This window comes from Pseudomonas sp. A125 (genome assembly GCF_055409485.1).
In genome coordinates this window covers 112,440-168,593 of sequence record NZ_JBUZVP010000013.1, presented here as the reverse complement: position 1 = coordinate 168,593, position 56,154 = coordinate 112,440, and the positions used below count along the sequence as shown (strand labels likewise).

General features: G+C 60.4%; 55 protein-coding genes and 1 pseudogene (2 of these 56 running past the window's edge). 16 read left to right on the top strand and 40 right to left on the bottom strand.

The annotated features are described in order from the left end of the window. Together ACZRN6_RS19205 and ACZRN6_RS19200 are read left to right on the top strand one after the other, a co-directional pair. On the top strand, window positions 1–339 hold the 3' portion of the coding sequence (locus tag ACZRN6_RS19205; protein ID WP_464008534.1) for a hypothetical protein. Its footprint begins 27 nt before the window's first position; 339 of the gene's 366 nt are visible here — the last part of the coding sequence; the start codon falls outside the window, past its left edge; the stop codon is at window positions 337–339. A gap of 169 nt (window positions 340–508) precedes the next feature. Continuing rightward, window positions 509–832 carry a contact-dependent growth inhibition system immunity protein gene (locus tag ACZRN6_RS19200; protein ID WP_464008533.1) on the top strand — a complete coding sequence of 108 codons (324 nt, stop codon included), beginning with the start codon at window positions 509–511 and terminating at the stop codon, window positions 830–832. Window positions 833–1,189: 357 nt separating this feature from the next. On the opposite strand, the gene ACZRN6_RS19195 is transcribed toward ACZRN6_RS19200, so the two are convergent. Further along, window positions 1,190–1,627, bottom strand: a complete 438-nt coding sequence (locus ACZRN6_RS19195; RefSeq protein WP_464008532.1) for a DUF3995 domain-containing protein — start codon at window positions 1,625–1,627, stop codon at window positions 1,190–1,192. A gap of 93 nt (window positions 1,628–1,720) precedes the next feature. On the opposite strand from ACZRN6_RS19195, the gene ACZRN6_RS19190 reads away from it, so the two are divergent. Beyond that, on the top strand, window positions 1,721–2,110 hold the full coding sequence (locus ACZRN6_RS19190; protein ID WP_322144796.1) for a DUF2946 domain-containing protein: 390 nt from the start codon (window positions 1,721–1,723) through the stop codon (window positions 2,108–2,110). 95 nt (window positions 2,111–2,205) lie between these two features. Next, window positions 2,206–4,332: a TonB-dependent receptor gene (locus tag ACZRN6_RS19185; RefSeq protein WP_464008531.1), complete on the top strand. Its 2,127-nt coding sequence runs from the start codon at window positions 2,206–2,208 to the stop codon at window positions 4,330–4,332. A 124-nt stretch (window positions 4,333–4,456) separates the two neighbouring features. On the opposite strand, the gene ACZRN6_RS19180 is transcribed toward ACZRN6_RS19185, so the two are convergent. The 3 genes from ACZRN6_RS19180 to ACZRN6_RS19170 form a co-directional block, all read right to left on the bottom strand. Further along, window positions 4,457–5,473 (bottom strand): ABC transporter substrate-binding protein, encoded by a 1,017-nt coding sequence (locus ACZRN6_RS19180; protein ID WP_322144794.1) that lies wholly within the window; start codon window positions 5,471–5,473, stop codon window positions 4,457–4,459. A 121-nt stretch (window positions 5,474–5,594) separates the two neighbouring features. Next, on the bottom strand, window positions 5,595–5,792 hold the full coding sequence (locus ACZRN6_RS19175; RefSeq protein WP_322144793.1) for a hypothetical protein: 198 nt from the start codon (window positions 5,790–5,792) through the stop codon (window positions 5,595–5,597). Further along, the gene (locus ACZRN6_RS19170; RefSeq protein ID WP_322144792.1) at window positions 5,792–6,241 is read right to left on the bottom strand and encodes a hypothetical protein; all 450 of its coding nucleotides are present in this window, start codon (window positions 6,239–6,241) and stop codon (window positions 5,792–5,794) included. The genes ACZRN6_RS19175 and ACZRN6_RS19170 overlap by 1 nt, the downstream gene beginning before the upstream one ends. Before the next feature lie 414 nt (window positions 6,242–6,655). On the opposite strand from ACZRN6_RS19170, the gene ACZRN6_RS19165 reads away from it, so the two are divergent. The 3 genes from ACZRN6_RS19165 to ACZRN6_RS19155 all read left to right on the top strand — a co-directional run bounded on the left by ACZRN6_RS19165 (window position 6,656) and on the right by ACZRN6_RS19155 (window position 7,602). Beyond that, window positions 6,656–6,910: a hypothetical protein gene (locus ACZRN6_RS19165; protein WP_322144791.1), complete on the top strand. Its 255-nt coding sequence runs from the start codon at window positions 6,656–6,658 to the stop codon at window positions 6,908–6,910. A 141-nt stretch (window positions 6,911–7,051) separates the two neighbouring features. Next, window positions 7,052–7,282, top strand: coding sequence for a hypothetical protein (locus ACZRN6_RS19160; RefSeq protein ID WP_322144790.1), 231 nt, complete (start codon window positions 7,052–7,054; stop codon window positions 7,280–7,282). 83 nt (window positions 7,283–7,365) lie between these two features. Beyond that, entirely contained in the window at window positions 7,366–7,602 is a 237-nt protein-coding gene (locus ACZRN6_RS19155) for a DUF2789 domain-containing protein (RefSeq protein WP_322144789.1), read from the top strand. A 4-nt stretch (window positions 7,603–7,606) separates the two neighbouring features. Here ACZRN6_RS19155 and ACZRN6_RS19150 read toward each other — a convergent pair whose 3' ends face one another. The 16 genes from ACZRN6_RS19150 to ACZRN6_RS19075 form a co-directional block, all read right to left on the bottom strand. Beyond that, on the bottom strand, window positions 7,607–7,810 hold the full coding sequence (locus tag ACZRN6_RS19150; protein WP_322144788.1) for a hypothetical protein: 204 nt from the start codon (window positions 7,808–7,810) through the stop codon (window positions 7,607–7,609). 121 nt (window positions 7,811–7,931) lie between these two features. Then, the gene (locus ACZRN6_RS19145; protein WP_464008554.1) at window positions 7,932–9,146 is read right to left on the bottom strand and encodes a methyl-accepting chemotaxis protein; all 1,215 of its coding nucleotides are present in this window, start codon (window positions 9,144–9,146) and stop codon (window positions 7,932–7,934) included. Between the two features lie 600 nt (window positions 9,147–9,746). Further along, a complete protein-coding gene (locus tag ACZRN6_RS19140) occupies window positions 9,747–10,151 on the bottom strand; it encodes a TraR/DksA family transcriptional regulator (RefSeq protein WP_010173153.1) in 405 nt (134 codons plus the stop codon). A gap of 419 nt (window positions 10,152–10,570) precedes the next feature. Then, window positions 10,571–11,608, bottom strand: coding sequence for an ABC transporter permease (locus tag ACZRN6_RS19135; RefSeq protein WP_464008530.1), 1,038 nt, complete (start codon window positions 11,606–11,608; stop codon window positions 10,571–10,573). A 60-nt stretch (window positions 11,609–11,668) separates the two neighbouring features. Then, a complete protein-coding gene (locus ACZRN6_RS19130) occupies window positions 11,669–13,228 on the bottom strand; it encodes a sugar ABC transporter ATP-binding protein (protein ID WP_322144785.1) in 1,560 nt (519 codons plus the stop codon). Between the two features lie 63 nt (window positions 13,229–13,291). Beyond that, window positions 13,292–14,227, bottom strand: coding sequence for a sugar ABC transporter substrate-binding protein (locus tag ACZRN6_RS19125; RefSeq protein ID WP_464008529.1), 936 nt, complete (start codon window positions 14,225–14,227; stop codon window positions 13,292–13,294). Window positions 14,228–14,275: 48 nt separating this feature from the next. Continuing rightward, window positions 14,276–14,464 carry a hypothetical protein gene (locus ACZRN6_RS19120; protein WP_464008528.1) on the bottom strand — a complete coding sequence of 63 codons (189 nt, stop codon included), beginning with the start codon at window positions 14,462–14,464 and terminating at the stop codon, window positions 14,276–14,278. 137 nt (window positions 14,465–14,601) lie between these two features. Beyond that, window positions 14,602–15,642, bottom strand: a complete 1,041-nt coding sequence (locus tag ACZRN6_RS19115; protein WP_322144782.1) for a Gfo/Idh/MocA family protein — start codon at window positions 15,640–15,642, stop codon at window positions 14,602–14,604. Between the two features lie 131 nt (window positions 15,643–15,773). After that, window positions 15,774–16,634, bottom strand: a complete 861-nt coding sequence (locus ACZRN6_RS19110; protein WP_322144781.1) for a sugar phosphate isomerase/epimerase family protein — start codon at window positions 16,632–16,634, stop codon at window positions 15,774–15,776. 161 nt (window positions 16,635–16,795) lie between these two features. Continuing rightward, on the bottom strand, window positions 16,796–17,806 hold the full coding sequence (gene iolG, locus ACZRN6_RS19105) for a bifunctional inositol 2-dehydrogenase/D-chiro-inositol 1-dehydrogenase (protein ID WP_464008527.1): 1,011 nt from the start codon (window positions 17,804–17,806) through the stop codon (window positions 16,796–16,798). Window positions 17,807–17,825: 19 nt separating this feature from the next. After that, window positions 17,826–19,757, bottom strand: a complete 1,932-nt coding sequence (gene iolD, locus ACZRN6_RS19100) for a 3D-(3,5/4)-trihydroxycyclohexane-1,2-dione acylhydrolase (decyclizing) (RefSeq protein ID WP_464008526.1) — start codon at window positions 19,755–19,757, stop codon at window positions 17,826–17,828. A gap of 10 nt (window positions 19,758–19,767) precedes the next feature. Next, complete coding sequence (locus ACZRN6_RS19095; protein WP_464008525.1) at window positions 19,768–20,583, bottom strand: TIM barrel protein; 816 nt, start codon at window positions 20,581–20,583, stop codon at window positions 19,768–19,770. A gap of 27 nt (window positions 20,584–20,610) precedes the next feature. Next, entirely contained in the window at window positions 20,611–22,113 is a 1,503-nt protein-coding gene (locus tag ACZRN6_RS19090; RefSeq protein WP_322144777.1) for a CoA-acylating methylmalonate-semialdehyde dehydrogenase, read from the bottom strand. A gap of 22 nt (window positions 22,114–22,135) precedes the next feature. Next, window positions 22,136–22,930: a 5-deoxy-glucuronate isomerase gene (iolB, locus tag ACZRN6_RS19085; RefSeq protein WP_464008524.1), complete on the bottom strand. Its 795-nt coding sequence runs from the start codon at window positions 22,928–22,930 to the stop codon at window positions 22,136–22,138. Further along, on the bottom strand, window positions 22,927–23,820 hold the full coding sequence (iolE, locus tag ACZRN6_RS19080; protein ID WP_464008523.1) for a myo-inosose-2 dehydratase: 894 nt from the start codon (window positions 23,818–23,820) through the stop codon (window positions 22,927–22,929). Before iolE ends, iolB begins: the two co-directional genes overlap by 4 nt. Before the next feature lie 197 nt (window positions 23,821–24,017). Then, window positions 24,018–25,955, bottom strand: a complete 1,938-nt coding sequence (locus ACZRN6_RS19075; RefSeq protein ID WP_464008522.1) for a bifunctional 5-dehydro-2-deoxygluconokinase/5-dehydro-2-deoxyphosphogluconate aldolase — start codon at window positions 25,953–25,955, stop codon at window positions 24,018–24,020. A 303-nt stretch (window positions 25,956–26,258) separates the two neighbouring features. Between ACZRN6_RS19075 and ACZRN6_RS19070 the strand changes: the two genes are divergently transcribed. Next, complete coding sequence (locus ACZRN6_RS19070; RefSeq protein WP_322144773.1) at window positions 26,259–27,155, top strand: MurR/RpiR family transcriptional regulator; 897 nt, start codon at window positions 26,259–26,261, stop codon at window positions 27,153–27,155. A 99-nt stretch (window positions 27,156–27,254) separates the two neighbouring features. Here the strand turns inward: ACZRN6_RS19070 and ACZRN6_RS19065 are convergent, their stop codons facing one another. The 11 genes from ACZRN6_RS19065 to ACZRN6_RS19015 form a co-directional block, all read right to left on the bottom strand. After that, on the bottom strand, window positions 27,255–28,958 hold the full coding sequence (locus ACZRN6_RS19065) for an AMP-binding protein (protein ID WP_464008521.1): 1,704 nt from the start codon (window positions 28,956–28,958) through the stop codon (window positions 27,255–27,257). Window positions 28,959–28,990: 32 nt separating this feature from the next. Next, window positions 28,991–30,289 carry an acetyl-CoA C-acetyltransferase gene (locus ACZRN6_RS19060; RefSeq protein ID WP_464008520.1) on the bottom strand — a complete coding sequence of 433 codons (1,299 nt, stop codon included), beginning with the start codon at window positions 30,287–30,289 and terminating at the stop codon, window positions 28,991–28,993. Then, a complete protein-coding gene (locus ACZRN6_RS19055; RefSeq protein ID WP_464008519.1) occupies window positions 30,286–31,176 on the bottom strand; it encodes a MaoC/PaaZ C-terminal domain-containing protein in 891 nt (296 codons plus the stop codon). The genes ACZRN6_RS19060 and ACZRN6_RS19055 overlap by 4 nt, the downstream gene beginning before the upstream one ends. A gap of 2 nt (window positions 31,177–31,178) precedes the next feature. Beyond that, window positions 31,179–32,522 carry a 3-oxoacyl-ACP reductase gene (locus tag ACZRN6_RS19050; protein WP_322144769.1) on the bottom strand — a complete coding sequence of 448 codons (1,344 nt, stop codon included), beginning with the start codon at window positions 32,520–32,522 and terminating at the stop codon, window positions 31,179–31,181. A gap of 158 nt (window positions 32,523–32,680) precedes the next feature. Then, window positions 32,681–35,218, bottom strand: a complete 2,538-nt coding sequence (locus tag ACZRN6_RS19045) for an acyl-CoA dehydrogenase (RefSeq protein ID WP_464008518.1) — start codon at window positions 35,216–35,218, stop codon at window positions 32,681–32,683. 280 nt (window positions 35,219–35,498) lie between these two features. Then, a complete protein-coding gene (locus tag ACZRN6_RS19040) occupies window positions 35,499–36,953 on the bottom strand; it encodes an outer membrane protein transport protein (protein WP_464008517.1) in 1,455 nt (484 codons plus the stop codon). Window positions 36,954–37,061: 108 nt separating this feature from the next. Beyond that, on the bottom strand, window positions 37,062–37,580 hold the full coding sequence (gene praB, locus ACZRN6_RS19035; RefSeq protein ID WP_322144766.1) for an alkane oxidation protein activator PraB: 519 nt from the start codon (window positions 37,578–37,580) through the stop codon (window positions 37,062–37,064). A 136-nt stretch (window positions 37,581–37,716) separates the two neighbouring features. Then, on the bottom strand, window positions 37,717–38,223 hold the full coding sequence (gene praB / locus ACZRN6_RS19030) for an alkane oxidation protein activator PraB (protein WP_322144765.1): 507 nt from the start codon (window positions 38,221–38,223) through the stop codon (window positions 37,717–37,719). Between the two features lie 131 nt (window positions 38,224–38,354). Further along, a complete protein-coding gene (praA, locus tag ACZRN6_RS19025) occupies window positions 38,355–38,849 on the bottom strand; it encodes an alkane oxidation protein activator PraA (protein WP_322144764.1) in 495 nt (164 codons plus the stop codon). A gap of 146 nt (window positions 38,850–38,995) precedes the next feature. After that, window positions 38,996–40,273, bottom strand: a complete 1,278-nt coding sequence (locus ACZRN6_RS19020; protein WP_464008516.1) for an alkane 1-monooxygenase — start codon at window positions 40,271–40,273, stop codon at window positions 38,996–38,998. Window positions 40,274–40,590: 317 nt separating this feature from the next. After that, complete coding sequence (locus ACZRN6_RS19015) at window positions 40,591–41,589, bottom strand: alpha/beta fold hydrolase (RefSeq protein WP_322144762.1); 999 nt, start codon at window positions 41,587–41,589, stop codon at window positions 40,591–40,593. A 303-nt stretch (window positions 41,590–41,892) separates the two neighbouring features. Between ACZRN6_RS19015 and ACZRN6_RS19010 the strand changes: the two genes are divergently transcribed. The 3 genes from ACZRN6_RS19010 to ACZRN6_RS19000 are packed head-to-tail and all read left to right on the top strand — an operon-like array spanning window position 41,893 to window position 45,185. Next, window positions 41,893–43,431, top strand: a complete 1,539-nt coding sequence (locus ACZRN6_RS19010) for a flavin-containing monooxygenase (RefSeq protein WP_464008515.1) — start codon at window positions 41,893–41,895, stop codon at window positions 43,429–43,431. Next, on the top strand, window positions 43,428–44,327 hold the full coding sequence (locus ACZRN6_RS19005) for an SDR family NAD(P)-dependent oxidoreductase (RefSeq protein ID WP_464008514.1): 900 nt from the start codon (window positions 43,428–43,430) through the stop codon (window positions 44,325–44,327). Before ACZRN6_RS19010 ends, ACZRN6_RS19005 begins: the two co-directional genes overlap by 4 nt. A gap of 15 nt (window positions 44,328–44,342) precedes the next feature. Then, a complete protein-coding gene (locus tag ACZRN6_RS19000; protein WP_464008513.1) occupies window positions 44,343–45,185 on the top strand; it encodes a metal-dependent hydrolase in 843 nt (280 codons plus the stop codon). A gap of 6 nt (window positions 45,186–45,191) precedes the next feature. On the opposite strand, the gene ACZRN6_RS18995 is transcribed toward ACZRN6_RS19000, so the two are convergent. Both ACZRN6_RS18995 and ACZRN6_RS18990 read right to left on the bottom strand, forming a co-directional pair. Then, complete coding sequence (locus ACZRN6_RS18995; RefSeq protein WP_416152071.1) at window positions 45,192–45,830, bottom strand: ribonuclease T2 family protein; 639 nt, start codon at window positions 45,828–45,830, stop codon at window positions 45,192–45,194. A gap of 36 nt (window positions 45,831–45,866) precedes the next feature. Then, window positions 45,867–46,847 carry a Gfo/Idh/MocA family protein gene (locus tag ACZRN6_RS18990; RefSeq protein ID WP_464008512.1) on the bottom strand — a complete coding sequence of 327 codons (981 nt, stop codon included), beginning with the start codon at window positions 46,845–46,847 and terminating at the stop codon, window positions 45,867–45,869. 140 nt (window positions 46,848–46,987) lie between these two features. Here ACZRN6_RS18990 and ACZRN6_RS18985 point away from each other — a divergent pair, with 140 nt between their 5' ends. Next, on the top strand, window positions 46,988–47,350 hold the full coding sequence (locus ACZRN6_RS18985; protein ID WP_322144757.1) for an NUDIX hydrolase: 363 nt from the start codon (window positions 46,988–46,990) through the stop codon (window positions 47,348–47,350). Here ACZRN6_RS18985 and ACZRN6_RS18980 read toward each other — a convergent pair. From ACZRN6_RS18980 to ACZRN6_RS18965, 4 genes are all read right to left on the bottom strand, one after another. Beyond that, window positions 47,347–47,628: a type 2 periplasmic-binding domain-containing protein gene (locus tag ACZRN6_RS18980; protein WP_464008511.1), complete on the bottom strand. Its 282-nt coding sequence runs from the start codon at window positions 47,626–47,628 to the stop codon at window positions 47,347–47,349. The two genes, ACZRN6_RS18985 and ACZRN6_RS18980, sit on opposite strands and share 4 nt — an antisense overlap. A gap of 136 nt (window positions 47,629–47,764) precedes the next feature. Next, window positions 47,765–48,424, bottom strand: a complete 660-nt coding sequence (locus ACZRN6_RS18975) for a nicotinamidase (RefSeq protein ID WP_464008510.1) — start codon at window positions 48,422–48,424, stop codon at window positions 47,765–47,767. A gap of 61 nt (window positions 48,425–48,485) precedes the next feature. Then, complete coding sequence (locus ACZRN6_RS18970; protein WP_464008509.1) at window positions 48,486–49,259, bottom strand: L-iditol 2-dehydrogenase; 774 nt, start codon at window positions 49,257–49,259, stop codon at window positions 48,486–48,488. Between the two features lie 22 nt (window positions 49,260–49,281). Further along, a complete protein-coding gene (locus ACZRN6_RS18965) occupies window positions 49,282–50,592 on the bottom strand; it encodes an ABC transporter substrate-binding protein (RefSeq protein WP_322144753.1) in 1,311 nt (436 codons plus the stop codon). Between the two features lie 215 nt (window positions 50,593–50,807). Here ACZRN6_RS18965 and ACZRN6_RS18960 point away from each other — a divergent pair, with 215 nt between their 5' ends. From ACZRN6_RS18960 to ACZRN6_RS18950, 3 genes and pseudogenes are all read left to right on the top strand, one after another. Further along, window positions 50,808–51,758, top strand: coding sequence for an AraC family transcriptional regulator (locus ACZRN6_RS18960; RefSeq protein ID WP_322144752.1), 951 nt, complete (start codon window positions 50,808–50,810; stop codon window positions 51,756–51,758). 155 nt (window positions 51,759–51,913) lie between these two features. Further along, a complete protein-coding gene (locus tag ACZRN6_RS18955; protein ID WP_464008508.1) occupies window positions 51,914–52,870 on the top strand; it encodes a nucleoside-specific channel-forming protein Tsx in 957 nt (318 codons plus the stop codon). A 20-nt stretch (window positions 52,871–52,890) separates the two neighbouring features. Continuing rightward, window positions 52,891–53,928 (top strand): annotated as a pseudogene (locus tag ACZRN6_RS18950) (purine-nucleoside phosphorylase). A 42-nt stretch (window positions 53,929–53,970) separates the two neighbouring features. Here ACZRN6_RS18950 and ACZRN6_RS18945 read toward each other — a convergent pair. The 3 genes from ACZRN6_RS18945 to ACZRN6_RS18935 all read right to left on the bottom strand — a co-directional run bounded on the left by ACZRN6_RS18945 (window position 53,971) and on the right by ACZRN6_RS18935 (window position 55,988). Then, window positions 53,971–54,930 (bottom strand): quinone oxidoreductase family protein, encoded by a 960-nt coding sequence (locus tag ACZRN6_RS18945; RefSeq protein WP_464008507.1) that lies wholly within the window; start codon window positions 54,928–54,930, stop codon window positions 53,971–53,973. 30 nt (window positions 54,931–54,960) lie between these two features. Further along, on the bottom strand, window positions 54,961–55,134 hold the full coding sequence (locus ACZRN6_RS18940; RefSeq protein ID WP_322144748.1) for a DUF1427 family protein: 174 nt from the start codon (window positions 55,132–55,134) through the stop codon (window positions 54,961–54,963). Between the two features lie 89 nt (window positions 55,135–55,223). Then, window positions 55,224–55,988 carry an AraC family transcriptional regulator gene (locus ACZRN6_RS18935; RefSeq protein WP_464008506.1) on the bottom strand — a complete coding sequence of 255 codons (765 nt, stop codon included), beginning with the start codon at window positions 55,986–55,988 and terminating at the stop codon, window positions 55,224–55,226. A gap of 117 nt (window positions 55,989–56,105) precedes the next feature. Between ACZRN6_RS18935 and ACZRN6_RS18930 the strand changes: the two genes are divergently transcribed. Further along, window positions 56,106–56,154, top strand: the beginning of a protein-coding gene (locus tag ACZRN6_RS18930; protein ID WP_322144746.1) for a DUF6555 family protein. Its footprint extends 194 nt past the window's final position; the window shows 49 of its 243 coding nt (coding positions 1–49); it begins with the start codon at window positions 56,106–56,108; its stop codon lies off the right edge, out of view.

Sequence of the window (56,154 nt, the reverse complement as noted above, 5' to 3'; positions counted from 1 at the left end):
ACCAGAAACCTGCTATTTACCTATTGTATTGAGAACGCGGACGACATAGAAAGAGAAGAGTTCATCGCCTCAAAAAACGTCAATGACGATAGAGAACTCTCTGAGCTTTTTGACAAACTAACAAAGCCTGTATTTTTTTCATACAAAGTCGATGAAAGGCAGTGGCATATAGATACACTCAAATACTTCCTAAGAACTAATGATAGCTTCGACTCCGTATTCTATCTTTTCGATACTTACTTTGAAGGCGAAATCATTGACAGAAAACAGTTTATGAGAATCTTGCTCCAGTGCCTTGTACGCTACCAAGTTGAGTTTGCTGAAAGACCACCTACATAAGGCAATGCAGACAAACCTATCGGGTAGAAAACATAGAGGGCAACCTCACTCGTCCAAACCACTGCTTAACCGCCTTTCAATCTTGACAACGATAAAAACGGAGGATGCCCTACTTAGGTAATCCCTATGAAATTAGTCCACTTGGCAAACACTGAAAAAGACCAAAAAAATGAGCCCTGCATTAACAGCGTTGCAACAGTTTTTTGGTGGCTACTTCAACCAGGACTGGGTCTACGATCACGACTCTGCAGACGAGGTCATTGACTCTTTTATAAACGAGTCAGACCCCGAGACAATATGCCAAGTAAGGCAGGAAATCATTGAGCTCTTAGCCGTTCAAAATGCAGAGATAGACCTCCAAAAAAACCTTCTCTATGAACAGTACTGTTACTACCACTATCCCCACGAGTGGCCATCAGGACGATTGTGGCTTGAACATGTCATAGAAAAGCTCGACAAGGCACTAAGCGAAGGGACGCGTGAAGGAGGATAGACGGCTTTACAACGAGATTTTCTACACATTCACCCCACTGAATGATCAAGACGTGCACTATGAGCATCCAGAATTAAACGAGGAGTTAATACGGTTGAACGTAGAGAGAATTGACGTGAGTTTTCACTGACTCTCCAAGAAAAAGGCAAAAGACAAAAGACAAAAGACAAAAGACAAAATTATTTACTTAACTCGTTATTCAAAACTGAGAATTTGGATGGGGGCGATTTACCGAGCTTATGCCCCACAAACTACTTCCTAAGCCCTTGATTTCTGAGGGCCACCTTACGTTCTATCACCAAGAGGGCTTTTAGTTTATACAGCGCAGCCCTCACTCTATTCCGGCAATCTCTCCCCTCAACTCCACGCCACCACCAACAACCCCGCCCCTAACACCAAACACAGCGGCGAGTAAAAAAATGTATCCAGCCGCGCAAACCGCGACCCACCGACCTTCTTGAAAAACCCCACCAGCTCCGAATCCCCAATCGCCCGGGCAAACATCACCAGTGCTACTGCACTAATCCCCCACTGCAAAGCATGGTTGGACACCGGCTCGAAATACAGCCCGGCCCGCAAACACACCAGCACTGCAATCGCCACCAACCCCACACCCACCAGCAACGTTCCCAGTGCCGAAGGCTTGAACGCCGGCCTTGGCCCCCTGGCGAATTCACCCGGCAGCTGCGGAATAGCCGCCATCACACCCAATTTGCCACCGGCCGCCCAGTACAAATGCACCAGGCTGATAAAACCAAACACCCCGACAATCCATCGCGCGACTAAAAAGCTCATGGCTGGATATCCTTGGAAAAGTCCGGAAGAGGATAGCCCTCTTGAGATTTTTTGCAGGCAATTCGTCGGCGGCTGATGCTAAAGTGCCGCCCCATGAAACTCGCCCGTACCGACCGCTCGCTCATTGCCTGGATGCTCTATTGCTGCGTCCTGTTCAATGTGTTCGCCTGCAGCATCGGCCACGGGCAGATGGTCGGGATGCAGCTCAACGGCATCGGCGGCCAGTTCTGTACGGTAGACCCGCGCACCCAGGCGCCGGCGCCTTACACGTCCACCGATGAATCCCTGCCCACGCTCTCGAAAGCCTTCGGTTGCCCGCTGTGCTCTACCGGTGGCATGGGCCCGCCGCTCAACTCCAGCCTCAACGTGGCCGTGCTGCCGCAACCCCATGCGCCGCCGCCGGCAATCGTTGCCAGCGCCGACATTCCTGCCCGTTTCACCTGGCCTGCGGCTAATCCGCGCGCCCCGCCCGCCTTCGCCTGATACCTGCGCTTTTTTTGATTTGCACAAGTTGCCGGCTCCCTCAGGAGTACGGGCGGCTGTGCGTTGTTTTCAAGCCATGTTTTCAGGATTCAACCATGAAACATATACCCCTTTTGGCGGGCCTGTTCGCCTGCCTGCCTGTCAGTACCTGGGCGATCGAGCTGGCACCAACCACCATTGATGGCGAGCAAACCGGTGATGCCGGCCTGGCCCTGGATCAGTCCAGTGGCATGGCCTCGCGCCTGGGGTTGAGCGTGCGGGAAACCCCGGCGTCCATCAGCATTGCCAACCGTAATGACATCGAGCGCCGAGGCGCCAAGACCTTCCAGGACGCGGCCAATACCCTGCCTGGGGTCAACGCCAGCGCGCCGCCGGGGTTCGGCGGTTTTATATCCTATCGGGGTTTTACCAGTAGCCAGATTACCCAAATGTTCAATGGCGTCGCGGTGTCCGGCGGCCTTGCCCGTCCGGTGGATGCATGGATTTATGACCGGGTCGAATTGGTCGGCGGCCCCTCCTCCCTGATCAACGGCGCCGGTTCCGTTGGTGGTTCGCTGAACTACGTGACCAAGCTCGCCACCCGCGAGGAACAAGCCGCCGAAGGGCAACTGACGTATGGCAGCTACGACACCGCCGGGATGGCCTTCGGCCTGAACCATGCGCTGACCGAACCGGGTGCCGAGGTGCAGCATTACGCGCGCCTGGACGTGAGCCGCAATACCAACCATACGTACATCGACCGCCAGCAACGCGATGCCTGGAGCGTGGCATTTTCCCTGCTGAGTGATTTCACACCAAACCTGTCCCACACCCTGGCGCTGGAATACCAGGACGAGCACGAAGACAGCCCCTATTGGGGCACGCCAGTGCTCAACCCGAAGTCGGGCGAGCTGAAGATCGACAAGCACAACCGCTTCAACAACTACAACGTGGCCGACGGCCGTTATGAGCAACGCACGATCTGGATGCGCTCGATCATCGACTACCGGATCAATGACAGCACCACCCTGAAAAATACGCTCTATCACCTCGACAGCCAGCGCGACTATCGCAACCTGGAAACCTACCAGTACAACGCCGACAACAGTGCGGTAAATCGCTCGACGGCCTATCAGGTGCGCCATCAGGGAGAGCAGAACGGCAACCAGTTCGAACTGCGCCATGACGACACCGTCTTCGGGTTGAGCACGACCTGGTCAGGTGGCTTTGAGTACAAGGTCAACAGCACCACCAGCAACCCACTGAACGTACCGGGTAAAAACACGGTGGACCCGAACAACTACGATCCGGGGCATTTCTATGACCTTCCGGGTACCAAACCCGGCTTCGATCCGGACAAGACCAACGCAGTCACCACCAAAGCGCTGTTCGTTGAAAACCGCCTGGGCCTGACCGACAAACTGTCGCTGCTCACGGGCCTGCGCTACGACGCGATCGACCTTGAGGTCACCAACCATCGGGACATCACCGCGAGCAATCCGCGGCACGTCAAGCGCAGTTGGGAGCCGGTGACCGGGCGTATTGGCCTGACCTATCAGTTCATCCCACAAGCCAATGTCTACGTGCAATACAGCACCGCCGCCGAACAGCCGAGCAGCACTACCCAGGTATTCGACGTGTCCACCGGCAAGCAATGGGAAGTGGGCAGCAAGTTTGATTACCTCGACGGTCGCGGTTCGGCCACCGTTGCCGCCTACCGGATCGAGCGCAAAGACTTCGCCGTGACCGACCCGTTGGACCCGACCAACAGCATCCCGGTGGGCGCGCAGTCATCCAAGGGTATCGAGTTGGCCAGTTCGTTGCGGGTCACGCCTAAGCTATTGCTGGAGGGCAACTACGCCTGGGTCGATGCCGAGTACGAGGACTTCAACGAGAAAATCGCCAGCGGTGCCGTGGTGTCGCGCAAGGGTAATACGCCGACCAATGTGCCCAGGCAGGTGGGTAATCTGTGGCTGACCTATGACTTTGCCGAAGACTGGCAAGGGGGTGTGGATGCGCGGTATGTGGCGTCGGTGTATGCCGATAACGCGAATACGCTGACGGTGCCGGCGTATACGCTGTTCGGTACGTTCCTGACCTACAAGGTGGATCAACACACCTCCGTGACGGGCCGGGTGCGCAACCTGACCAATGAGGTGTATGCCGAGTTTGCCCACGTGTCACCGGCATATTACCTCGGGTCGCCGAGGACGTTTGAGCTGGCAGTGCAGACCAGGTTCTGACACAAACCCTGTAGGAGCCCGGCTTGCCGGCGATGGCGTCTTCGAGGTTGCCATCGCCGGCAAGCCGGGCTCCTACGAGGGCCTCTTCTATTTCAGGCTGGTTTCTACCTTACGAGGGCCTCTTCTATTTCAGGCTGGTTTCTACCTTCTGCGCTACATCCTCGGTCAACCAGGCCTTCCAGATTTCAGGATGATCCTTAAGGAATGCCTGGGCGACTTCACGCGGCTGGCTGTGCTTTTCGCTCATTTCGGCCAGCGCCTTGTTCAGCGGTTCGATCGGAAGGTCGACCTTGGCAAAAAACTCGGCGATCTGCGGATGCTCTTTCTGGAACGGCGTAGACACACCAATGCTCAGTTTGGAGGCCAGGGAGCGGGTGGGTTTCGGGTCAGGGTTGTCCGCATCCGTCAGCGTTTTCCAGGCTTGAGCATCAAACGGCGGCTCTTCCAACTGGATCAGTTTGTAGCGCCCCATCAGCGGCGTAGGTGACCAGTAATAGAACAACACCGGTTTACCCCGACGGATCGACGAGGCAATCTCGGCGTCCAACGCGGCACCCGAACCACTGCGGAAGTTCACGTAGCTGTCGTCAAGCCCATACGCCTTGAGTTTCTGTTTGTTGACCACTTCAGAGGTCCAGCCAATCGGGCTGTTGAGGAAGCGGCCCTTGGTCGGTGCTTCCGGGTCCTTGAACACGTCCTTGTAGCGCGCCAGGTCCTTCACGCTGCGCAGGTCCGGCGCCAGGGGCTTGATACCTCTGGCCGGGTCGCCCTTGACCACGTACTCAGGCACCCACCAGCCTTCGGTAGCGCCCTTGACGATGTCCCCAAGCCCCACCACTTTGCCTTCTGCCTCGGCCTTGACCCACACCGGACTGCGGCCGGCCCACTCTTCGCCGATCACCTGGATGTCGTTCTTCGCCAGAGCGGTTTCCAGGGTGATGGTGGTGCCGGGCAAGGTGTCGGTGGGCAGGTCATAGCCCTTTTCGACAATTACCCGCAGCACCTCGGTGATCAGGCTGCCACTTTCCCAGTTCAGGTCTGCAAAATGAATCGGCGCGGGGGCAGCCGATACCGGCAGCGACGCCACCGACAGACTCAGGGTCGTCAGCGAGGCCGCCAACAGCGTTCGAATTCCTTTCATGCTTTGCACCTCATGCCTACAGCAATAGCGGACGGCTTTGCTGTAACACCGCGAAGCCTCTGAATACTTAAGTCAACTCAACTGTAGTAGAGGTTCCGGGGAACAGGGCATGTCGCCGGTTTTACGGCGGATTGTTCAGGCGCTGCAGCTCGCGGCGCACCATGCTGGCGAACTCGGCGGGCTTGAGTGCATACAACTGGCCGGCGACCCAGTTCAACCAGGCGCCCTGCAACTCGGGCTTGCGGGCAAACAGTTGAGCCGCCCTGGCTTGGGCATCGAGCAGGTGTTGCTCGTGGAACTGCGCCCTGCCCTGGCTCATTACTCGCTGGCCTTGAAGGTCACGAGTTCACCCTTGCGCCATTTGGCAGCCTTGCCGGTGACGGCCTTCAGGGTCTTGGTCAGGCCTTCTACCAATTGCTCATTGGCGGCGAACACCAACATCACGCTGTGACCTTCCTTGAACACGATGCCCTGGCCTTCGGCCGAGGAAACAAAGGCGTATTCGCCCAGGCCATACACCGTCAACTTGATATCGCGAAACTTCAGCTCGAACTTGCCGCCTTCACGACTGGGCAACACCGCAGCGCGAAAATGGTCACCTACCTTGAGTTCCAGGCGCGGCTTATCGTCTACCACCAACGCCGCTTCGGTATCGATCTCGGCGATGTAGATCCCTTCGGGCGTCTGCTCGGTGATGTAGATGAAACGGGATTGAAACAGCTTGACCAACTTTGCGCGCAAATCACCCAGCACGAATAACGCGTGCATATCCAGATTACTGACTGCCAAGGAAACGCCCCCACATCAAAAGGGTGCTGTCCGCCCAAGCGGGCAGCACAAAAAAACGGCCGAAACGGCACGATCACACAACAAATTCACTGAAAAAACTGAAGAAGATCACGCTGCCAGGCCATAAGACTAGTACAGGCCTGCCCGACGCACCTTAAACAGGTCGCCAGGCGTTGCAGGAAATCACAGGTTTAACGGCCAGAGAATACCGACCGCCCCACTTCAGATAATAACCCTTTAAAAAATGCATTTTTCCGACACCCAACACAGACGCTAATGTTTTGGATGGAACCAGGCGCCCGGTGCTGACGACAATACTAAAACAGCAACACGGGTCAAAACCACCCGGAAGACTGCAAACGGGTCCGCAAGATCGATCGACAGGAGCAGATTATGCAACGACCTCAACCGATTGCCATACCCTCCGGCACGGGTTCATCCTTTCTGGATGACGGCCGATTCTACTCCCTATACCCGCACGGCGGTTGCCTGCATTCGGCGCTCTACCGAGTATTGCCCGCCGGAAGGAATTTCTTCCATATCCTTGAGGTGCCCAGCGGGCGGATCAAAGGTTTTCGCCGTGGCCATAATCAAGCCTGCGAACTGGCCAGGCAACTGGAAGCCAGCCTATACGCAACCCACGGCTAAACGTCGGCTGTCGTTTCGTCATCTGGCTGACTTTACCGCGCCGCCCGCGCCTAACAACTGCCATACTGGTCCGTCCATTGAGATTTGTCCCCTTGCGGTGCAGGTTTCATCAGCGCAACTACCTCCAAGGGAAGGCAATACGTGACGGAATTTGATATTGGCGAATTTTTCATCCATGGCGAGTGCAGGGAAATAGACGGCGAATTCCAGGCAGTGATTGTGATGCGGGCCAAGGCGCCCCTCACCACCGTGACGACCCACCAGGTAGAAAAGGACCGTTGGTTCAAAACCGCAGACGCTGCCAACACGGCTGCCAAGGATGCCGCAAAAGCCCTTAAGGCCGCCGTCGATTCGGGCGCGCTGACCTCTTGACCACCTGGCGCGAAAATCCGATCGAACTCTGACCCGTCACAACCCTCCCATGCATACGATGATCAGCCTGCATGGAGAACGATATGGATGCGCCGACGTACACCCTCGAAGACTTGTTTGAACAACTTGGCCTGGACTCCTCCCCGGAAGCGATTGACGCCTTTATTGGCGAACATCCCCTGGCCGATGGCGTAAAGCTGATCGATGCGGATTTCTGGTCACCGCAACAAGCGCAATTCCTTAAAGAGGAACTGCGGGTAGACGCAGTCTGGGCTATCGCGGTCGACGAACTGAACGAGCGCCTGCACCGGCCACGCTGAAGCTTCAATGCAGGCTGTCTGACTGCTCCAGGCGCAATGAGGCCTCCCAGGCAGCCCTGCACTCTTCGGCCTCGTCGCGACTGGCGAACGCCGTACCCCGCTGCTCGCCGTTTAGCAGCACCACCCAACAGGCTTTTTGGCCCAGCGCTCGCAAGGTCGCCGGTACACCACTGCCGATCATCACCGCGACATCGACTCTGCTTTGCATGGAACGCCTCCGGAGAATTAGTTAGCTGGCTAACAATATTCGCCATGCTACGGTTTTCCTCCAGTTGGAAAAAGCTATCCCCGGAATAGCTCCCTTGCATAACCTGTAACAATCCCCGTCGTCATTCGGGTTTGTAACCCAACCGCAAGCCGCCCCAATGCCTGCCATTGACCATGATGGGCACCGATAAATCGTGCATCAACTCGCCGGTATCGCGGGTATAGGTTTGCAACAACACCGCCTGCTGGTGGCTGCCGCAGCGGATGCCGGTGCGGTCTTCAAACTTGCGCTTGGTACGATTTTGTACTGCGTCCACCTGGGCATCGCCGGTCAAGGTTTTGGAAAACGCCTTGTTGTGGGTCGGTACGTAGCCCTGGGGCGTGCAGGCAATGGCGAATACCAAACCCTCATGCCGGGGCAGCAAGGCCTCCTGGATGGTTGGCAGCACCTGATCGGTGTAGCCGTCGAAACGTGTGTGGTACTTGCTCGGCCGGGTGTTGGGAATGGGCGTGTAACTGCGGTCGAACAGGTCATCAAGGCTGATACGGTTTTGCAGCACGTCGGCTTCAAACTGCGCGGCGATACGACCAGCCCCTTCGCGGGCCAGGTCATAAATGCGCTGGTGGTAGTCGTCCAGGCCTACTTCGGCGAGGCGCTCGCTGATGGTTTCTGCCTGGCCTTCCATTTGTACGGCGGCGTCTGCCAACTGCTGCGTTTGCTGGTCGCTGACGGTCAGATCACTGCGCATTTGCTCCACCGCATGGAACAGGCTGTCGAGTTGGGCACGGTTGGTGTCGGCGCCCTGGGCGATTTCACTGACCTGGCCTTCCACGTCCGCGGCCAGGGCGGCGATGCTGTCCAGTTGCTCACCAGCGTGCTCTACCTGTTCTACGCCGGATTGCAAATCTGCCGACAACTGCCGGATCTGCTCCACGACCTGGGCGGTACGCTGCTGGATATCCGCCACCATCACCCCGACTTCATCGGTGGCCGTGGCAGTTCGACCTGCCAGGCCACGCACTTCATCGGCGACAACCGCAAAGCCGCGGCCATGCTCACCGGCCCGGGCCGCTTCAATTGCCGCGTTCAAGGCCAGCAGGTTGGTCTGGCTGGCAATCGACTGGATCACCAGCGTGACGCGTTGGATCTCTTCACTGCGCTGGCTCAAGGCTTCGATCAATTGGCGGCTGTCGTTGGCGCGCTGGCTGAGTTGATGCATGCGGGTGATGGACTGCGCCAGCACCTCACGCCCTTCGGTACTGCGCTGATGGGCCTGGCTCGCGGCGCCAAGGGCTTGGCGACTCAGTTGCGAGGTGACCTTCTCGGTGCCAATCATCACTTCGGCGCTGCTGACAATCTGCTTGGCTGCGCCCAGTTGCGATTGCAGCCTGGCCGCCAGTTGCTTGACCGAATAGGCCACGCCGGCAGCAGACAATGCGTTATGGCTGGTGGTGTAGGACAGGTCGCGGGTCAAGTCGCCGATTGCGTCGCTGGCTTCGGACGCTGCAACGCTGGGAGTGCGATGTGTCAGGCGGGGTAGCCAGATCAGCAGCAGGGCCACCGGCAGGCACAGGTAAATCGAAAGTTGGGCGAACGCCATGCCCAGCAGCAACAGCACCAGGGCGGTGCTTTGCAGGAGCGGCGTCAACCAGCCGGGCGACTGTCGCGCCACCGCCGGTGGTGACACTGCTGCGCCCATCAGAGATCCGTCTCCAGCCATGTTCGTTACCCCACTGCTTGTCGTTATTGTGACTGCATTAAACGCCACTATGTAGCCATTATCCATGGGCCTTTAGTGGGGGGCTTGCAGCAGATCAATAAACGGGGGGAACGGGCCACGCTCTGTAGGAGCCCGGAGTGCCGGCGACGGCGGCTCCAGGCACGCAGCAAACCTCAAGGGCTCATCGCCGGCAAGCCGGCTCCTACAAGGACGGCATCAGGCTTGACGCTGGTGCTTGTCGATTTGCTCGTGGCGCTCTTGCGCTTCGATGCAGTACTTGGTGGTCGGGCTGATCAGCAGGCGCTTGAGGCCGATAGGCTCGCCGCTGTCATCACACCAGCCGAAGGAATCTTCCTTGATACGGCCCAGGGCCTGCTCAAGTTGCGGCAGCATGCGCTGGTCGCGGTCGATAGCGTTCACCAGCCAGGTGCGCTCTTCTTCGACAGAAGCGGCGTCAGCCGGGTCAGCCGGGGTGTCCAGGCTTTCGATGGCGATGCGGTTCTGCTCAATGCGCTCGTGGTGTTCCACTTTCATGTCTTGCAACAACTGCTCAAAAAAAGCGTGCTGCTCGGCATTCATGTAGTCATCCGCCGGCATGGCCAGCAACTTTTCCTTTGTCATTGATTTCTCTATAAAAAATACGTGCATCAAGGCGAATAAGGGAGCGTTCCGGAAGGCCTGTGCAGGTCTCGGAAAGGCGCCGTCCATTTCAAGCGCCACCCGGCACTCAATTTACGAGGGGCGGCAGTCTAAGGCCGACTTGAGGGCTCAGCAACTGAAATGACAGGCATTTTTTCCAAGATAACCCGCAAAGGCACCAGGACGGGCTCGGCGAACGGTCATCGGAGTGCGTTTATAGCAAGAAATTCAGTGTTGTGGAGCTATATAGAAGACAAACGGTTAAACGTTGATGGCAAAACGCTCATGTGGGAGCCGCGCTTGCCCGCGATGCAGTCGACTCGGTCTGTCAGCGAGACCAAGCTGATGCTATCGCAGGCAAGCCAGCTCCCACATTGATTGATGCAGCCTTCAGTACCGCTTCAGCGCTTGAGCTTGCGCTTGTTGCGATACTGGTCGATCACCACCGCTACCACGATGATCAGGCCCTTGATGATGTCCTGGATGTACGCATCCACGCCCACAAAGGTAAACCCGCTGGCCATCACCCCGAGAATCAACGCGCCGATCACGGTGCCGGTGATGCGCCCTACGCCGCCCGCCAGGCTGGTGCCGCCGATCACTGCGGCGGCAATCGCGTCCAGCTCGTATGACATGCCCATGCCCGCTTGCCCGGTGGCCGCCCGTGCCGAGGCCACCACGCCGGCCAGGCCTGCCAGCAAGCCGGCGATGCTGTAGACGATGATCAGGTGACGCTTGACGTTGATCCCCGAGGTACGCGCGGCCTGCATGTTGCCGCCGATGGCGTAGGTGTATTTGCCGTACTTGGTGTAGCGCAGCGCGATATGGAAGATCACCGCTACCACCAGGAAGATCACCACCGGCATCGCGCCATGGCCGATCGCCGTGTAGGAATCCGAGAGCATGCTCACCGGCTGGCCTTCGGTGTAGTAACGCGCCAGGCCGCGGGCCGAGACCATCATGCCGAGGGTGGCGATAAACGGTGGAATCCCGGTGACCGCAATAATACTGCCATTGATTGCCCCCGCCAGCAGCCCCACACCCAGGCCCATCGCCACGGGTATCCATACCGGCAGGTCAGTCAGGGACGGAAACACCGCACGGGAAAAGTCGGACGTCTGCGCCAGGCTGGCGGCGATCATTGCCGACAAGGCCAGCACCGAACCCGAGGACAAATCAATACCGGTGGTGATGATCACCTGGGTCACGCCTATCGCCAGCAGGCCGATGATCGACACTTGCAGGATCATCAGCACCAGGCGCTGGGAGTTCATCAAAAAGCTCTGGTCGCGTACGATCCAGCCGAACAACTCAAACACCAGGCCAATGCCGATCAGCACCAGCAGGATGCTCAGTTCGGTGGGGATGCGTCGACGGTGCTTGACCGGCGCGGTGGCAGGCTTCTTTTCCTCGGGTTTGCTTTCCAGTATCGCGTTCATAACCACTCACCTTTTTTTATCGCGTCGCGCCGGCCACAACGGGCCGGCGCCGTCTGTTCGTTAGTGGACCGCCGTCATACCGGAAGCCAGTTGCATGACTTTTTCCTGGGTCGCATCGCTGCGGTCCAGGGTGCCCATCAGGTCGCCTTCGTGCATCACCATCACCCGGTCGCTCATGCCCAGCACCTCTGGTAGCTCCGAGGAAATCATGATCACGGCCATGCCTTCGCTGGCCAGGTAGGAAATCAGCCGGTAGATCTCGGCCTTGGCGCCCACGTCGATGCCACGGGTGGGTTCGTCGAGGATCAACAGCCGCGGGTTGGTCATCAGCCAGCGCGCCAGCAAGGCTTTTTGCTGGTTGCCACCGGACAAGGTGTCGATGCATTGCTCCAGCGACGGGGTTTTCACCCGCAGCTTGGTGCACATGTCTTCGCACAGGGCACGCAGGGCTTTTTGCTGGATAAAGCCGTTGCCGGAGTAATGCGGCAGCACGGCCATTTCCATGTTTTCGAGCACCGACAGGCACGGGAACAGACCACTGAGCTTGCGGTCTTCGGTCAACAGCGCAAAACCCTTCTCGATGGCCATGTGCGGATCAGTGATGCGTACGGTCTTGCCGTCCAGCTGGATCTCGCCGCCGGAGCTTGGGGTGATGCCAAAGATGGTTTCGGCCACGTTGGTACGGCCCGAGCCCATCAAGCCGGCAATGCCGAGAATCTCCCCGGCGTGCAGGTCAAACGACACGCCCTGGAACACCCCGTCCAGGCGCAGGTCGCGCACCGACAGCAGCAAATTACCGATAGGTTTATCGCGCACCGGGAACAGCTGGCTCAACTCACGCCCCACCATCATCGAGATCAAGCTGTCGCTGTTCATGCTGTCGGCCCGCTGCAGCCCTATATAGGCACCGTCGCGGAACACCGCCACTTCGTCGGCGATGGAGAACACTTCGTTCATTTTATGGGTGATGTAGATGATGCCTTTGCCCTGGGACTTGAGGTCGGCAATGATCGAAAACAGGTGAGCCACTTCCTTGTCGGTAATGGCTGAAGTCGGTTCATCCATGATCAGGATGTCGGAGTCATAGGACACCGCCTTGGCAATCTCGACCATCTGCCGCTCGGCGATGCTCAGGTTGCCGACGTGCTCTTCCGGGTCGAGGTTGATCCGCAGCCGGGCCAGCAGCTCGGCGGTGCAGCGGTGCATTTCCCGGTGGTTGACCATGTGCAGGCCGTTGAGCTGTTCGCGGCCGATCCAGATGTTCTCGGCGATGCTCATGTGCGGCATCAGGTTGAGTTCCTGGTGGATCATCGCGATGCCGGCTTGCAGCGCGGCCAACGGCGTTTCGAATTTGATCGGCTTGCCACGCAGGCGGATTTCACCGGCGTCGGGTTGATAGATGCCGGCAATGATCTTCATCAGCGTCGACTTGCCCGCGCCGTTCTCGCCCATCAGCGCCAGCACCGAGCCGGGGCGCACCCGCAGCTGCACATCGGCCAGGGCCACGACGCCGGGAAAGCCTTTGCTGATGTTGGAGATTTCCAGCAGGTAGGGCTCGGTCAGCCCGTCGGGTTGCGGGCCCGGCAGCGGGGCTTGCGAAGCAGTCGCTTGAGCAAACATATCGGGTACTCCGTCAGCAGGGCCGCCGTGGCCGCCCTGCCGGTTTATTGTTGTTATTGAGGGCTACTTGAAGTCTTTGACGTTGTCTGGCGTGATCAGCTTGAACGGGATCACCACGTTCTGCTCGACGGCCTCGTGCTTCGCCATCTTGCGCGCCGCTTCCACCGAACCCACGGCCTGGCCGTTGGCGTCCTGGAACACCGACACCGTCATCTCGCCCCGGGTGATCGCGTTCAACCCGTCCGGCGTGCCGTCAACCCCACCGATCAATACGCTGCCCGGTTTAACGCTGGCGGTCTTCAGGGCCATGGCGGCCCCGATGGCCATTTCATCGTTGTTGGCGACCACGGCGTTGAACTCACGCCCCTGGGTCAACCAGTCGTTGACCAGGGTCATGCCCTTGTCGCGCAGCCAGATACCGGTCTGTTCCTGTTCGATCTTGATGCCCGGGTACTTGGCAAGGATTTCCTTTACACCGTCGGTACGGTTGGTGGTCGAGTTGTTGGCCAGGTCGCCCAGCAGAATCACGATCTTGCCCTTGCCGCCCATCTTGTCCGCCAGATACTGCATTTGCAGGCGACCGGCCTCCTTGTCATCGGAAACCACGGTGGCCACGCCTTTGGGCAAGTCTTTCTGGTCAGGACGGCGGTTGACGAAAACCAGCGGGATGCCCGCCTCGGTCGCGGCCTTGATCATCCTGCCGGTGGACGCAGTGTCGACCGGGTTGACCACAATGGCGTCGACCTTCTGGCTGATAAAGTTTTCCACCTGACTGAGCTGCTTGACCACGTCGGCACGGGCATCTTCGAATTGCAGTTGCACGCCGTCACCCTTGGGATAGGACTTGGCTTGCTTGTCCATGTCTTCGCGCAGGTAGGTCAGCCAGGTGTCGTCGAACTGCGACATGCTGACGCCCACCTTGATGTCGGCGGCGCTCGCCACACCGCTGGCAAGCATGATGGACAGGGCCAGCGAGGCGAAACGGATCTTGGTCTTCATGAACGGTCTGTCTCCAAATTCTTGTTGGTTTTTTGGACGTACGTTTACTTAGAACTCTTGTTGTTGCGAGGAAGGCAGCCGAACGATCGGCGCTCCCGGAATGCAGCACACCAGGGCGCCCTTGCTTTCGACGCACAGGACATTAAGGAAGGCGAAATACAGAGGCCGTGCGCGGGGCAGACCGCGACGTGGGAGGGCAGGATGTAAAACTCGCAGTACAGCGTTGAAGATTTTCATCTGACGGTACCTGGTTGTTTTGATCTTGTTTTTGTCGAGTCGTCCGAATCGAGTCCGAACGTACTTTATGCAACCTGGAATGACTTTATTGGAAAATAATTTCCATATCAACCTGTTTTAGAATTTTATTCTATTTTTCATCTTTGACGCTCCACATCAGCCATTTCCACGACCTGCTGACGCTCGGAGCTGAGGCGCGCGGCATCCAGCACACGGGTGGTTGCCAACGCATCCCGCGCATCCACCGGCAATGGACCATGGCCTTCCACCGCGCTTTGCAGCTGACTGTAGAACTGGTTCCAGCGGCCCTTTTCCGACGGGACCCGCTCGCGTTCCTCGCCTTGCTCAAACCAGCCCCAGCGTCGATGTTCTTCGGCGCCCCAGTGCTCGCCTTCGGTTTTCGGGGTCTTGCCGGCCAACAGCGCGTCTTCCTGGCCGTCCAGCCCTTCGACGGTGTAGCAACCGGCCGTGCCATTCACCCGAAAACGCGGGGCCTGGCTGTTTTGCAGGGCACTGCCCCACAGGTGTGAAACCACCCCGTTGGCGTGGGTCAACGATACAAAAAAGCCGTGGTCCACGTTGGGCTCATCCGCGGTGTAGTGCAACTGCGCGAACACCCGCTCCACCGGGCCGAACAGCTGCATGGCCTGGTCCACCAAATGGCTGCCCAAATCCCGCAGGAAACCACCGCCGCTGGCATTGCCCACCGAGCCTGGGTTGTAGCGCTCCACACGGGACTCGAAGCGGGTCACGGTACCCAGGGCGCCGGCATCGATCAGCTTGCGCACGGTCAGGAAGTCCGAGTCCCAGCGGCGGTTCTGGTAGACACTGAGCAGCACGCCCTGGCGCTCGGCGGCGGTAATCAAGGCTTGTGCCTGTTCGGCGTTGCTGGCAAAAGGTTTGTCGCTGACCACCGCCACACCGTGCTCAATGGCCTCCAGCACCAGCGCCGGGCGGCCCTTGAGGGTGGTGGAGATCACCAGGGCATCAACGCCCGCATCGGTGATCTGCCCGATACTGTCAAAGGCTTTGACACCGGGGTGGTCCGTCGCCAGTTGCTCGCGACGTTCAGGTGAACGCGTCACCACCCCGACAAAGGTCGCCCCCGGCAAGCTGGCTATCAGGGGTGCATGAAAAACGCGGCCACCCTTGCCGTATCCAACCAGTCCGATTCGCATACAAATACTCCTTGGTTAATTGTGGCGAGGGAGCTTGCTCCCGCTCGACCGCGTAGCAGTCGCAACATTTTGGGGGCGTTTCGCACCCCAGCGGGAGCAAGCTCCCTCGCCACAGAACACGCCACAACGATCTAAGAGCACAGTTCGCGGGTAACCCGCTCCAGCATCATCCGGTTGGACTCATCCGGCCGGTCTTCCCAGGCAAACACCGACACCGTGGCGATGCCGTCGAACTTGATTTCCCGCAGGGTGCCAAAAAACGCCTCCCAGTTGACCTCGCCCTGGCCGATGTCCAAGTGCTGGTGCACGGTGGCGGTGACGCCCGGCGGGTTGACGATGTAGCGCAAGTTGGACGACGCCCGGTGGTTGTAGGTGTCGGCAATGATCAAATGGCTGAGTTTGGAGCCTGCGTACTTGAGCATCGAGGCGATATCGCCCTTGCCGTCGTCGTAGAAGAAGGTATGCGGCGCGGCGTAGAGGTAGTTGATCCAGTCACGGTCGAGGCCGCGGATGATGTCGACCGACTCGTTGTTGCGCTCGCAGAAGTCGTACGGATGCGCCTGGATATCCAGCTTGACGCCTTCACGTTCGAACTCCGGCATCAGTTCGTCCATGGAGCGCATGAACTGGTTTTCGCACACCAGCGGGTTGTCGGACTGGCCGGTGAATTCGCTGTTGACCAGTTCGCAGTCCATTTCCACGGCGATCTGGATCGCGCGCTTCCAGTTGCGTACGGCGGCAACACGCAAGCCTTCGTCGGCGGCGGCCCAGTGGTACATGGGCAGCAGCGACGAGAGCTGCACGCCGGCGTCGCTCAAGGCCTTGCGAAATTCCTTGATGCGCGCCCGGTCCACCCGGGCGGCCTTGTAGAACGGCAGGAAGTCTTCACGGGGTGAAAGTTCGATGTGCTGGTAGCCCAGCTCGGCGGCCTTGTCGACCATTTGGCCGAGGGGCAGGTGGCGGTACATGTAGGGGTCTAATGCGATGCGCATGTTAGAAGCTCTCCCGAATCTGAGGGTGGGACCCGATCAAATGTGGGAGCTGGCTTGCCTGCGATAGCGGTGTATCAGGCGACAGTGATGTTGAATGTGCCGCCTTCATCGCAGGCAAGCCAGCTCCCACACTGGCCGGGGTCCTCCAGTGGAATAGGTGGTTATCCGTAGAAATGTGGACGGGGCGGCAGACCTACTTTCACAATCTGCCCATTGTTCTGCGCTTCGATACACGCATCCGCCGCCACCGCCGCCGCAAAACCATCCCACGCCGACGGCCCGCCGACCTGCCCTGCCCTTACGCCATCAATGAACGCCTGCAACTCGACGTCATAGGCCGCGATAAACCGGTCTTTCCAATCCATCAGGATCGCGTTCGACAGCTTGGCCCCGCTGCGCATCTGCACCTGGGACGGCTCCGGCAACTTGGCGATGCCCGTCTCGCCCACCACTTCACACTGAATGTCGTAGCCGTACTGGCAGTTCACGAATACTTCCACATCGATACGCGTGCCCTTGGCGGTTTCCAGCAGCACGATCTGCGGGTCACGCAAGTGCGCCAGCGCCTTGCTCGATTTACGCGGGAACACCACCTGCACCGATACGTAGTCATCGGCCAGCAACCAGCGCAACACATCCAGCTCGTGGATCAAGGTGTCGGTAATCGCCATGTCGGTCTTGTAGTTCTCGCCCACGCTCGGGTTGCGGTGGGCGCAGTGCAGCATCAACGGTTCGCCGATCTGGCCGCTGTCGATCACCGCTTTCAACGCGCGATAGCCCTGGTCATACGGGCGCATGAAGCCCACTTGCACCAGGCGCTTGCCGTGGGCCACTTCGGCCTCGACGATCTTGCGGCAACCTACGGCGGTCACGGCCAGTGGTTTCTCGCAGAACACCGGTTTGCCGGCAGCAATGGCCGCCAGCACGAACTCTTCGTGGCTCGGGCCCCAGGAGGTCACGAGGATCGCCTCGACTTGCGGCGAGTTGATCAGCGCGTGGCCGTCCGGGTACACCTCGGCGGTGAGTTTCAGGTCCGAGACGACCTTGGCAGCCTGCTCAAGGTTGATGTCCGTCACGGCCACCACCTGGCTGTTGAGCAAGGTCTGGCTGCAACGACGAATATGATCCTGGCCGATGGCGCCAGTACCGATAACACCCAACTTCAAAGACATGGAAACACTCCTCTTGTTATTAGTACTGCCGGGCCTTGGCCAGGCGTTCATTGAGTTGTTTGGCTACCGCATCGGTGCGCTCGCTGGTGGACACCTGCGCCACACCCACGCGCCACCACGACAGGTATTTGTGGATCATGGTTTTGGGCAAAACCTTGATATCAATCAGCGTCGACACCGTTTGTGTAAGCGCATCGGCCAGCGCCGCCTGCAGCTGCTCCACGGTATTGACCTTATAGGTCTTGCAGCCATAGGCCGCCGCGCTCATGGCGAAGTCCACCGGCACAAAACCGCCGTCGAGCTTGCCGGTTTCAGGGTTACGGAAGCGGAACTCGGTGCCGAAGCTGTCCATGCCGTGTTCCATCTGCAGGTTGTTGATGCAGCCGAAGGTCATGTTGTCCAGCAGCACCACGTTGATCTTGCGCCGCTCCTGGATCGAGGTGGCCAGCTCCGAATGCAGCATCATGTAAGAGCCATCGCCCACCAGTGCGTAAACCTCGCGCCCAGGCTCGGCGAGCTTGACGCCCAATGCGGCGTTGACCTCGTAGCCCATGCACGAATAGCCGTACTCGACGTGGTAGGTGTTGACGCCCTTGCTGCGCCAGCTGCGCTGCAAGTCACCGGGCAGGCTGCCGGCGGCGGCGACGATGATCGCGTCGTCGGCCAGGGTTTCATTCAACACGCCGAGTACGCGGCTTTGGGTCAGGCAGGAACCGGTCAGCTCGATGAATTCGCGCAGCACCGCCGGGTCCATATGGTCGTTGATTTCCGGCACGAAGTTTTCGGTCTGGTAATCGGCCTGGTAGATGCGGTCGACCTCGGCGTCGAGCTGCGCCTTGGCATCCCGTGGTTGATCGCCCCAGCTGGAGCGATAGTCGCCCAGGGCTTCAGCCAGCGCTTGGAGGCCTACCTTGGCATCCGCCAGCAACTGCACGGCATCCAGTTTCAGCGCATCGCACGGGCTGATATTGAGGTTGAGAAACCGCACTTCAGGGTGTTTGAACAGCGACTTCGACGACGTGGTGAAGTCGGTATAACGCGTGCCGATGCCGATAATCAGGTCGGCTTCCGGCGCCAGCAGGTTCGCCGCCAGGCAACCGGTTTCACCGAGGCCGCCGAGGTTCAGTGGATGGCTGGACACCACCGCGCTCTTGCCCGCCTGGGTTTCCGCGAAAGGAATGTCGAAACGCTCGGCAAAGGCTTGCAGCGCGGCGTTCGCCCCGGAGTATTTGACCCCGCCGCCACACACGATCAGCGGTTTACGCTTGCCCTTGAACGCCGCCACCGCATCGCCCAGCATCGCCTCGGTGGCCGGACGACGGTCGATACGGTGCACACGTTTTTGCAGGAAGTAATCCGGGTAATCCCAGGCTTCAGCCTGCACATCCTGCGGCAGGGCCAGGGTCACGGCGCCGGTTTCCGCCGGGTCGGTGAGCACACGCATGGCGTGAATCGCCGCCGTCATCAACTGTTCGGGGCGATTGATGCGGTCCCAGTATTTGCTCACCGCACGAAAGGCGTCGTTGGTGCTGATGCTCAGATCGTGGAACTGCTCGATCTGTTGCAGTACGGGGTCCGGCTGGCGGCTAGCGTACACGTCACCGGGCAACAGCAGCAACGGGATCCGGTTGGCCGTCGCGGTCGCCGCAGCGGTCAACATATTCGCCGCGCCCGGCCCTACCGAAGAGGAGCAAGCGTAGATCTTGCGGCGCAAGTGCTGCTTGGCAAAACCAATTGCCGCGTGGGCCATGCCCTGCTCGTTGCGGCCCTGATGCACCACCAGATCACCGCTGTCCTGTTCCAGCGCCTGGCCAAGACCCAGCACATTACCGTGGCCGAAAATCGTGAAAATGCCGGCGACGAATTTGCTCTGCACACCATCGACTTCGATGTACTGGTTATCCAGAAACTTCACCAGGGCCTGGGCCATGGTCAATCGGGTTGTGGTCATGTGGTGCCCCTTATCGTTTCTGCAGGTGGGCCATGCTCGCCCCCAAGGCCTGCTTGATATCCGCCAGCCCATGCACGCTTTCGGCGAACGGCTCGAACGACAGGTGGCCGCTGTAGCCGGTGCTGAGTAAGGTGTCGATCTGCGCGGCGTTGCCGAGGATGTCACCCTCGCCCACCAATACGCGGTGGCCGTCGCGGATCGAGTTCAGCGGCGCCTGCGCATCTTCCACGCCAGAGATATGCACCAGCCCGGTCAACTCAGGGAAGAACTCATGTTCGCTGGCCAGGTGGTGGTGAAAGGTGTCGTGCACCACACGGAACACATCCAGGCCACCGATGGCCTTGATCGCATCCACCGCCACGCGTTTGCGGCGCAGGGAGCATTCTTCAAATCCCAAGGGCTCGACAAAACCGAGAATCCCGTATTCGCGCAGGATCGGCGCCAGCTCGCTCAAGGCTGTGCGCAAGCCGGTCGCACGCTGGGCTTCGTTGCGTGAATCGGCACGGTCGTTCAACGGGCACATCACCAAGGCCTGCGCACCGCATTCGCGGGCATAGGCAGCCAGCTTGATCGCCTGGGCGCGGCGTTCGTCATTCCACACATCGAAGGGGTACAGCGCGTTGATCGTCAGCACGGTGATGCCGTGCACCGCGCACAATTCGCGCACGCGGCTGGCGGGGGTGCCGTCTTCAATCTCGATGCCTTTAAGGTCGTTGCGGATCTCGATGGCGTCGCATTTGAGGGTCACCGCCAACTGGATAAAATCCGGCAGGGAAAGGCTGGGGGCGACCATGCGGTTCAGGGCAAAACGTAGAGGCGACTTCATTATTGTTGTGCTCCACACTCGAAAAAGTTACTTGGCGGTTGGCATGCTGAATTCAGGGCCCTTGGCGATGCTGTCAGGCCAGCGTTGCATGATGCTTTTGTAGCGGCTGTAGAAACGAATGCCTTCTTCACCGTAGGCGTGGTGGTCACCGAACAGCGAGCGCTTCCAGCCACCGAACGAGTGCCAGGCCATCGGCACCGGAATCGGCACGTTGATGCCGACCATGCCGACCTTGATGGTGCGGGCAAAGGCGCGGGCGATGCCGCCGTCGCTGGTGAAGCACGACACGCCGTTGCCGAACTCATGGGCGTTGATCAAGGCGACGGCACTGGCAAAATCCGCAACCCGCACGATGCCCAGCACCGGCCCGAAGATCTCTTGCTGGTAGATGCTCATCTCGGTGGTGACGTGATCGAACAAGGTCGCGCCAACGAAGAAACCACCCTGCGCGCCCGGCACCTTGAAGCCACGGCCATCGACGATCAGCTTCGCGCCCTGGGCCACGCCCTGGTCAATAAAACCTTCGACCTTGGCCTTGTGTTCGGCGGTGACCAGCGGCCCCATCTCACTGTCTTTGTGCATGCCGTTGCCGACCTTCAGCTGGTCGATACGCGGCAGCAGTTTTTCGATCAGCTTGTCGCCGACATCGCCCACCACCACGGCAATCGAAATCGCCATGCACCGCTCGCCCGCCGAGCCATAAGCCGCGCCGATCAAGGCGTCGGCCGCCTGGTCCAGGTCGGCGTCGGGCATCACGATCATATGGTTCTTCGCACCGCCCAGCGCCTGCACACGCTTGCCGCGCTGGGTGGCTTGCTGGTGGATGTACTCGGCGATTGGCGTGGAGCCGACAAACGAAATCGCCTCGACGTCCGGGTGCTGCAACAGGCCGTCTACGGCGCTCTTGTCGCCCTGCACCACGTTGAACACGCCGTCGGGCAGCCCGGCTTCGGTCAGCAGGCGGGCCATCAGCAAGCTGGCGGACGGATCGCGCTCGGACGGCTTGAGGATGAAGCAGTTACCGGTGGCCAGCGCCAGCGGGATCATCCACAGCGGCACCATCACCGGGAAGTTGAACGGGGTAATGCCGGCGCACACGCCCAGTGGCTGGCGCAGGTTCCAGTTGTCGATGCCGCCGCCGATGTTGTCGCTGAAATCGGTTTTCAGCAGGTTGGGCGCGCCACAGGCGTACTCGACAATCTCGATGCCGCGGGTGACTTCGCCCTTGGCGTCGGAGAACACCTTGCCGTGTTCGCGGCTGATGATTTCGGCCAGCTCATCGTGGTGCTGGTCGAGCAGTTCCTTGAACTTGAACAACACCCGCGAACGACGCAGGGACGATTGTTCGGACCACGCGGGGAACGCTTTGAGGGCTGAAGCTACGGCGTCATCGACGGTCTTCTGGCTGGCCAACCCCACGCGGGCCTGGACTTCGCCCGTGGCCGGGTTGAATACATTGCTGAAGCGCTCGCTGTCGCTGTCCTGCACCTGGCCGTTGATGTAATGGCCGATTACCTGGGCGTTGCTCATTATTGTTCTCCGTCGAAGGTGCTTAAAGATCCAGCAGCCAGCTGTGCTGCGGGTCGTTATGGAAATGCCAGGCGCGCGTGGGGCCGGCCATCACGTTCAGGTAGTAGGACTCGTAGCCATACGGGACGCTGACCGGGTGATACCCCTTGGGCACCACCACCAGGTCGCTGTTTTCCACGGCCATGGCCTGGTCGATGCTGCGGTCGTCGGTGTAGACCCGCTGGAACACAAAACCCTGGGGCGGGTTGACCTGGTGGTAATAGGTTTCTTCGAGAAAGCTCTGGTGCGGCAAATCGTCGGTGTCGTGCTTGTGGGGCGGGTAGCTCGACGAGTGACCGGACGGCGTACGTACCTCCACCACCAAAAGCGAATGGGCGGGCTCGCTGTCGGGCAGGATGTCGCACACGTAGCGGGTGTTGGCGCCCTTGCCGCGCACGCTGCGCTTGCATTGCTCGGGGCGGATCAAGCGAGGCTCAAGACCGGCGTCCGTTGAACCGGGCGCGGCGCACACGGCGATCTGTACGTCGCTGAGTGCGATGACCTGGGCGTCGGTGCCCGGTGGCAAATAGGCGGCGAAGGGTGATTTGTCTTCGAACACCGAGTGGCGGTCGCCGAGGTTTTCCCAGTTGAAGCCTTCACCCTGGATGTTCACCCGGCCACTGAGCAGCACCAGGCACAGTTCTTTATCACCGGCCGTCACGGGCAGGGTTTCGCCCAGGCTCAGGCGGTAGGCGGCAAAACCCACGTATTCCAGGCGCCCTTCTTCCAGCGCGACCATGGTTTGCCCGCGTTTGCTGCTTTTGACCAACAGGCTCATTGTCCAATCCTCTCACTGAGCAGTGCGCGCAGGGTGTCGTAGCCCTTCTTCGCATAGACGTAGCTGGGCGCCACGGCAGGATCCTGTTCCGCCTCCACCACCAGCCAGCCGTGGTAGTTGGCGGCCAACAGCACATCCAGCAGCGCGGCGAAGTCGATATCACCATCGCCGGGCACGGTGAAGGTGCCGTTGACGATGCAGTCCGGGAAGCTCCACATCTGGTTGCGTGCCAGTTGCACCACCGGCTTGCGCACATCTTTGAAGTGCACGTGGCAGATGCGGTCGATGTGCTTGCGCAGCACCTCGACAGGCTCGCCGCCGCCCATGTAGCAGTGGCCAGAATCGAACAGCAGGCCGACTTCGGGGCCGGTGAGGCGCATCAGGCAGTCGATGTCTTCCGGGGACTCGACGTACGCGCCCATATGGTGGTGGTACGCCAGGCGCACGCCCTGGGACAAGGTAAAGCGCGCCAGTTCGGTGAGTTTGTCGGCGTACTCTTGCCAGGCCTGTTCGCTGTGAAAACGCGGGCGTTCCATCAGGCGTACCGGCGAACCCTGGATCGAATCGGCGACTTCGCCGTATACCAAGACGCTGGCGCCGTTTTCGCGCAGCAGTTCGACATGGCTGGCGATGGCCTCGATTTCTTCTGCCACCGAGCGCCGGGCCAGGCGGCTGGAATACCAGCCGGAGACCAGTGCCAGGTCGTAGGGGCGCAACACATCGCCCACGCCCTTGGCGTCCTTGGGGAATTTACCGTTGAGTTCAAAACCTTCGTAGCCGATGTCCTTGCCTTCGCTGAGGGCTGTACTCAACGGCGTTTCGCCGCCCAGGGCCGGCAGGTCGTCGTTGCTCCAGGAGATCGGGTTGATGCCAATTCGGATAGCGGGCATGGCTGCACCTATTATTGTTTTTCAGAGTTGCCTGAGATCTGCTTTATGTGGAAGCCCGCTTGTGTGGGAGCTGGCTTGCCTGCGATGCAGACACCTCGGTGCTTCAGATAGACCGAGTGGATCCTATCGCGGGCAAGCCCAGCTCCCACATAAACCAGCTCCCACCTTTGATTGCATTCCAATTCAACGACCGGTGTTCAACTTCGGGCGCTGCGCCAGGCATTGATCAGCTGTTCGAATATGCCCTGGGCTTGTTGAATCAGCCCCTCATCGTCAATCTCCCCCGCCAGCCAGGCTCGGCTTGGCTCTTGGAAGATCGTGCGGCCCACGGCAAAACCACGGCAGGTCTGGCTCTGGCCCGCTTGCTGGAAGCCATCGGCCAGGCACTCGGCCGACGCGTTCAGGCCCAGCAGCACCACGCCCCGGCAATAGGGATCGCGCTCCTGAATCAGTTCGTCGAGCTTTTTCCAGTCCGCGGCCGACTGCGCCTCGATCTTCCACCACGCCGGGTAAATACCCAGGTTGTACAGGCGCTTGAGGCTGCGATACAGCACGTCGGGATAGGTGGACGGGTGATCCTTGGGCGGCACGACTTCCAGCAGCAGCTCGTGGCCGCTGACCAGGGACGCCTGATACAGGGCCTTGAGTTGCGCTTCCTGTTCCAGGCGCAGCAGCGGCTCGTCGTCGGGGTGAAATTGCACCAGGCACTTGATGATCTGCTCCTGGGGCCAGGCAATCAGGTTGCTGCCCACCGAGCGCCCGTGTTCAAAGACCAGCGGCCGTGAGTTCTGCACTTCCACCGGGCGGGCGATCCACCAGCCGCGACCACTGGCGGCGTTCAACGCGTCCTGGCCAAAACGTTGGTCAGCCAGAATCCCGACGTCCGCCTCGACGCCTTGCTCCGCCAGTTTGCTTTCAACCCGTTCCACGGCCTGGATAAACAGTTGCTTGAGGGCACTGATCCGCGCCAGGTCCTGGCCGCCCTTCTGTGCCAGTTCTACCAACTGCCAACGGTGGTCGAAGGCAAACACAAACAGCTGCTTCCAGACTTTGCGCGGCACGCTGACCCGGTGCAGGCGTTGCAGCACCGCGTCCTGGTCCGGGCGGGTAATCGGCACCGGGCTGTTGAACAGGTAGTCGAGTTCGGCACGGGTCGGCATCGCCGGCGCGCAGGCATGGCGCGACACCACCAGGCCGCCGCAGGCATTGGCCAACTGGCAGCAGCGATCGTCGTTGGCGTCTTCCAGCCAACCGCTGAGGAATCCGGCCATGAAGGCATCACCGGCGCCCAGCACGTTGAGCACTTCCACTCGTACACCGGGATAGATCGCGCCATCTTCAAGGCGCGCCGGAATGTCGCCATGGATCACCGTGCAGCCTTGCGGGCCGAGCTTGACCACCAGGGTGGCCGAGGTCAGGCCGCGCACCGTACGCAGCGCTGTCAGCAAATCTTCGCTGCCACCGGCCATCAGGAATTCTTCTTCGGTGCCGACGATCAGGTCAAAACGCGGGAGGATTTTTTGCACGTGCTGGCTGACATTCTGGTCGGCCACAAACCGGGTTTCGCCGTCGGCCTTGCCGGCCAGGCCCCAGAGCACTGGGCGGTAGTCGATGTCGAGCACACGTTTGACGTTGTGCTTCTCGGCATAGTCCAGGGCCTGGATGCTGGCCTTGTACACGCCGTCGGTGGAGAAGTGAGTGCCGGTGATCAGCAGCACCTTGCTCGAAGCAATAAAGGCTTCGCTGATGTCTTCAGCACGCAGGGCCATGTCGGCGCAGTTCTCGCGGTAGAACACCAGCGGGAAGGTTTCGCGGTCCTTTAGACCCAGCAGCACCAGGGCGGTGAGGCGTTCCGGGTCGACCTTGATGCCGCTGACGTCGCAGCCTTCGCGGGCCAGGGACTCCAGCAGGAAACGTCCCATATGATCGTCCCCCACCCGGCTCAACATCGCCGACTTGAGCCCCAGCCGCGCGGTGCCGAATGCGATGTTGGCGGAGGAACCACCGAGGTACTTGGCGAAGCTTGAGACATCCGAAAGGGGCGCACCCACTTGTTGTGCGTAAAGGTCGACGCCCAGGCGTCCCAGGCAAATCAGATCCAATTGACGCCCACTGGCAAAACGAGTCTGGCCCATGCTGGCTCCTGTTATTTTTATCAGCCTGCGTGTGCCGTCGTGGTGGCGGCACCCGCTCTTGGTGCAAGCAGACTAGAACGTCTGGCGACGCCAATCAATATTTATTCTATAAATATTTTTTGTAGAATATATTTTCCAATAAGTCATCATCGGTATATCCCAGCCACGGTGCATCGATTCAGCAGCACCGTGGCACGGGATGCCGAGGTATTTTTTTGCGCCTACCCTGTAGACTTGCGCACATCGACTTATTGTCAGGGGCGCCGCAACGCGCCCTATAAGAACAAGCCAGAAGGATTCCCTATGTCCCAGAGCGCCCCGGAAGACGCACTCGCCAGCCCGCCGCTGAACGCCGAGCGGCTGTTGCAGCTGATCACCGATGAATACGAGAGCCTGCCGCGCCAGCTCAAGCGCATCGCCAGCTACATGAACCAGCAAAGCGACCGGATCATGGTCGACCGCATCAGCGACATCGCGCGGGAATGCGAAGTGCACCCCTCGGCCATCGTGCGGTTTTCCCAGCGTTTCGGTTTCAGTGGTTTCAGTGAGATGCAGGCGTTGTTCCGCGAGGCCTACACCCACAAGACCACGCCGGTGCAGAACTACCAGCAGCGCATCCGCAGCATGATCGCCAACAAATCGCAGAAAGCCAGCGGCGGCGACCTGGCCCGTGAGTGCGTGAATGCCACCCTGTCGGGCATCGAGCGCCTGGGGCTTGAGCTGGATGACGCAGCCTTCGACAAGGCCGTGGACCTGGTGGTGAATGCCGACAATATCTACGTGGTGGGCGTGCGCCGTTCGTTCGCTGTGGCGGATTACCTGGTGTACAACCTGCAGCACACCAACAAGCGCATTCATTTGGTCTCGGGGTTGGGCGGCAGTTATCGCGAGCAGATGCGCAGTGTGCGGGCCAACGATTTGGTGATTGCCATCAGCTTTACGCCGTACGGCAAGGAAACCCAGCACTGCCTGCGCATTGCCCAGCATCATCAGGCCAAGACACTGATTATCACCGACAGCAACCTGTCACCCTTGGCCAAGCGCGCAAGCACAGTGTTGCTGGTGAATGAAGGTTCGTCGTTTGCGTTCAGGTCACTGAGTGCGACGTTGTGCCTGTGCCAGGCGTTGTTTATTGCCGTGGCGTATCGGCTGGAGTTGAAGGTCGATGAGATTCATGAACAGGTGGGATTCGACGACTGATGGCGATCATGTAGGAGCTGGCTTGCCTGCGATGGCGGTGGATCAGTGCCAGATGTACAGGCTGACACACCGTCATCGCTGGCAAGCCAGCTCCTACATTTAGCGCAGTGCCCGGCGCAACACTTTACCCACCGTCGTCTTGGGCAACTCTTCAGTACGAAACTCCACAAACCGCGGCACCTTGTACCCCGTCAGGTATTCCCGGCAATGCGCCAGGATTTGCTCCTGGGTCAAACTCGGGTCCTTGCGCACCACGATGATTTTCACCCGTTCGCCGGTCACCCCATCCTCCACCCCAATCGCCGCCACTTCCGCCACGCCCGGATGCAACGCCACCACGTCTTCGATCTCGTTGGGGTACACGTTAAACCCGGACACCAGGATCATGTCTTTCTTGCGGTCCACCAGGCGAATGAAGCCCTGCTCATTCATCACCCCGATGTCCCCGGTGGACAGCCACCCTTCGGCATCCAGCACCTCGGCCGTTTCCGCCGGGCGCTTCCAGTAACCCTGCATCACCTGCGGCCCGCGCACTTGCAACTCGCCCTGCTCGCCCAGTTCTGCCAGCTCGCCGTCTTCACGAATAAACCGCACCCAGGTCGACGGAAGCGGCACGCCGATGCTGCCGGTAAATTCCATCTCGCGCATCCGCGAGATATCGATGGGGCTGATGCTCACCACCGGCGAGCACTCGGTAAGGCCGTAACCTTCGATGATCGGCAAACCGGTGACTTCCTTCCAGCGCTTGGCCACGGCGGTATGAGTGGCCATGCCGCCGGCGATCACCATGCGCAAATCGGAAAAGTCACGGGCGCAGAACTCCTTGTTTTCCAACAGGCCATTAAACAGCGTATTCACCCCGGCAATCCCGTTGAAACGCTCTTTGCGCAGGATCATCTGCACCCGCTTCACGTCTCGTGGGTTGGCGATCAGGATGTTGCGCCCGCCCAGGCACATGAACATCAGGCAATTCACCGTCAGGGAAAAGATGTGGTACAGCGGCAACAGCGTGACATTGGTTTCCTGTTGATTCTGGTCCAGTTGATTACCGACCCACGCTTTGGCCTGCAACAGGTTGGCAATGATATTGCGGTGACTGAGCATCACGCCCTTGGCGTCGCCGGTGGTGCCGCCGGTGTATTGCAGGAAGGCCAGGTCTTCGCGATTCATCGGCACCGCCAGATGGGTCTTCCCGCGCCCCTGTTTCAACACTTGGTTAAAGCGCACCGCCCCCGGCAGGTGGAAGCTCGGCACCTGCTTTTGCACACTGCGCAGGATGAAGTTCATCGCCGCGCCCTTGAAGGTGCCGAGCAAATCACCGATGGCCGCCACCACCACGCGTTTGACAGTGCTGGCAGCGACGACCTTCTCTAACGTATGGGCGAAGTTTTCGAAAATCACGATGGTCTCAGCCTCGCTGTCCTTGAGCAGGTGTTGCAGCTCCCGGGCGGTGTACAGCGGGTTGACGTTGACCACCACAGCGCCGGCCAGGATCGTGCCCAACAGGCAGATCGGGTATTGCAAGCAGTTGGGCATCATCAGCGCCACCCGGTCGCCCTTCTTCACGCCCTGGGCTTGCAGCCACGCAGCAAAGGCAATGCCCTGCACCTGCCAATCGGCATAGGTCATCTCGGTGCCGATGCTGACGTAGGCCACACGGTCACGGAACTTGTACAAGTGCTCCAGGAACACCTCACGCAACGACGGGTACTCCTCGATGCCGGCATCGATGTCTGCCGGTACGCCGGGCAGGTAAGCGTTCAACCAGAGGCGTTCGGTCTGTTCCAGGCTTACAGCGTTCATGACAGTCTCCTTGTTGTTTTTATGGTTTGGCACTACTTCTCAACGATGGCGGTAATGCCCAACCCACCCGCCGCGCAGATCGAAATCAAGCCGCGCCCGCCACCACGCTGGTGGATGGCCTTGGCCAGCGCCGCGAGTTGCCGGCCACCGGTGGCGGCGAACGGGTGACCGCAGCCGAGGGAGCCGCCGTTGACGTTCATTTTGGCGCGGTCGATGCTGCCCAGCGGCGCGTCGAGGCCCAGGCGGGCGCGGCAGTAATCCGGGTCTTCCCAGGCCTTGAGGGTGCACAGCACTTGGGCAGCAAAGGCTTCGTGGATCTCGAACAGATCGAAGTCAGCCAGCGTCAGGCCTTCGCGCTTGAGCATGCGCGGCACGGCGTAGGCCGGGGCCATCAGCAGGCCTTCGGTGCCGTCGACAAAATTCACCGCCGCGGTTTCACCGGTTCGTAAATAGGCCATCACGGGCAAGCCGCGTTCGGCGGCCCACTCCTCACTGGCCAGCAACACCACCGAGGCGCCATCGGTCAGGGGCGTGGAGTTGCCGGCGGTGAGCGTGCCGTTCTGGCGGTCGTAGGCCGGGGACAGGCTGGCGAGTTTCTCCAGGCTGGCGTCGGCCCGCAGGTTGTTGTCCCGTGCCAGGCCGCGATACGGGCTGATCAAATCGTCGAAGAAACCCTGCGTGTACGCCGCGTCCAACCGCTGGTGGCTGATGAGGGTCAGTTCGTCCTGGGCCAGGCGTTTGATCTGCCAGCGCTTGGCCATTTCTTCGCAGTGTTCACCCATGGAGAGGCCCGTGCGCGGCTCGCCATTGCGCGGCAGCAGCGGCTTGAACAACATCGACGGGCGCACGCCCATCAATGCCTTCAACTTGGCACCGGGGCCCTTGGCACGGTTGGCTGCAAGCAAGGTATGGCGCAGGGATTCGTTAATGCCGATGGGTGCGTCGGAGGTGGTGTCGGAACCACCGGCGATGCCCACTTCGATTTGCCCGAGGGCAATTTTATTTGCCACCAGCAACGCCGCTTCCAGGCCCGTGCCGCAGGCTTGCTGCAAGTCGTAGGCCGGCGTTTGCGCAGACAGCGTGGTGGACAGCAGGCTTTCCCGAGCCAGGTTGAAATCCCGGGAATGCTTGATCACAGCTCCCGCAGCAAACTCGCCTAGGCGCAGGCCATGAAGGTTGTAGCGGTCTACCAGGCCTTGCAGGGCGGCGACCAGCAAATCCTGATTGCTGTCGTGGGCGTACACGGTGTTGGAACGGGCAAACGGAATGCGGTTGCCGCCGATAATCGCCACGCGGCGGGTCGGGGCCGGGTTGAAGCTGTAGTCACTCATCGAGGGTTCTCATTCCAGATAAACAGCCCACGCATATGGGGTTTGTCGCCAGCGAAATTGCGCACTTCAAACTCACGGCGCGGGCCGGTTGGCGGGACGTTCCACAGGGCCACCTGGCCGGGCAGGAAGATCGGCAACTTGAAGTCGCAATGAGCCTCGGCCTGGCCCAGCCCACCGGGTGGTTGCTGGGCCGCCAAGGCGCGGCCCAGGGTCCACATGCCGTGGGCAATGGCCCGGCGGAAACCGAAGAGCCTGGCGCCGATGATCGAGGTGTGAATCGGGTTGAAATCCCCCGACACCTTGGCGAAACGCCGCCCCAGACCGGCCGGCAACACCCAGCGTTGGGTGCGCAGCAAACCGTCTTGCTGCAACGCCAGCACATCGTCCCACGGCTCCCCGACCGGGGCTTTTACATCACGGCGCAAATACAGGCTGTCGCTTTCCCACACCAACGTGCCTGTGCTGTAGGCGCGGGTGGCGATGCTCAACGCCTGGCCCTTGGGATGGGAAACCCAGCGCGCGCAATACACCTCCAGGCGCAACGCCTGGCCCTCCGCCAGGCGTTGATGCTGACGGATGCGATTGGCCAGGTGCACCATGCCGCTGGCCGGGTACGGGAAGCTCGGCCGGGTCAGCAGCATCAGGTGCAGCGGGAACGCCAGCACGTGCGGATAGGACAGCGGCACGCCCTGCTCGCGGCGAAAACCGCAGGCCCGGCCATAGGCTGCAATCCCTTGTGAAGACAGCTCAACCGCCGAGCGCACCAGGCGTTCGTTCGGTAATGCCGGCGCGCCTTCGACCTTGGGTTTGCGCAAGCCCAATACACCGTCCAGCAACAGCCGCGAATGTGAGGGCGGCGGGTCAATAATCTGCGTCACGTATTCCATGCTCAGGCTCCCAACAGGCTTTGGCCGCAGACCCGCACCACCTGGCCATTGACCCCGCCGGAAGCCGGGTGCGCCAGCCAGGCGATGGTTTCTGCCACGTCGATGGGTTGCCCACCCTGGGACATGGAATTCATTCGCCGGCCCGCTTCGCGAATCATCAGCGGGATCTTTGCGGTCATCTGGGTTTCGATAAATCCGGGCGCCACGCCATTCACCGTCACCTGCTGCGCCGCCGCGTGCGGTGCAAGGCCTTGCACCAGGCCGATCACCCCCGCCTTGGAGGTGGCGTAGTTGCTTTGCCCAAGGTTGCCGGCGATACCGGAAATCGACGAGACACACACGATCCGCCCACCGGGCTTAACGCCCTGGCTTTCCAACAGCGCCGTGCTCAGGTGCCACGGCGCCTCCAAATTGACCGCCAGCACACTGCGCCACGCGGCTTGCGTCATCTTGGCGATGGTTTTGTCGCGGGTAATCCCGGCGTTGTGTACCAGCACGTCAAATGCACCGTGTTGGCTGACATGCGCCTGCAACTGTTGCGCGGCATCAAGGGCGGTGATGTCCAGTGCCAGCGCGGTACCGCCGACACTGCTGGCCGCCTGTTGCAGCGCGTCCTGGGCCTGGGGCACATCCACGCAGACCACTTGCGCACCGTCACGCGCCAGCACCTGGGCAATCGCCAGGCCGATGCCACGGGAGGCACCGGTGACCAGGGCCCGGCGCCCGCTGAGGGGTTTGTCCCAGTTGATTTCGGCTTGGGTGTCCACCGGCTTTTCCAGGCGTACCACTTGCCCCGAGACATAGGCCGAACGCCGCGACAGGAAGAACCGCAGGCTGCTTTCCAGCGCGCCTTCAGCGCCGGGCGCGACGTAGATCAGTTGCACCGTGATCGCCCGGCGCAATTCCTTGGCCAGTGACCGCACCAAACCTTCAAGCGCGCGTTGGGCGATGGCTTGCGGCAAGTCCTTGCACAGCTCTGGCGCGGTGCCGAGCACCACCACCCGGGCGTGTTGCCCGAGGCGCTTGGCGTTGGCGTGGAAGAATGCGTAGAGCTCGTCCAGTTGCTTGAGGTCGGCGATGGCACTGGCGTCGAACACCGCGCCCTGGACCTTGACCGTTGAGGGCGCCTTGAGGGTCGCGGCGGTTGCGCTCACCGTGTCGGTGGCGGTGAAAATGCGCTGGATTTCCGCCCCCAGGCGCCCTGCCCCGGCGACGATTACCGGGTTGGCCAGGCCTTGTTGGCCGCTGCGGTGGCGTTGCAGCGTCAGGGGTTGGGGCAGGCCGGCAGTGCGGGCCAGCCAGGCTCCCCAAGGGGAATTGACGAAAGAAAGGTAGCTGTCACTCATGGATAAACTCACTCACAACACGGTGTTGCCATGGAAACCCGATCCCCTGTGGGAGCTGGCTTGCCTGCGATGGCATCGCCTCGGTGTAACGGATACACCGCGGCGTCTGCATCGCAGGCAAGCCAGCTCCCACATTGACCGTGTTCCTCCAGTTCCAGTCAGTTGACCGGTGCGTTTTCGCCTTGGCTGGCGCGACGTTTTGCGCTCGGTTTGGCGGCCTGTTCCAACGCCTGTTGACGCTGTTGCAGGGCTTCCAGCAAGCCGAAGTCCTGCGGGAAGTCGTCCACCTGAATCGCGTGATCGCCGTACTCCACATAGCGCGCGAGCACGCTTTCTTCGTCATCGCTGATTAACTCCAGCGCCCGCGCCTTGACCCGCCACGGCGTAAACGCAGCACTGGAAATCGGCATCGGCTCGATCAGGCCTTGCTTGACCGAACCCTTGAGTCGCGCCTCGATCAGTTCCACTTGTGGCAGCAGACGCAAGGCCAGTTCGCCATACGCCAGCTTGTCGATTTCCGGACGCGGAATGTAGGAGTTACCCAGCAAGCGGTCGCGGGTTTCCCCCGGTACTTGCACCAGCTCCGCCACTTGCGCCAACAGCCGATCCGACGGCTTGCGCTGCGGGATACCAAACGGGAACGTCAAGCCACGCACCACGGCGGCCGCGGCTTTCGACGGATAGTTGTCGAGCACTTCTGCCAGGGCTTCATGGGCGCGCAGCAACGCGTCCTGCGCGGCCCAATGCACCAGCGGCAGATCCGCCTGTGGCCGGCCATCGTCCTCAAAGCGTTTGAGCACGCAGGACAGGATGTACAGCTGGGACAGAATGTCCCCCAGCCGCCCGGTGATGCTTTCCTTGCGCTTGAGGGCGCCGCCCAGCACGCCCATGGAAATGTCCGAGATCAACGCCAGCACCACCGACAACCGATTGGCCTGGCGGTAGTAGGCCGCCAGCGCGGGATCGGTCTTGCCCTGCACCGAAATCAGCCGCCCGCCCGTCAGCGCATGCACCGCGGCACGTACGGTATTGGCCAGCACAAAGCTCAGGTGACCGAACATCGCGCTGTCGAAATCCACCAGGGCCTTGCGCCGGTCGGTGTTGCGCGCTGCTTCCATCTCGCGGAACACATAAGGATGGCAACGGATCAGGCCCTGACCGTAGATGATCAGGCAGCGGGTCATGATGTTCGCGCCTTCCACCGTGATGGCGATGGGGCTTTGCTGGTAGGCCCGGGCGAGGAAGTTGTTGGGGCCCATGCAGATGCCCTTGCCCGCCACGATATCCATGCCGTCGTTGACGATGATTCGCGCCCGTTCGGTAACGTGATACTTGGCGATAGCCGAGATTACCGACGGCTTTTCACCGGCATCGAGTGAAGCCACCGAGACCTTGCGCACCGCGTCGCAGGCATACAGATGCCCGGCCATACGCGCCAAGGGTGCCTGCACGCCTTCGAACTTGCCGATCGGCAGGCCGAATTGCTTGCGCATCGCCGCGTAAGCCGTGGTGCCGCGCACGGCCACCTTGCCCAGGCCGACGTTGGCCGACGGCAGGGAAATCGCCCGGCCGGCGGCCAGGCATTCCATCAACATGCGCCAGCCGTTGCCGACTTGTTCGCGGCCACCGATCACCCATTCCAGCGGGATAAATACGTCTTTGCCGGTGGTAGGACCATTCTGGAATACGGCATTGAGGGGCCAGTGACGCCGGCCGCTGTTCACACCCGGATGGCTGGTCGGGATCAACGCACAGGTGATGCCCAGGGCACCAGGCTGGCCCAGCAAACCGTCCGGGTCTTCGGCGCGAAATGCCAGGCCCAGCACGGTGGCGATTGGGCCGAGGGTGATGTAACGCTTGTCCCAGGTCACGCGAAAACCCAGCACATCCTCGCCTTCGTGCAAGCCTTTGCAAACGATGCCCAGGTCTGGAATTGCCCCGGCGTCGGAGCCGGCATACGGGCTGGTCAGGGCGAAGCACGGGATGTCTTCGCCACGGGCCAGGCGTGGCAGGTAATAGTTGCGCTGGGCGTCGGTGCCGTAGTGCAGCAGCAGCTCGGCCGGGCCCAGGGAGTTGGGCACCATCACCGAAATCGCCGCCGCCGAGCAACGGGTGGAGAGCTTCATCACCACTTGCGAATGTGCATAGTGGGAGAAGCCTTTGCCGCCGTATTGCTTGGGAATGATCATGCCGAGGAAGCCGGCGTCCTTGGTGTACTGCCAGCCTTCGGGGGACATGTCTTGCCAGACCTGGGTGGTTTCCCAGTCGTTGGACATGTCGCACAGGGTCTCCACTTCGTTGTCGAGGAACGCCTGTTCTTCAGCGCTGAGGCTGGCCGGCGCGGCTTGCAACAGGCGCTCCCAGCGCGGTTTGCCGCTGAACAGCTCGGCGTCCCACCACACGGTGCCCGACTCGATGGCCGCGCGTTCGGTGTCGGACATCGCCGGCATGATGCTGCGGAAAAGGCCCAGGGCCTTGCTGGTCAACAGGCTGCGGCGCAGGGGTTTGATCGTCAGCAGCAGCGCGGGCAACACCACCAGCACTGCCACCACGCTGGCACCGAAACCGGCGACCACGTTGAACAGGTAACCGACCGCCAGCCAGACCAGGCCGGCACCCAGCCAGAGGGTGGCAGCGGCTTGTCGATACGCCAGGGCAATCGCTGCTGCGAGCCCCGCCAATAACCAGATAACCATGGGGATACCTCTACTCAATTCAGGGTACGGCTGATGCGCGAGCAGGTCGAAATGACCTGCGGCTTAAAGCCACACTACAAACTTGAAAAGACAAATTCAAATTTTGTTTTGAAATTTTTATTTAATGCTTGGGCGAAAACATCAGCGGCCGAACGCGTCAGCCGAGTGGGTCAATGGAAAGAAGGTTGGAACGGGTCGCATGGGCGACCCGCCGATAGAGAACTCCGGATAAGAGCGCCAAGATGCGCTTGCCGCCCTAATCCATCCTGCTGCGATTTACTTAGAACGCATACGTTGCCGACACAGCGACTACGTCGCCCGAGGACTCGGTCTTGCCGTTCAGGCTCGCGCCACCCAGGCGGTCCACGTTCTTGGTCTTGAGGTTGACGTCTTGCACGAACTGATGGGAATACGCGACGTCCAGTTTCAAGCCTGGGATAGCCTTGATGTCGTAGCCGGCACCCAACGACAGGAAGTAACGGTCGCCGTCCGGAATCCGAGGGTCGCGCGTGGAGTTACGCGTCGGTGTCTGGTCAGAGGCCACACCTGCACGCAGTGTCAGCTCGTCGGTGGCTTTGAAGTCACCGCCCACGGAGTACATCCAGGAGTCACGATAGTTGTAGGGAATGGAGACGATGGTGATGTCGCCAGACTTGAGAGTCAGGTCCTTGAAGGATGACCATTGGGTCCACACGGCACTCACACCCAGGGTGAAACGGTCGTTGAACTGGTGCACCCAGTCAAAGGCCGCCGTAGCAGGAATGTCCAGTTGGGTACTGGCATGGGCGCCGTCCGGGAACAACTTCAACCCTGGGTACGCCTGTTCAACCAGTGTGCCGGTGCCACCAAACGGGCTCGGTTGGGTCATCAGGTTGTAGGAGAACTGGTCGGCGCGAATGTTGTACTTGCCGGTCATTTTGTTCTTGATTTTGGCGTGGTAATTGAGGCCGAGGGAGTCCTGGTCAGTGGGCTTCCAGACCACACCGGTAAACCAGCCGGTGGAGATATTATCGACCTTGACCCGCATCAAGGCTTCGCCCACCCCCGCCGGGAATTGAGCGCCGCCAAACAGCGGGGAGTTCGAGTTGGACGCGGCCGCCAGCAAATCGATGTTCTGGCTGACGAAGCCTTTACTGTGCTGGACGATGATCCCGCCACCGATGGAGAAATCGTCACGGACCTTGAACGACAGAGACCCGGTCAGCCCCACCGTTTCAATCTTGGTGTCCACAGCGAAATCTCGAAGCTTGGAGTCCTCACTCCAGGTTGAACGCATACCCTGCGGTACCACCTGGGCCAGGCCGAACGCGAACCGGTCACCCAGCGGCATCACCATGAAACCGGTCGGCAGCCACGCAGTAAAACCACCCTCGCCGCCATCGTTGTTATTGACCGTCGTCACTGAACCGGGAAAGCCATCCGGGCCGACCGGCGTATTGGATACCGGTTGGCCCAGGTAGTCATTGGCCTGCCCCTTGTACTTGATCTTGATGCGCGCGTAGTCAACGGTAAATTGCGCGACATTATGTTCGACGAAGGCCATTGCTGCGGGGTTGTTATACGCCGAACTGGGATCGTTCTTGAACAGCGAACCACCACCAAACGCACGTCCCCACCCCGGAGCACCATAAGTTGGCGTAGAAAAGCCACCCGCCTGCACAGGCGCGGCGACCATCATCCCACCCATCAATGCCAACCCCAGCAAAACCTGCACCTGTTGTTTTTTATTATTCATGCGGCACTCCTTATTGTTTTTTCACTGAACCGGCCCCAGCCGGCTCGTCTTGCTGCTTGGTTCACCCCCTCGGGGGGCGCAATCAATCGACTCAATGCGACGTACGTATCAAGGAACAATGATGACGTTTGGAATATGGGCGCTTAACGAAACCACCGTGCAGTTGCCGGAAAGCACTTGGTTAGCAGCAGTTACATCAAAGCCACCGGCACCATTGGCCTGGCTGGCGACAATGGCCGTAGGGCCACATTGGGTGCCTGGGAGCGAACTGGCTGGAATGGCGTAACCCACGTTGGCCAGCACGCCGTTACCGCTTCCCGAAGCAGGGGGCGTCAGCACCCAGGGTAAATGGGTCAGCGAAGGCAGCCGGCACAATGCATTGCTGCCCGAAACGCTGGCGGTGAGGATATCGGCGGCTGAACCGTCGCCGCGCACCACACCAGAAAGCTGAATATTGCAGGTTATCGCCGCACCAAACATCGAAGGCGACTTGACCGTAAGCGTGGCGCCCGCACTGGTAGTAAAGGCTGCACCCGCAGGGCTGAAGCCTGCAGCAGAAGCCATCGACGCCGTAGCGACGCACAGTGCAAACGAACCGATATAAACGAAGGCGTTCAAGCGCTTCATTATTCCTTCCTCATCCATGACGACTCAGGTCGCCAGAAGTAACGACACATGGGCAACACACACCTGGGGTGAACAAGCGCCTCGCGAGAGGCGCTTGCGTTAACGGGTGATCAGCCCTTTTTACGGAGTGCGTTTATCAAGGAGCGATGCTGACACCAGGCGCGGTGACGGCCAGGCTCTGCACGGTGCAACTACCGCTGAGCGGCTGGTTGGAAGCACTCAGGCTGGCGCCACCGGCAACGTTGGCCAGGGTCACCGCAATGGTGGACGGGCCGCAGTTAGTGGCTGGAATCAGTGGCGGAATGGCAGCGATGGTGTAACCGACGTTGGTCACGGTGCCAGCAGGCGACAGTACCCAAGGCAGGTTGGTCATATGCGGCAACGAGCACAACTGGCTGGTGCCCGAGACGGTGGCGGCGGTGATGTCTGCTGCCGAGCCATCAGCGCGAACTTTGCCGGTAAACGAAATATTACAGGTCACTGCACCGCCAAAAGAGGATGGCGATTTAACCGTAATCGTTCCGCCAGCGTTTGTGGTGAACGTAGCGTTGGCAGGGCTGAACGTTGCGGCACTGGCCATCGATGCCGCACCAAAGCACAGAGCAAACGAAGTTACACAAACGAGGGTTTTCAAACTTTTCATTATTTTTCCTCACATGTTATGGCGAGTCATTTCGCCAGGGGTAATGGCCATGATCGAGAGGTCACGGTGAATCTGCAGAACTTCCCTTTCCAGCCAAATTTCAATTCAATTACCGCTACAACTTCCAACTGTTACTCAACAACTTTGAAACTGGGCGGCATCTTGATCGATACCGTTTTAATCGTGCAGTCTTCGCCTATAGGCACGTTAACCGCTTCGAGTTTGCCGGTGGCGTTGTCCCAGGTTCCGTCTGCCGTAGAGGGGCCACACTTGCCGCCCAGACCAAAGGCATGCACATCGACGGCGATCTTCGACATCGAGCCGCTCTTGGTGTCTTTGGCCACTAATACCCACGGCAAGTTGATGGCTTCGACCCGGCTGCACTTGAGGCCGCCGTCGAATTCAACTTTGTCGACATTCACCGAGGCACCATCCGCTGCCACCTTGCCGGCGACCTTGATGGTGCAGTCCGCGCTGATCAACGCGCCCTTGGAAAAGCTGATGGGGCCCTGGGCAGTAAACGCACTGCCGGCAGGTTCGATACGGGCGGCCTGGGCCTGGTGGTAAACGATCAGGCCCAGGGCGGCCAATACAATGTGCGTGGTGAACCTGGCAGGTGTTTGCATGGTGTACGTCCTTCCCTTAATTTTATTTTTGTTCGGGTCAAACCACTTCTTGGCAACTAAGCCGTACTCGAAATCGGTTATTCCGGGCGATAAAAACCTGCGCGATACACAGATCCCGAGTACGCCCTACCGCTGACTGCTTTACGTTAGAAGGTGCTGGTGTTGCCGTATTTCTCCAGGTACTTCAAACGCTGTGAAGGTTGAAGATTGGTGAGGGTGACATCCCCTGCATAATGGTTAAGTACCCGGTGGTCCATGCGTCGTCGCCACAAATACGGCACGTACGCCCAGACAATCATGCTGGCATAACCGTATGGCAGTTGTGGCGATTCATCAAAGTGACGCAGAGACTGATAACTTCTGGTTGGATTGGCGTGATGATCAGAATGCCGCTGTAGTTGGAACAAAAAGATGTTGGTAACAATCCGGTTGCTGTTCCACGAATGCCGGGGCGAACAACGTTCATAACGACCGTTGGGCAACTTCTGGCGTTTGAGGCCGTAGTGTTCGACATAGTTGACGACCTCCAGCAGCGAGAACCCATAGACGCCCTGGATGATCAGGAACGGAATCACTGCCGCGCCCAGCCAGGCAATCATCGCGCCCCACAACACCACGCTGTACATCCAGGCGCTGAGTACCCCGTTCTTCCAGTGCCAGGCCGGCAGGCCGAGTTTGCGCAGGCGTTCCCGCTCCAGGTTCCAGGCCGAGCGGGCGCTGAACCACACCGAGCGTGGAAGGAAGGCCCAGAAGCTTTCCCCGAGCCGCGAGCTGGCTGGGTCTTCCGGGGTGGCGACGCGTACGTGGTGGCCACGGTTGTGTTCGGTGTAGAAGTGCCCGTAGAAAGTCGGCGCCAGGGTGATCTTGGCCAGGATGACTTCCAGCAGGCGCGGTTTGTGCCCCAGCTCATGGGCGGTGTTGATCGCGATGCCGGTGGCGGCGCCGGTGGACATCGCCATGCCCAGGTAGGTGAACCAACTGACTTCGCCGTGCAGTTCAGTGCGAGCCGTGATGAACGCGGCGGTTTTTGCCAGCCAGTTCGACGGGTCCAGTGCAGCGGTAGCGTGCAACAGGCCGCCGTTGATGATCCAGTCGATGCCGCCTGCCGCCAGCCACCCGGTGATTACCACGGACGAGATGACAAACAGCACGCCGGTGTAGACGATCCAGCGGTAGTAGCTTTGAGATTCGAGGTTGTTGACGGCCGATTCCGGCGGGTTGCTGAGGTCTTCACCCAGCAGGCCGTCGATCAATGGGATCAGGCCGAAGATCACCAGCACGCCCACCCACCACAGTTGTTGCACGCCGGTGGTGATGGCCAGGGCGCCAGAAAGCAAAGGGGTTGCCAGGGGCATGATGCCGAGCCACCACAGGTGGCGTTTGCCGTCGGTCCAGACGTTCGGGGCAGCCAGGGTCTGATTCATGGCAGCCTCCGCACGAGGCAGGTTGGCAGGGTGCAAAAAGAAACACTGAACAGGTACACGGAGCGGTGACTGCTCCGAGAATTCAACCATGCGATAAAAGGCGTTTTTTTCATTATTTTATTCGCTCTTAGGCACTTCAAAAATTATTTCAAATTAGACATTGAAATATTTTTTTAAATAAATAGCGCGGAATCGTTAGGTCGTCAACTAAATTCTTGAACCCTTTTGAACGTGACCGAGCAGTCTCTTTTTCAGCCGTTTGGTCAGGTGTCTAGAGCAAGGATTGACGAGGTTGAGCCGCGGGTTCAGTCGCACAATTATTTGCTCGCCAGTGCAAATGGCGGGTGCAAAACCGTCGCGTCTTGCGGTGGCCGGACGCGCTTGGCCACCTGCTCCACAATGGCCGCGACACGCTCGGCGGCGGTGATTGGCAACATATGCCCGCGCCCTTCCACCAGTTGCAGCTTCAGGCCCGGCACCAGGCTGGCCAGGGCCTGGCCGTGTTTGCGGAAGTCCAGCACCTTGTCCTGCGCGCCATAGATCAGCCCGATCGGCAACGTCAGCTGCGGGTAGCGCTTGACCATGTCCGGCAGGCAATCGTTGACCAGGTTGATCTCGGTGGAGGCTGCATAAAAGTTATCGGGACGCATGCCCAGCAAGCCACCACCGCGGGTAGCGAAGTCCTCCGGCGCGGGGTCGGGGGCGAACACGCCCTTGACCACGGCGCCTTTGGTCAGCAGGCCGATGGGCATGGTCAGGGTATGGGACATGAAGCGCCTCAGCCATCCGGGGCGTATCGCCAATGACATAAACACCAGCGGCAGCATGCGCTGGGGATGGGTCAGTGGCGCCACCAGAATCAATCCGCAAACAGCGTGGGGATGGTCCAGCGCCAGCGCCAGGGAAATCGCCCCGCCGAGGGAATGCCCCAGTACCAGCGGCGTGTCCAGGTCCAGCGTCTTGATAAAGCTGGCGACTTGCCGGGCCTGGCCTGGCAGGTCGGCAGCGGTGCCGGCATGCCGGGTGGAATAACCCGACCCCGGACGATCCAGGGTGATCACCCGAAAATGCTCACGCAACTGGGCAGACAAGGCGTACGTCAGGTTGCGACTGCTGCCCATCAGCCCGTGGATCATCACCAACGGCGGGCCCTTGCCCTCGTCTACATAATGAAAGCGCTCGCCGTTGATCTCCAGAAAGCGCCCGTTGATCGGAACAGCAGCTTCTATACGGCGTGTCATCCGGGCACTGAAGCCCCACAACACTACGCTTAACCCTACACACACACACGCTGCGACAACCCACTCGACAGCCATAGCTCGGTCCTCTGCATCCTGCGTTGCTGGCGGCCCGACCGGTATTGGTCAAAACCTCAGCCATCGTCCAAACCCTGGACCTTAACTGCGTGCGTAAAAGCCCTCGTCCGTCGGAAAAGTCGCACTTGAGGAACTGGGTCGTAGCCTAGACGATATTTTCAGGTAGATTATTTAAAATATTTTTTAAAATAATTAATTCAATTTTCCTTTGCAATGGTGTTTTATCTAAAAGCCAAAACAAAAACAAGGAGCACATCCGATGTCGAAACCCGTAAGGCGCCACCGGCCCACGAGGGACAGCCTATGAATGCCCACGACACCGTCGACATCGCCATCATCGGTTCCGGGTTTGCCGGCCTGTGCATGGCGATCAAACTCAAGGAAGCCGGGTTCAACGACTTCTTCATTGCCGAGCAGGCCGACGCTCTCGGCGGCACCTGGCGGGACAATCACTACCCCGGTTGCGCCTGCGATGTGCAATCGCATGTCTATTCGTTTTCGTTTGCGCCCAACCCGGACTGGACGCGGCAATTCGCGCCGCAGGCAGAGATTCGCGCCTACCTGGAGCAGTGCGCGCGGCGCTTTGAGCTGGCGCCGTTCCTGCGCTTTGGCATGGGCTTGGACAAAGCGCTGTTTGATGAGGCGCAACAGCGCTGGAGCCTGAGCTTCAGCAATGGTCGCCAGGTCAGCGCGCGGGTGCTGGTGTCGGGAATGGGCGGCCTGTCGCGCCCGGCATTGCCGGACATTCCCGGCCTGGACAGCTTCAAGGGCAAGCGCTTCCACTCCCAGCAGTGGGACCATGAGTACTCATTGAAGGGCAAACGCGTGGCCGTGATCGGCACCGGCGCCAGTGCTATCCAGTTCGTGCCGCAAATTGCGCCGCAGGTGGCCCACCTGGACCTGTTCCAGCGCACGCCGCCATGGATCATGCCCAAGCCCGACCGGCCGATTTCACGCGTCGAACGCTGGGTCTTCAAACACCTGCCCTTTACCCAACGCCTGGTGCGCGGTGCTTTTTACTGGGCACTGGAAGGCCGCGTAGTGGGCTTTGCCCTGCACCCGAGCCTGATGAAAATGGTGCAGAAAATCGCCATGCGCCACCTGCATAAACAAGTGGCCCGCCCTTCCCTGCGCAAAACCCTCACGCCCGACTACACCATCGGCTGCAAGCGCGTGTTGATCTCCAATGACTACTACCCGGCGCTGTCACGCAGCAACGTGCAGGTGGTGACCGACAACGTGCAGCGCATCGAGGCCGATGGGCTGGTTACCGCCGATGGCATCAAGCACCCGGCCGATTGCATCATTTTCGGCACCGGCTTCCAGGCCACCGATCCCTTGCCGCGCAACTGCGTTATCGGGCGCAACGGCATCGACCTGATGGACACCTGGCAAGACGGCGCCCATGCCTACCTGGGCACCACGGTGCCGGGTTATCCGAACCTGTTCCTGATCGTCGGCCCCAACACCGGGCTGGGGCATAACTCGATGATTTTGATGATCGAGGCCCAGGTCACCTACATCCTTGACGCCCTGCAACAGATGAAGCGCCATCGCATCGCTACGGTCGACGTCAAGCCGGCGGTGGAGTTGGCCTATAACGCCAGGCTGCAGGACAAACTCAAGGGCACCATCTGGTCCACCGGCGGCTGCAAGAGCTGGTACCTGGACCCGCGCACTGGCAAGAACACCACGCTGTGGCCCGGCTCGACCTGGCGCTTCAAGCAAGTCACCCGGCATTTCGCACTCAAGGACTACGTCGCCAACCTGGTCCCGGCGCCGTCCACACCGCGCCCGGCTGCGACGCCGCCCCACACCACCACAGAAGGGAGCCTGTCATGAAGTCATTCAACGGCCGCGTGGCGGCCATCACAGGCGCGGCTTCCGGCATGGGCCGCGCGCTGGCACTGGCGTTGGCGCGTGAGGGTTGCCACCTGGCGCTGGCAGATAAAAACAGCCAGGGCCTGGAGCAGACCGTCGCGCTGATCACGGCCCAGGGCCACGCACCAGTGCTTGTCACCTCGCACGTACTGGACGTTTCCGACCGCCAGGCCGTGGAAGACTGGGCCGCCCGTTGCGCAGCCGAACACGGCCAGATCAACCTGATCTTCAACAACGCCGGCGTCGCGCTGTCCAGCACCGTCGAAGGCGTGGATTACGCCGACCTGGAATGGATCATCGGCATCAACTTCTGGGGCGTGGTGTACGGCACCAAGGCCTTTCTGCCGTACCTCAAGGCCAGCGGCGACGGGCATGTGGTCAACACCTCCAGCGTGTTCGGCCTGTTCGCCCAGCCGGGTATGAGCGGCTACAACGCCACCAAGTTCGCCGTGCGCGGCTTTACCGAATCCCTGCGCCAGGAACTCGACCTGCAAAAAAGCGGGGTTTCAGCCACCTGCGTGCACCCCGGAGGGATCCGCACCGACATCTGCCGCAGCAGCCGGATCGACGCGAACATGACCGGCTTTTTGATCCACAGCGAGCAACAGGCCCGCGCCGACTTTGAAAAGCTGTTCATCACCGACGCCGATCAAGCCGCCAAAGTGATCCTCAACGGCGTACGCAAAAACAAACGCCGCGTGCTGATTGGCCGCGACGCTTACTTCCTGGACCTGCTCGCCCGCTGCCTGCCAGCGGCCTATCAAGCGCTGGTGGTGTTCGCCAGCAAACGCATGGCGCCCAAACACCGCAGCGCGCCCTCGCCCGTCCTTGAAACCCACGAAGAGCACCGTCTCTGACCTGGAGTACCGACCATGCTGCCGATTCGCCGCGACCTCCGTTTTGCCTTGCCGGCCGAACGCATCAAGAACTGGCACGAACAAGGCCCGTTCATCACGCACTTTTTCAACGCGCTGTCGTTGCTGTTTCCCCAGGGCGAACTGTTCTTCATGGACAGCGTGCGCCATTACCGCCAGCGCATCGAAGACCCGCAACTGAAGAAGGAAATCCAGGGGTTTATCGGCCAGGAAGCGATGCACAGCCGCGAGCACGTGGCCTACAACGACCTGCTGCAAGCCGCCGGGCTGCCGGCGCATTTCCTGGATCGCCGGCTGAAGATGATCCTCGACGCGCAAAAGAAGTACATGCCTGCCTCGTTCAACCTGGCGGTGACGATTGCCCTGGAGCATTACACCGCGATGCTCGCTGAAATCCTCCTCAGCGACACGTCGCGGTTTGGTGATTCGGTCAAGGGTTACCAGCAGATGTGGTACTGGCACGCCCTGGAAGAAACCGAGCACAAGGCGGTGGCGTTTGATGTGTGGAACAGTGTGATCAAGCCCGGGCCCACGCGTTATTTGCTGCGCACCGGCACCATGCTGACCACCACGCTGCTCTTTTGGCTGGTGATCTTCGATTTTCACCTTCGCCTGCTGTTTGCCGACCGCAGTGCGGGCGGGCATTTGAAGGGATTCTGGCGGATGCTCAAATTCCTGTATGGGCCCAAGGGCGTGTTCCCGCGTATGGCGTTGCCCTGGCTGCATTACTTCAAGCCGGGGTTTCATCCCTGGGACCATGACAACCGGGCGCGCCTGGCGGGCATTGACCGGTTGGTGGAGGAAATCGAGAAAGCCCATAAAAACTATGGGCCTGCCTGATGCCACCTAGCGCTGGGCCGGGATACGAAGGTCGCCATCCCGGCACTGGCTCTTGACGCTGCGCGGGCAGCCGGCAAACGCCAGGTCCTTGGTCAGGCATACACGCACCTCGGTCAACACGGCGCCCTTGCAGATCACCGCAAGGCCATGGTTGCCCATGGCCGGGTTGCTCTCACGAAACAGCGCTTCGATGTCCCGCGCAGCCAGGTTGCCCGGGACATTGAAGGGCTCAAGCGCCTGCGGGATCTTGACCACGCCCAGTGCGGCATCGGTCTTGTCCAGATAGGCTGACGCCTCAAGCCCGCTGCAGGTGCCGTGCTTGGCCCACTCATGCTTGAGCAGTTTGGGCGATGGGAACAACGTCTTGCCACGGGCATAGTCGGCATCCGACAACCGCGACTGCGGCGCACACGATGCCGGCCAGCCGCCCTTTGCGTACTGTGGCCACAGCCCATGCAGGACAAACCCGTAACCCTTGCCCGAACATTGCTGGTCGTCCGGGTGAGTCAGGCAGAAGGTCGGCGACCACGACAGCGACAACAGGTAAAAATCAAACTCACCAGCCTGCCCCTGAGCCTTCGGCGCTGCCGTAGCGGCACCTGCCAGCACCAGCCATAACACCATCCATACTGCTTTCATTTTCATCCGTTCATTCCTTAAAAAGACAAAATTCAAGCACGCTCAAACAGCCAGATTGGGGTTACGTTGTAGCACCCGGTCCATGATCCGGTCGGTCTTCAACGCCTCGATCGCCAGCGCCGGGTGTTTGCTTTCGCCGCGGATGTGCGCGTTCATCCCCAGCACGTGGTGCCATTGGATATGCGCGTGGTTGGGCACTTCCAGTTCCTCGCTGGTTTCGCCTTCCAGCCGCAAAGGCGCCTCATCGAACACCGAAAAGGTGATACGGCCCTTGCTGCCGATCAACTCCACCAAGTCTTCACGCCGGTCAGCGACAAAGTTCCAGCAGCCCATGCCCAGTGCGCCCGAGGTGAAGGTCCAGCAGGCGGTGACCGCATCTTCGGCGGCATAACGCCCGGCCTGGCGCGCGGTAAACCCGGCCACGTCGACAATATCCCCGGCCAGGTACTGGAACAGGTCAAAACCGTGGCTGGCCAGGTCCGCAAAATAACCGCCGCCGGCAATCAGCGGGTCGGTACGCCAGTTGGCGCTGCTGGCGTCGTCCTCGGACGGTGGCTTGCACAAGGTCCAGGTCAGTTGGCGCAACTCGCCGATGCGCCCGTCCTGCAGCCAGTCCCGCACCTGCTGGAAGCGCGGCAGCGAGCGTCGGTAATAGGAAACAAACAGGTGCAGCCCGGCCTGTTCGAAGGTGCGCTGCATCAACGCGCTTTGCTCGGCGTTCAGCGACATGGGCTTCTCGACGCAGCAATGCTTGCCCGCAGCGGCCACCATCAGGCTGTATTCGAGGTGGCTATCGGGCGGCGTGGCGATGTACACCGCGTCTACTTCAGGGTCGTCGATCAGCGCCTGGGCGTCGGTGTAGAACCGGGCGATGCCATGGCGTGCCGCATAATCGCGCACGGCCTCCTCGCGGCGCCCCATCACGGCCACCAACGCGGAACCTGGCGCTTTGTAGAAAGCGGGTCCACTCTTGAGTTCAGTGACACTGCCACAGCCGATCATGCCCCAGCGTACGGTGTTCATCTGCTTCTCCTTCAGGTGAGTATTTTCGATGGGGCAGTATCGGTGTTTTCCGGCCCCCTCTCTACCCTGCCGGATAAACACCTAGCATGACAATTGCATTACACTTTTATGACACTCATCCAGCTGCGGGGGCACAGACGATGAAAATAAGGGCCACGGTGATTTGCGAGCACGAGGGGCACATCCTGTTCGTGCGTAAAGCCCGATCGAAATGGGCACTGCCCGGCGGCAAGGTCGAGCGCGACGAGCGGCCAGCGGGCGCAGCCGCACGGGAACTGGAAGAGGAAACCGGGCTGAACGTGGACGGTTTGCTGTTATTGCAGGAATTGAAAGCCAGCGACACGCTGCATCATGTGTTCGAGGCCTCGGTGGTGAATATCGAAGAAGCCCGGCCGCTGAGTGAAATCAAGGAATGCCAGTGGCATCCCTACACCCAAGTGGAAGACCTGGACACCACCCAGGCCACCCAAAAAATCGTCAAGTCCTTCCTGCGCCGTCTCTAAAACGCGGCCAGCTCCGGGCTTTGCCCACTGCGCAACAACGCCTGTTTTACCAAGCCATTCGCTTTCTGCCGTTCGACAAAGGATTTGACGAACGCGGCAGCGGCTGCGTGCGCCACCGGTACCGCGACGGCCTGGCTGATGTTCATGAAGTCGTCGTCCAGCAGGCGCCAGTGCTCGTCGACCCGGGTGCGCAGGAAATCCCGAACCCCGGCCGCCGCATGCAAGCCATGCTCGATAAACAGCTCTACAGCGCCCGCCGAGGTGGGCGCGCGTAGCAATTGGGCGTGCGTCAACAGCGCAGGGAAGGATCAGGAAGTATTAGTGGGTATGAAGCCCTAGTGTGGGAGCCGGGCTTGCCCGCGATGCAGACAACTCGGTACCCGGTCACACCGCGGTGACCCCATCGCAGCCTCGCTAAAGCTCGACAACTCGCACAACCATCGCGGCCAGTTCTTCGCGGCTGCGGCTGATCATCACGCCGACTTGTGCAAGGTGGTCAACCGCCGCCACACCGCCCTCCTCGCTGATGCCGCGGCATGCCGGCAGGTGCAGGATGACCTCGAAGCCAGCCTTGAGCAGTTGCAACGCGGTGGTCTTGACGCAGTAGTCCAGCGCCAGGCCGCCGACGATCACGCGCCGGATGCCCTGGGCGTAGAGGTATTCGATGACCCCGGTGGAGAGCTTGTCGTGCAGGTCGTGGTAGCAGGCGCCGTAAGGGTGCAGATCCGGCTCGACGCCTTTCCAGATGAAATAGTCGTAGTCATAGGGCGCGGGCAATTCGTCCAGCAGGGCGAAACCCTCGGTGCCGGGCACGCAGTGGGCGACCCAGGTCACGTCGGCATGCACCAGCCCGGTGGGTTGCAGCATTTCGCTGTGGTGTTGCACGACCCAGGGCGCGTGCGGGGTGTGGGCGTCCTTGCTACCAACACGGCGGCAAGCGAGGCTGGCCATGTAATTGAGCTCGGCGCCAATCTGGTCGCCGCCGGCCACCGGCAGTTCATCGGGGCACAGCGGCGTGAAGCTTTTCTGGGCGTCGACATCAAATGAGGCAACGGTGTTTATCGGGACGGTCATTTTGGCGTTCTCCTCTGGCATGTGCACAAAAGCACAGGGCCGGCCACAGGAGCAAGTGCCGTCAGTTCATCCAGTTGCCGCCGTCGACGTTGTAGGTCTGGGCCACTACGTAGTCGGCTTCTTTTGAAGCAAGGAAAACCGCCATCCCGGTGAGGTCTTCCGCTGTCCCCATGCGCCCGTAAGGCACCTCGCCCCCCACGCGCTTTTTCTTCTCGCCCAGCGGCAGCCCTTCATGCCGGGCGAACATTGCGTCTACCCCGTCCCAATGCTCACCGTCCACCACACCCGGCGCGATGGCATTCACGTTGATCCCCTGCTTGATCAGATTCAGGCCCGCCGACTGCGTAAGGCTGATCACCGCCGCCTTGGTCGCGCAGTACACCGCCACCAGCGCCTCGCCCCGGCGGCCGGCCTGGCTGGCCATGTTGATGATCTTGCCGCCATGGCCCTGTTTGATCATCTGCCGGGCAGCCGCCTGCAAGGTGAACAGCGTACCGGCGACGTTGATCGAGAACAGCCGGTCGAAGCTCTCGCGGGTGATGTCGGTGATGGGTGCCAGGTCGAACAAGGCGGCGTTGTTGATCAGGATGTCGAGCTTGCCGGCCTGCGCTACCACGGCGGCAATCGCCGCGTCGATGGAGGCCTGGTCGGTGACGTCCATCGCTACCGCGTAGGCCTGCGGGCCCAGCTCGGTGGCGGTGGCCCGAGCCCGCTTCAGGTTGATGTCGGCAATGGCGACGGTCGCGCCTTCGTTGATATAGGCCTGGGCGAATGCCCGGCCAATGCCCCGGGCGCTGCCGGTGACCAATGCGCTTTTACCTTCCAGTCGTTTCATGAATGTAGTGCCCCTAAGTTGATTATTTCGGGTAGCCGGCGCGTTTCATTTCGCGCATCGTGGTGGACTGCGCCTCTGCCAGGGCTTTATCAACCGTCATACCGCCAGTCAGCGCCGCCGAAAACAGCTTGCCCACCGAGGTGCCGATGGCCTGGAACTCGGGAATCGTCACGTATTGAATGCCCACGTACGGCACGGGTTTGGCCGACGGGTGCGCGGGGTCGGCATGCTGCATCATCTGCAGGGTCACCTTGGCGAACGGCGCTGCGCCAAGGTACGCCGCGTTGTAGGTGGACTGGCGCGTACCCGGCGGCACGTTGGTGATGCCGTCCTTGTCCGCCACCAACTGGATATATTCCTTGGAGGTGGCCCAGGTGATGAAGGCTTTGGCGGCGTCCTTGTGCTTGGAGGTCGCCGGGATCGCGAGGGACCAGGCGTACAGCCACGACGAACCCTTATCGGTAACCTCGGTGGGTGCGGCGGCAAAGCCCACGCTGTCGGCCACTTTGCTTTGGGTTTTGTCGGTGGTGAACGAGCCGGCGACGCTGGCGTCAACCCAGATCGCGCATTTGCCGCTGTTGAACAGCGCCAGGGTTTCGTTGAAACCGTTGCTGGAGACGCCCGGCGGGCCGTAGTTCTTCAGGGTATTGACGTAGAAGTTCGCTGCTGCTGTCCACTCGGGACTGGTCAGCTCGGGCTTCCATTGCTCGTCAAACCAGCGCGCACCAAAAGCGTTGGCCATGGTACTCAGCAGCGCGATGTTTTCACCCCAGCCGGCCTTGCCCCGCAGGCACATGCCGTATTGGTCCTTGGCGGGTTGGTTAAGCTTGGCGGCGAACTCACCCAACTGAGTCCAGGTCGGGTGATCGGGCATCGTCAGGCCGGCCTGTTTGAACAGGTCGGTGCGGTAATAGGTCACGGTGCTTTCGCCATAGAACGGCAAGGCGTAGAGGGTATTGTTCACCGACAAGCCCTGGCGCACGGCGGGGAAAATGTCGTCCACATCGTAGTCGGCGGGCAGTGGCGTGATCGGCTCCAGCCAGTGCTTGGCGCCCCACAACGGGGTTTCGTAGGTGCCGATGGTCAGCACGTCGAACTGGCCGCCCTGGGTGGCAATGTCGGTGGTGAGGCGCTGGCGCAGGACGTTTTCTTCAAGCACCACCCAATTGAGCTTCACCTCGGGGTGCTGCCCCTCGAACACTTTGGACAGGCGTTGCATGCGGATCATGTCGCTGTTGTTGACCGTGGCGATGGTTACGGTTTCGGCCGCATGGGCACCGATCGCCAGCGTGAGGCCGCAGAGCAGGAACAGCGCTTTCGGAATCTTGAACATGGCGGTTTCCACTTATTGTTTTTGTAGTTGACTGTCCGATTACAGCAGCTTGGCCGATGCCGGACAAACGCATGACGAATGCTCGACTGATACTTTTTTAACTGCGCCACCCGGAATCAAAAAAGTATCAGTGGCAAGCAAAATCCCGGGTAGCGGCGGCTTGGGCAAAAGGCGTATTTTGGTCCCATTCCAAAAAGCCCAGAAGGGCCACGCCCATGCCAGCAAGCCGCTCCGCCCTTTTCGAGCAACGCCCCGCCGAGCTGGAAGTGATCCTGGCCGAGCCCGAACATGGCTTTCGCTGGTACGAACATGACTACCCGTTCGAGCTGGCCCGCTGGAACCATCACCCCGAATTCGAGATCCACTTGATCCGCAAGGGCAGCGGCAAGCTGGTGGCGGGCGACTATATCGGTGCGTTTGGTGCCGGCCATGTCGCATTGATCGGCCCCGACCTGCCCCACGACTGGATCGGCGACCTGGCCCCGGGGGAATACCTGACGGGGCGTGATGTGGTGTTGCAGTTCGACGGCGCCGCGTTGCTGGCCCTGCGCAGCACGCTTCCCGAGTTGGGCGACCTGCAAAGCCTGTTTGACCGGGCCCGGCGCGGCCTGGAATTCACCGGCGAGACCGCACTGAAGGCCGCGCAACTGCTGGAATCCATCGGCCCCGCCCAAGGGCTGGCGCGCCTGATGCTGTTCATACAATTGCTGCACACTTTGATGCAGGCGCCCACCGGGCAAGCCCACTGTTTGGCCAGCGCCTGCTATACGCCAACTCTGGATGCCCGCAGCTCGGAGCGCATCCACAAGGCTTTCGATTACCTGATGACCGAATTGACCGGCGACCTGCGCCTGTCGGTCATCGCGCAACGCCTGGACATGAGCGAACCGGGCTTCTCGCGGTTCTTCAAGCGCGTCACCGGCCACGGTTTTATCGACCTGATGCGCAAGTTCCGGGTGCAGCGTGCCTGTCGCCTGTTATTGCAAAGCGAGAGGTCGGTGGCCGATATCTGCTTTGAAGTGGGTTATGCCAACCTCTCCAACTTCAACCGGCACTTTCGCATCGAGATGAACCAGACGCCCAGCGAATATCGCAGGGAAACGGCCACCTACCTGTTCAACCGCAACGGTGATCAGGCGCTGCCGTTTACCAAGGCGCATTTCTGACCAAAAGGCCGACTATTTCCCACCTTTCTTAATTCCTTCATGCAATTGACACAAATTGGTACAACCTGTGCAAACGTTTGCGGAACGAACTTGGCAGCCAAGTTCACCTCAACCCGAAGAATCGGGCCACAACCGCGTACGAACAGGGATTTTCAATGCACCCCACCTCCAGACGACCTGCGTCGGCTGCTGCTTTTGCTGTTTCCCTGCTACTGGCTGCCGTTACGGGAGTACTCAGCGCACCCATTTTGGCGCAGCAAAAGCCCGCCGATGACTCAGCACAGGGCGAAACCCTGGCCCCGGAGGCCAGCCCCTCGAAAAAAGGCGTGTACCTGTCGGACTGGTTCAACCAGGACCTGACGGTCATCGGCAGCAAAGACATCAGCTTTGGGCCCAAACCCGCCGATGACGTTTACCTGGAGTACGAATACTTTGGCCGCAAAGGCCCGTTCGAACTGTATGGCTACGTCGACATCCCGAAGATCTTCGGCATCGGCAACAGCAATGACAAAGGCGCCTGGGACCACGGTTCCCCGGTATTCATGGAGCACGAGCCACGTATCTCCATCGACTACCTCGCGGGCCGCAGCCTGGCCATCGGGCCGTTCAAGGAATGGTACGTGGCGTTTGACTGGATCTACGACCACGGCAGCAACAAGGCCAACCGTGCCAACACCTTGTACAGCGGCCTGGGCACCGACATCGAGACCCACTCGCGGGTCAACCTGTCGGCCAACTTCTATGGCCGTTACCAGTGGGAAAACTACGGCGCCAGCAACGAATATTCATGGGACGGCTACCGGGCGCAGATGAAGTACATCGTACCCATCGGCAGCTTCGACAATGGTGCATCGCTGACCTACATCGGCTTCACCAACTACGATTTCGGCTCGGATCTGCACAAAGACAACCCCGCACGCACTGCCAACTCCCTGGTTGCAACAAACGTGTTGTTGTATTCGTTCACTCACCTGCGTTTCACCCTGGTAGGTCGCTACTTCCATAACGGCGGCAACTGGGAAGACGGCAGCGAGCTGAACTTTGGCGACGGTGATTTCCGCGCCCGCTCCAACGGCTGGGGTTACTACGCCGGTGTGGGCTATCAATTCTGAGTGTGAACAAGGAGCAATAGATGAAGACCTTTACCCGCCTCTCAATCGCCATCGGCCTGGCCGTCGGCGCGCTGTTGCCACAGGTAGTACTGGCCAGCGAAGCCGCCCCGATCAAGCCCAAGGTAATGCTGATCACCATGTTCGCCCCCGAGGCGCAAAACTGGATCGATCGCCTGCAGCTCAAGCAGGAAGTACGCGTGCCTGGCCTGTCGGCCGAGTATCCGGTGATTCGCTGTAACACCCAGGACGTGTGCCTGCTGGTCACCGGCATGGGCCAGACCAACGCCGCCGCCTCGACCCTGGCACTGGCGCTGTCGCCCAAGTTCGACCTGCGTCAGAGCTACTTCCTGATCGCCGGGATTGCCGGGATCAACCCACACCACGGCACCATCGGCACCGCCGCGTGGGCACATTACCTGGTGGAGTTCGGCACCCAGTGGGAGCTGGATTCGCGCGATGCACCGAAAGATTGGCCGACCGGCTATATCGGCATCAATACCAAGGGGCCAAACGAAAAGCCGCCGCTGGACTACAAGACCGAAGTGTTCGAGCTCAACCCCAAGCTGCAAGCCAAGGCGTTTGCGCTGTCGCAAAAAGTCGAGCTCAGTGAAAGCAAGGAGTCCACGGCCTGGCGCAAACACTACCCGTACGCCCCGGCCAACCAGCCACCGCAGGTTACCCAGTGCGACACCCTGGCGGGCAATACCTGGTTCTCCGGGACGCGCCTGAGTGAACGCGCCGAAGTCTGGACCAAGTTGCTGACGGACAATAAAGGCGTGTACTGCACCACCCAGCAGGAAGACAACTCCACCTATGAAGCGTTGCTGCGGGCCAGCCGTGAAGGGTTGGTGGATATCAAGCGTTTGGCGGTGGTGCGGGCCGGTTCCGACTTTGATCGGCCGTAACCGGGTTATAGCGAAGTAGACAACCTGTTGAAGTACGCAGACCAGGGTGGTTTTGTGCCAGCGCTGGAGAATCTGTACCGCACCGGCAACCCGCTGGTGCAGGCGATTCTGAAGAACTGGTCGGCGTGGGAGAAAGGCGTTCCAGAGGCCTGAACAAACATCAAATGTGGGAGCCGGGCTCCCACAATGACCGGGTCAGGGCAGGAAGATAATCTTGTCTGCACTGCCCTGGTTCACTTCCTCAAAGCACTGCACACCGTCTGCCAGCGATACTTCCCGCAAGCCGCTCGGCAACGGTAACAAATCCTCGTCAAAGAACCGCCCGAATTGCTCCAGCATCACGGCGCACTGTTCGCAGTTGTAGAGCAATGAATTGATCCCCACCACCGACCCACCCTTGCGGTACAACGCCAGGGCTGGCAGTTGCACGTGCCCGTCCACCGGCGCGGCGATGATCGCGATACGGCCAAACGGCGCGAGCGCCGCCACGGCAGCCGGTAGCCAGAAGCCGGTGGTGTCAAAAATCACGTCAGCGCCCGTACCGAACAGGGCGTTGACCTGCCCTCCCAGTGCTTCCGGCTGGCCCAATAAGAGCCCCTCGAAACCCTGCTCGCGCAACGCCTCGACCTGTTCCGGGCGCCGCACTGCCCCAAGCACCTGGGCGCCCCGAATTTTCGCCAGGGCCAGTGCCGCGCTGCCTACCGCCCCATTGGCACCAATCACCAGCAAACGCGTGCCTTTGCCGACACCGCTGCGCTCAAGCGCATCCCAGGCCGTGGTGTAAGGCACGCCGAGGCTGGCGGCCTGGGCAAAGCTCAAATGGCTGGGCTTGTGGGCCACGCCCTTGGCCGACACGGTGAGGTACTGGGCGTGGGAACCGTCAGCGAAAAAGCCCAGGTCGCGGCCGGTGCCCCAGACTTCCTGGCCTACCAGGTCCTGCGGCCCCTCCACCACCACGCCGGCAAAATCACGCCCGGGAATGCGCGGTAACGTGGTGTAGGGAAAGCGCCCGAGCACGTTCTTCACATCGCTGGGGTTCAGCCCGGCGGCCTTGACGTGCACCAGGACTTCGCCGGCTGCCGGCACCGGGGTGGCAACGTCAACGTAAGCAAGGGCGGAAAGATCGCCGGTGGCGGAAAATTGCAGTGCTTTCATGGCCAACATCCATCGAGGTTAAAAAGGGTTTCAGGACAACCAGGTGCTGATCAACTGCCGGCCCATGGGCCAGAGTTTCTCGCCCAACAACATGCCCATCAGCCCTACCAGGGCGATGGCGGGTGGCGCGGGCGAGCGAAAATCCAGGGCACCGTAAATCACGCCGACCAACAGGCCGATGGCCAAGGAAATCAGGTAATTCATGGAACGCTCCGCAGCAGGGGTTGATGCGGTCAGTGTAGGGGGCTCAAATCCGAAGCATCGGCCAAGTGCTTCAGGATTTCGGCCAAGCCTCAGACAGGATACTGCGACGGCGCCATCCCCAGTTCACGGCGAAACATGTCGCTGAAACTGCTCGGTGAATAACCCAGCGACCGCGCGATGGCACTGACCGACTGGCCCTGGATCAACTCGGCCACGGCGGTGGCCAACTGCACCTGGCGGCGCCATTCGGCAAAGCCCATGCCCAGGCTGTTCTGGAACAGCCGGGCCAGGGTCCGCACGCTGGCACCCGCAGCTTCTGCGTGCTGTTCAAAGGGAATGTCCAGGGAAGGTGACGCCATCACCGCTTGGCAGGCACTGGTCAAGCGCCGATCGGCGCCTACGGGCAAGGCGATGCGGATAGACGAACGCCGGGCTCGTTGCAGCTCCAGCAGGGCCAGGCCCACCACCGCCTCGTAGTAGGTCTGGTCAGCACTGTCGCCCTGCTCTACTAACGCCACGATCAGCTCGCGCAGCAGCCCACCCACCTCGATCACCTGAACCTGGCTGTCCAGGGTCGCGGCCAGTGCCGGACGCAGGTAGATATTGCGCATCTGCAAGTCCGAGACCACGCGAATCCCATGCTCGACCCCCGGTGGCAGCCACACGGCGCGCTGTGGCGGTACCACCAGCGCCTCCTGCGGCGTCTCGACCCACATCACGCCGCTCATGGCGTAAAGCAACTGGCCCCAATCGTGCTGATGAGGCTCGACGTACAACCCACGCGGGTAGGTCCGCGCCAAGGGTTGCACGGGGATGGCGTGATCACTGAGGTCGGGGGGCGCGGCAAGGGCCATGAAGAGGCACATCGTTTCAGGGTGGAACGCCATGATAAGACCTGCGGCACTTAATCCGAGTGAATTTTTACCGCTTCAAGAGGGTCACTTAAAGACACAAGGAGGGTTAACGGATCCATGACTAACGCAAAACTTTTCGTGATCGACTACACGCTGCATGGCCAGC

Coding starts and splice junctions, on each gene's coding strand:
- ACZRN6_RS19185 (WP_464008531.1), top strand. CDS start 2,206: ATGAAACATATACCCCTTTTGGCGGGCCTGTTCGCCTGCCTGCCTGTC.
- ACZRN6_RS19200 (WP_464008533.1), top strand. CDS start 509: ATGAGCCCTGCATTAACAGCGTTGCAACAGTTTTTTGGTGGCTACTTC.
- ACZRN6_RS18965 (WP_322144753.1), bottom strand. CDS start 50,592: ATGTTCAAGATTCCGAAAGCGCTGTTCCTGCTCTGCGGCCTCACGCTG.
- iolG (WP_464008527.1), bottom strand. CDS start 17,806: ATGTCTTTGAAGTTGGGTGTTATCGGTACTGGCGCCATCGGCCAGGAT.
- ACZRN6_RS19125 (WP_464008529.1), bottom strand. CDS start 14,227: ATGAAGACCAAGATCCGTTTCGCCTCGCTGGCCCTGTCCATCATGCTT.
- ACZRN6_RS18940 (WP_322144748.1), bottom strand. CDS start 55,134: ATGAATTACCTGATTTCCTTGGCCATCGGCCTGTTGGTCGGCGTGATT.
- ACZRN6_RS19135 (WP_464008530.1), bottom strand. CDS start 11,608: ATGAACGCGATACTGGAAAGCAAACCCGAGGAAAAGAAGCCTGCCACC.
- ACZRN6_RS19010 (WP_464008515.1), top strand. CDS start 41,893: ATGAATGCCCACGACACCGTCGACATCGCCATCATCGGTTCCGGGTTT.
- ACZRN6_RS18970 (WP_464008509.1), bottom strand. CDS start 49,259: ATGAAACGACTGGAAGGTAAAAGCGCATTGGTCACCGGCAGCGCCCGG.
- ACZRN6_RS19050 (WP_322144769.1), bottom strand. CDS start 32,522: ATGAGTGACAGCTACCTTTCTTTCGTCAATTCCCCTTGGGGAGCCTGG.
- iolE (WP_464008523.1), bottom strand. CDS start 23,820: ATGCCCGCTATCCGAATTGGCATCAACCCGATCTCCTGGAGCAACGAC.
- ACZRN6_RS19055 (WP_464008519.1), bottom strand. CDS start 31,176: ATGGAATACGTGACGCAGATTATTGACCCGCCGCCCTCACATTCGCGG.
- ACZRN6_RS19180 (WP_322144794.1), bottom strand. CDS start 5,473: ATGAAAGGAATTCGAACGCTGTTGGCGGCCTCGCTGACGACCCTGAGT.
- ACZRN6_RS19090 (WP_322144777.1), bottom strand. CDS start 22,113: ATGAGCAACGCCCAGGTAATCGGCCATTACATCAACGGCCAGGTGCAG.
- ACZRN6_RS19110 (WP_322144781.1), bottom strand. CDS start 16,634: ATGCGCATCGCATTAGACCCCTACATGTACCGCCACCTGCCCCTCGGC.
- ACZRN6_RS19170 (WP_322144792.1), bottom strand. CDS start 6,241: ATGCACGCGTTATTCGTGCTGGGTGATTTGCGCGCAAAGTTGGTCAAG.
- ACZRN6_RS19015 (WP_322144762.1), bottom strand. CDS start 41,589: ATGGCTGTCGAGTGGGTTGTCGCAGCGTGTGTGTGTGTAGGGTTAAGC.
- ACZRN6_RS19165 (WP_322144791.1), top strand. CDS start 6,656: ATGCAACGACCTCAACCGATTGCCATACCCTCCGGCACGGGTTCATCC.
- ACZRN6_RS18955 (WP_464008508.1), top strand. CDS start 51,914: ATGCACCCCACCTCCAGACGACCTGCGTCGGCTGCTGCTTTTGCTGTT.
- ACZRN6_RS19145 (WP_464008554.1), bottom strand. CDS start 9,146: ATGATTGGCACCGAGAAGGTCACCTCGCAACTGAGTCGCCAAGCCCTT.
- ACZRN6_RS19000 (WP_464008513.1), top strand. CDS start 44,343: ATGCTGCCGATTCGCCGCGACCTCCGTTTTGCCTTGCCGGCCGAACGC.
- praA (WP_322144764.1), bottom strand. CDS start 38,849: ATGCAAACACCTGCCAGGTTCACCACGCACATTGTATTGGCCGCCCTG.
- ACZRN6_RS18945 (WP_464008507.1), bottom strand. CDS start 54,930: ATGAAAGCACTGCAATTTTCCGCCACCGGCGATCTTTCCGCCCTTGCT.
- ACZRN6_RS18995 (WP_416152071.1), bottom strand. CDS start 45,830: ATGAAAATGAAAGCAGTATGGATGGTGTTATGGCTGGTGCTGGCAGGT.
- iolB (WP_464008524.1), bottom strand. CDS start 22,930: ATGAGCCTGTTGGTCAAAAGCAGCAAACGCGGGCAAACCATGGTCGCG.
- ACZRN6_RS19075 (WP_464008522.1), bottom strand. CDS start 25,955: ATGGGCCAGACTCGTTTTGCCAGTGGGCGTCAATTGGATCTGATTTGC.
- ACZRN6_RS19195 (WP_464008532.1), bottom strand. CDS start 1,627: ATGAGCTTTTTAGTCGCGCGATGGATTGTCGGGGTGTTTGGTTTTATC.
- ACZRN6_RS19130 (WP_322144785.1), bottom strand. CDS start 13,228: ATGTTTGCTCAAGCGACTGCTTCGCAAGCCCCGCTGCCGGGCCCGCAA.
- ACZRN6_RS19175 (WP_322144793.1), bottom strand. CDS start 5,792: ATGAGCCAGGGCAGGGCGCAGTTCCACGAGCAACACCTGCTCGATGCC.
- praB (WP_322144766.1), bottom strand. CDS start 37,580: ATGAAGCGCTTGAACGCCTTCGTTTATATCGGTTCGTTTGCACTGTGC.
- ACZRN6_RS19190 (WP_322144796.1), top strand. CDS start 1,721: ATGAAACTCGCCCGTACCGACCGCTCGCTCATTGCCTGGATGCTCTAT.
- ACZRN6_RS18985 (WP_322144757.1), top strand. CDS start 46,988: ATGAAAATAAGGGCCACGGTGATTTGCGAGCACGAGGGGCACATCCTG.
- ACZRN6_RS19040 (WP_464008517.1), bottom strand. CDS start 36,953: ATGAATAATAAAAAACAACAGGTGCAGGTTTTGCTGGGGTTGGCATTG.
- ACZRN6_RS19070 (WP_322144773.1), top strand. CDS start 26,259: ATGTCCCAGAGCGCCCCGGAAGACGCACTCGCCAGCCCGCCGCTGAAC.
- ACZRN6_RS18975 (WP_464008510.1), bottom strand. CDS start 48,424: ATGACCGTCCCGATAAACACCGTTGCCTCATTTGATGTCGACGCCCAG.
- praB (WP_322144765.1), bottom strand. CDS start 38,223: ATGAAAAGTTTGAAAACCCTCGTTTGTGTAACTTCGTTTGCTCTGTGC.
- ACZRN6_RS19150 (WP_322144788.1), bottom strand. CDS start 7,810: ATGCAAAGCAGAGTCGATGTCGCGGTGATGATCGGCAGTGGTGTACCG.
- ACZRN6_RS19155 (WP_322144789.1), top strand. CDS start 7,366: ATGGATGCGCCGACGTACACCCTCGAAGACTTGTTTGAACAACTTGGC.
- ACZRN6_RS19060 (WP_464008520.1), bottom strand. CDS start 30,289: ATGAGTGACTACAGCTTCAACCCGGCCCCGACCCGCCGCGTGGCGATT.
- ACZRN6_RS18960 (WP_322144752.1), top strand. CDS start 50,808: ATGCCAGCAAGCCGCTCCGCCCTTTTCGAGCAACGCCCCGCCGAGCTG.
- ACZRN6_RS19140 (WP_010173153.1), bottom strand. CDS start 10,151: ATGACAAAGGAAAAGTTGCTGGCCATGCCGGCGGATGACTACATGAAT.
- ACZRN6_RS19065 (WP_464008521.1), bottom strand. CDS start 28,958: ATGAACGCTGTAAGCCTGGAACAGACCGAACGCCTCTGGTTGAACGCT.
- ACZRN6_RS19115 (WP_322144782.1), bottom strand. CDS start 15,642: ATGCGAATCGGACTGGTTGGATACGGCAAGGGTGGCCGCGTTTTTCAT.
- ACZRN6_RS19120 (WP_464008528.1), bottom strand. CDS start 14,464: ATGAAAATCTTCAACGCTGTACTGCGAGTTTTACATCCTGCCCTCCCA.
- ACZRN6_RS19020 (WP_464008516.1), bottom strand. CDS start 40,273: ATGAATCAGACCCTGGCTGCCCCGAACGTCTGGACCGACGGCAAACGC.
- ACZRN6_RS18935 (WP_464008506.1), bottom strand. CDS start 55,988: ATGGCCCTTGCCGCGCCCCCCGACCTCAGTGATCACGCCATCCCCGTG.
- ACZRN6_RS19005 (WP_464008514.1), top strand. CDS start 43,428: ATGAAGTCATTCAACGGCCGCGTGGCGGCCATCACAGGCGCGGCTTCC.
- ACZRN6_RS19095 (WP_464008525.1), bottom strand. CDS start 20,583: ATGAAGTCGCCTCTACGTTTTGCCCTGAACCGCATGGTCGCCCCCAGC.
- ACZRN6_RS18990 (WP_464008512.1), bottom strand. CDS start 46,847: ATGAACACCGTACGCTGGGGCATGATCGGCTGTGGCAGTGTCACTGAA.
- iolD (WP_464008526.1), bottom strand. CDS start 19,757: ATGACCACAACCCGATTGACCATGGCCCAGGCCCTGGTGAAGTTTCTG.
- ACZRN6_RS19045 (WP_464008518.1), bottom strand. CDS start 35,218: ATGGTTATCTGGTTATTGGCGGGGCTCGCAGCAGCGATTGCCCTGGCG.